The organism is Microbacterium sp. Root322 (assembly GCF_001425645.1).
Taxonomy (GTDB): Bacteria; Actinomycetota; Actinomycetes; order Actinomycetales; family Microbacteriaceae; genus Microbacterium; species Microbacterium maritypicum.
Genome location: NZ_LMCS01000002.1, coordinates 453205 through 510875 on the forward strand (window position 1 = coordinate 453205; position 57671 = coordinate 510875).

General features: G+C 69.1%; 54 protein-coding genes, 3 tRNA genes and 1 other RNA gene (2 of these 58 only partly in view). 11 read left to right on the plus strand and 47 right to left on the minus strand.

Features of this window, described 5'->3' with window-relative positions:
* From ASC55_RS06965 to ASC55_RS07025, 13 genes are all read right to left on the minus strand, one after another.
* A protein-coding gene (locus tag ASC55_RS06965) for a CGNR zinc finger domain-containing protein (protein WP_055865274.1) crosses the window boundary here: on the minus strand, positions 1-381 show its 5' portion. 135 nt of this gene lie to the left of the window's left edge; 381 of the gene's 516 nt are visible here — the first part of the coding sequence; it begins with the start codon at positions 379-381; its stop codon lies beyond the left edge, outside the window.
* Between the two features lie 230 nt (positions 382-611).
* Positions 612-1145 (minus strand): DUF1697 domain-containing protein, encoded by a 534-nt coding sequence (locus tag ASC55_RS06970; RefSeq protein WP_055873931.1) that lies wholly within the window; start codon positions 1143-1145, stop codon positions 612-614.
* Positions 1142-1723 (minus strand): isochorismatase family protein, encoded by a 582-nt coding sequence (locus tag ASC55_RS06975; protein ID WP_055875996.1) that lies wholly within the window; start codon positions 1721-1723, stop codon positions 1142-1144. Before ASC55_RS06975 ends, ASC55_RS06970 begins: the two co-directional genes overlap by 4 nt.
* A gap of 67 nt (positions 1724-1790) precedes the next feature.
* Positions 1791-1863, minus strand: a tRNA-Thr gene (locus ASC55_RS06980).
* A gap of 69 nt (positions 1864-1932) precedes the next feature.
* Entirely contained in the window at positions 1933-3486 is a 1554-nt protein-coding gene (locus ASC55_RS06985) for an alpha/beta hydrolase (protein ID WP_055873934.1), read from the minus strand.
* The gene (locus ASC55_RS06990; protein ID WP_055873937.1) at positions 3483-4640 is read right to left on the minus strand and encodes a DNA polymerase III subunit delta'; all 1158 of its coding nucleotides are present in this window, start codon (positions 4638-4640) and stop codon (positions 3483-3485) included. Before ASC55_RS06990 ends, ASC55_RS06985 begins: the two co-directional genes overlap by 4 nt.
* Before the next feature lie 70 nt (positions 4641-4710).
* Positions 4711-5340 (minus strand): dTMP kinase, encoded by a 630-nt coding sequence (tmk, locus tag ASC55_RS06995; RefSeq protein WP_055873940.1) that lies wholly within the window; start codon positions 5338-5340, stop codon positions 4711-4713.
* Positions 5337-8198 (minus strand): type I DNA topoisomerase, encoded by a 2862-nt coding sequence (gene topA, locus ASC55_RS07000; protein WP_055873944.1) that lies wholly within the window; start codon positions 8196-8198, stop codon positions 5337-5339. The genes tmk and topA overlap by 4 nt, the downstream gene beginning before the upstream one ends.
* 80 nt (positions 8199-8278) lie before the next feature.
* Complete coding sequence (locus ASC55_RS07005; RefSeq protein WP_017829063.1) at positions 8279-8605, minus strand: hypothetical protein; 327 nt, start codon at positions 8603-8605, stop codon at positions 8279-8281.
* Positions 8605-8982, minus strand: coding sequence for a TadE family type IV pilus minor pilin (locus ASC55_RS07010; protein WP_055873947.1), 378 nt, complete (start codon positions 8980-8982; stop codon positions 8605-8607). Before ASC55_RS07010 ends, ASC55_RS07005 begins: the two co-directional genes overlap by 1 nt.
* A 17-nt stretch (positions 8983-8999) precedes the next feature.
* Positions 9000-9197, minus strand: coding sequence for a DUF4244 domain-containing protein (locus tag ASC55_RS07015; protein ID WP_017829065.1), 198 nt, complete (start codon positions 9195-9197; stop codon positions 9000-9002).
* A gap of 60 nt (positions 9198-9257) precedes the next feature.
* Positions 9258-10154, minus strand: a complete 897-nt coding sequence (locus tag ASC55_RS07020) for a type II secretion system F family protein (protein WP_055875999.1) — start codon at positions 10152-10154, stop codon at positions 9258-9260.
* Complete coding sequence (locus ASC55_RS07025) at positions 10154-11161, minus strand: TadA family conjugal transfer-associated ATPase (protein WP_229778813.1); 1008 nt, start codon at positions 11159-11161, stop codon at positions 10154-10156. The genes ASC55_RS07020 and ASC55_RS07025 overlap by 1 nt, the downstream gene beginning before the upstream one ends.
* A 402-nt stretch (positions 11162-11563) precedes the next feature.
* Here ASC55_RS07025 and acs point away from each other — a divergent pair, with 402 nt between their 5' ends.
* A complete protein-coding gene (gene acs / locus ASC55_RS07030; RefSeq protein ID WP_055873950.1) occupies positions 11564-13531 on the plus strand; it encodes an acetate--CoA ligase in 1968 nt (655 codons plus the stop codon).
* A 106-nt stretch (positions 13532-13637) separates the two neighbouring features.
* Here acs and ASC55_RS07035 read toward each other — a convergent pair whose 3' ends face one another.
* Together ASC55_RS07035 and ASC55_RS07040 are read right to left on the minus strand one after the other, a co-directional pair.
* Positions 13638-14096 (minus strand): RidA family protein, encoded by a 459-nt coding sequence (locus ASC55_RS07035; RefSeq protein ID WP_055873953.1) that lies wholly within the window; start codon positions 14094-14096, stop codon positions 13638-13640.
* Entirely contained in the window at positions 14093-14317 is a 225-nt protein-coding gene (locus ASC55_RS07040) for a hypothetical protein (protein ID WP_017829070.1), read from the minus strand. The genes ASC55_RS07035 and ASC55_RS07040 overlap by 4 nt, the downstream gene beginning before the upstream one ends.
* 89 nt (positions 14318-14406) lie before the next feature.
* Between ASC55_RS07040 and ASC55_RS07045 the strand changes: the two genes are divergently transcribed.
* From ASC55_RS07045 to ASC55_RS07070, 6 genes are all read left to right on the plus strand, one after another.
* A complete protein-coding gene (locus tag ASC55_RS07045; protein WP_055873956.1) occupies positions 14407-16971 on the plus strand; it encodes a transglycosylase domain-containing protein in 2565 nt (854 codons plus the stop codon).
* The gene (locus ASC55_RS07050; RefSeq protein WP_055873959.1) at positions 16962-17903 is read left to right on the plus strand and encodes a metallophosphoesterase; all 942 of its coding nucleotides are present in this window, start codon (positions 16962-16964) and stop codon (positions 17901-17903) included. The genes ASC55_RS07045 and ASC55_RS07050 overlap by 10 nt, the downstream gene beginning before the upstream one ends.
* Positions 17904-17958: 55 nt before the next feature.
* Positions 17959-18035: transfer RNA gene (locus ASC55_RS07055), tRNA-Pro, on the plus strand.
* A gap of 66 nt (positions 18036-18101) precedes the next feature.
* Positions 18102-18578, plus strand: coding sequence for a VanZ family protein (locus ASC55_RS07060; RefSeq protein WP_055865306.1), 477 nt, complete (start codon positions 18102-18104; stop codon positions 18576-18578).
* Entirely contained in the window at positions 18575-19330 is a 756-nt protein-coding gene (locus ASC55_RS07065) for an HAD-IIB family hydrolase (protein ID WP_055873963.1), read from the plus strand. Before ASC55_RS07060 ends, ASC55_RS07065 begins: the two co-directional genes overlap by 4 nt.
* A gap of 52 nt (positions 19331-19382) precedes the next feature.
* Positions 19383-20225, plus strand: a complete 843-nt coding sequence (locus ASC55_RS07070; RefSeq protein WP_055873966.1) for a DUF1295 domain-containing protein — start codon at positions 19383-19385, stop codon at positions 20223-20225.
* 43 nt (positions 20226-20268) lie between these two features.
* Here ASC55_RS07070 and ASC55_RS07075 read toward each other — a convergent pair whose 3' ends face one another.
* The 16 genes from ASC55_RS07075 to ffs form a co-directional block, all read right to left on the minus strand.
* The gene (locus ASC55_RS07075; protein ID WP_055873970.1) at positions 20269-21528 is read right to left on the minus strand and encodes an alpha-hydroxy acid oxidase; all 1260 of its coding nucleotides are present in this window, start codon (positions 21526-21528) and stop codon (positions 20269-20271) included.
* Positions 21529-21538: 10 nt separating this feature from the next.
* Entirely contained in the window at positions 21539-22261 is a 723-nt protein-coding gene (locus ASC55_RS07080; RefSeq protein ID WP_055873973.1) for a FadR/GntR family transcriptional regulator, read from the minus strand.
* A 161-nt stretch (positions 22262-22422) separates the two neighbouring features.
* On the minus strand, positions 22423-23076 hold the full coding sequence (locus ASC55_RS07085; RefSeq protein WP_055865320.1) for a thymidine kinase: 654 nt from the start codon (positions 23074-23076) through the stop codon (positions 22423-22425).
* A gap of 9 nt (positions 23077-23085) precedes the next feature.
* Positions 23086-24558: a malate:quinone oxidoreductase gene (locus ASC55_RS07090; RefSeq protein WP_055865323.1), complete on the minus strand. Its 1473-nt coding sequence runs from the start codon at positions 24556-24558 to the stop codon at positions 23086-23088.
* Positions 24559-24641: 83 nt separating this feature from the next.
* Positions 24642-25712, minus strand: a complete 1071-nt coding sequence (locus ASC55_RS07095) for an aspartate-semialdehyde dehydrogenase (protein ID WP_055865326.1) — start codon at positions 25710-25712, stop codon at positions 24642-24644.
* 181 nt (positions 25713-25893) lie between these two features.
* On the minus strand, positions 25894-27174 hold the full coding sequence (locus tag ASC55_RS07100; RefSeq protein ID WP_031205603.1) for an aspartate kinase: 1281 nt from the start codon (positions 27172-27174) through the stop codon (positions 25894-25896).
* A gap of 128 nt (positions 27175-27302) precedes the next feature.
* On the minus strand, positions 27303-28220 hold the full coding sequence (locus ASC55_RS07105) for a DMT family transporter (protein WP_055873981.1): 918 nt from the start codon (positions 28218-28220) through the stop codon (positions 27303-27305).
* Entirely contained in the window at positions 28217-28810 is a 594-nt protein-coding gene (gene recR / locus ASC55_RS07110) for a recombination mediator RecR (protein ID WP_017829084.1), read from the minus strand. Before recR ends, ASC55_RS07105 begins: the two co-directional genes overlap by 4 nt.
* Positions 28810-31071 carry a DNA polymerase III subunit gamma and tau gene (locus tag ASC55_RS07115; RefSeq protein ID WP_055873984.1) on the minus strand — a complete coding sequence of 754 codons (2262 nt, stop codon included), beginning with the start codon at positions 31069-31071 and terminating at the stop codon, positions 28810-28812. The genes recR and ASC55_RS07115 overlap by 1 nt, the downstream gene beginning before the upstream one ends.
* A 45-nt stretch (positions 31072-31116) precedes the next feature.
* Positions 31117-33621: a glycoside hydrolase family 65 protein gene (locus ASC55_RS07120; protein WP_055865336.1), complete on the minus strand. Its 2505-nt coding sequence runs from the start codon at positions 33619-33621 to the stop codon at positions 31117-31119.
* Entirely contained in the window at positions 33618-34376 is a 759-nt protein-coding gene (locus tag ASC55_RS07125) for an HAD-IA family hydrolase (protein ID WP_055873987.1), read from the minus strand. The genes ASC55_RS07120 and ASC55_RS07125 overlap by 4 nt, the downstream gene beginning before the upstream one ends.
* 100 nt (positions 34377-34476) lie before the next feature.
* Positions 34477-35697 carry an acetate/propionate family kinase gene (locus ASC55_RS07130; protein WP_055873990.1) on the minus strand — a complete coding sequence of 407 codons (1221 nt, stop codon included), beginning with the start codon at positions 35695-35697 and terminating at the stop codon, positions 34477-34479.
* Positions 35694-37826 carry a phosphate acetyltransferase gene (gene pta / locus ASC55_RS07135; protein WP_055873993.1) on the minus strand — a complete coding sequence of 711 codons (2133 nt, stop codon included), beginning with the start codon at positions 37824-37826 and terminating at the stop codon, positions 35694-35696. Before pta ends, ASC55_RS07130 begins: the two co-directional genes overlap by 4 nt.
* A gap of 65 nt (positions 37827-37891) precedes the next feature.
* Positions 37892-38587, minus strand: coding sequence for a hypothetical protein (locus tag ASC55_RS07140; protein ID WP_055873996.1), 696 nt, complete (start codon positions 38585-38587; stop codon positions 37892-37894).
* Positions 38584-39195, minus strand: coding sequence for a rhomboid family intramembrane serine protease (locus ASC55_RS07145; protein ID WP_055873999.1), 612 nt, complete (start codon positions 39193-39195; stop codon positions 38584-38586). Before ASC55_RS07145 ends, ASC55_RS07140 begins: the two co-directional genes overlap by 4 nt.
* Before the next feature lie 66 nt (positions 39196-39261).
* Positions 39262-39358, minus strand: an RNA gene (gene ffs / locus ASC55_RS17285) — signal recognition particle sRNA small type.
* A 144-nt stretch (positions 39359-39502) separates the two neighbouring features.
* On the opposite strand from ffs, the gene ASC55_RS07150 reads away from it, so the two are divergent.
* From ASC55_RS07150 to ASC55_RS07160, 3 genes are read left to right on the plus strand one after another with little or no spacing between them, the layout of a single operon-like run.
* Positions 39503-40492 carry an AAA family ATPase gene (locus ASC55_RS07150; RefSeq protein WP_055874002.1) on the plus strand — a complete coding sequence of 330 codons (990 nt, stop codon included), beginning with the start codon at positions 39503-39505 and terminating at the stop codon, positions 40490-40492.
* 11 nt (positions 40493-40503) lie between these two features.
* The gene (locus ASC55_RS07155; RefSeq protein ID WP_055874005.1) at positions 40504-41694 is read left to right on the plus strand and encodes a DUF58 domain-containing protein; all 1191 of its coding nucleotides are present in this window, start codon (positions 40504-40506) and stop codon (positions 41692-41694) included.
* Positions 41681-43948, plus strand: coding sequence for a transglutaminase family protein (locus ASC55_RS07160; protein WP_055874008.1), 2268 nt, complete (start codon positions 41681-41683; stop codon positions 43946-43948). The genes ASC55_RS07155 and ASC55_RS07160 overlap by 14 nt, the downstream gene beginning before the upstream one ends.
* Positions 43949-43990: 42 nt before the next feature.
* On the opposite strand, the gene trhO is transcribed toward ASC55_RS07160, so the two are convergent.
* From trhO to mpaB (ASC55_RS07210), 13 genes are all read right to left on the minus strand, one after another.
* The gene (trhO, locus tag ASC55_RS07165) at positions 43991-44881 is read right to left on the minus strand and encodes an oxygen-dependent tRNA uridine(34) hydroxylase TrhO (protein ID WP_055874011.1); all 891 of its coding nucleotides are present in this window, start codon (positions 44879-44881) and stop codon (positions 43991-43993) included.
* A 63-nt stretch (positions 44882-44944) separates the two neighbouring features.
* Positions 44945-45679 (minus strand): hypothetical protein, encoded by a 735-nt coding sequence (locus ASC55_RS07170; RefSeq protein ID WP_055874014.1) that lies wholly within the window; start codon positions 45677-45679, stop codon positions 44945-44947.
* Complete coding sequence (locus ASC55_RS07175; RefSeq protein ID WP_055865367.1) at positions 45676-46404, minus strand: ABC transporter permease; 729 nt, start codon at positions 46402-46404, stop codon at positions 45676-45678. Before ASC55_RS07175 ends, ASC55_RS07170 begins: the two co-directional genes overlap by 4 nt.
* Positions 46401-47117: an ATP-binding cassette domain-containing protein gene (locus ASC55_RS07180; RefSeq protein ID WP_055874017.1), complete on the minus strand. Its 717-nt coding sequence runs from the start codon at positions 47115-47117 to the stop codon at positions 46401-46403. The genes ASC55_RS07175 and ASC55_RS07180 overlap by 4 nt, the downstream gene beginning before the upstream one ends.
* The gene (gene mpaP, locus ASC55_RS07185; RefSeq protein ID WP_055874022.1) at positions 47098-48774 is read right to left on the minus strand and encodes a daptide biosynthesis intramembrane metalloprotease; all 1677 of its coding nucleotides are present in this window, start codon (positions 48772-48774) and stop codon (positions 47098-47100) included. Before mpaP ends, ASC55_RS07180 begins: the two co-directional genes overlap by 20 nt.
* 16 nt (positions 48775-48790) lie before the next feature.
* On the minus strand, positions 48791-49618 hold the full coding sequence (gene mpaM / locus ASC55_RS07190) for a daptide-type RiPP biosynthesis methyltransferase (RefSeq protein ID WP_055874024.1): 828 nt from the start codon (positions 49616-49618) through the stop codon (positions 48791-48793).
* Between the two features lie 64 nt (positions 49619-49682).
* Positions 49683-49802, minus strand: coding sequence for an MpaA3 family daptide-type RiPP (mpaA3, locus tag ASC55_RS17815; RefSeq protein WP_017829101.1), 120 nt, complete (start codon positions 49800-49802; stop codon positions 49683-49685).
* Between the two features lie 35 nt (positions 49803-49837).
* A complete protein-coding gene (gene mpaA2 / locus ASC55_RS17760) occupies positions 49838-49963 on the minus strand; it encodes an MpaA2 family daptide-type RiPP (RefSeq protein WP_255162400.1) in 126 nt (41 codons plus the stop codon).
* Between the two features lie 40 nt (positions 49964-50003).
* Positions 50004-50138 (minus strand): MpaA1 family daptide-type RiPP, encoded by a 135-nt coding sequence (gene mpaA1 / locus ASC55_RS17765; RefSeq protein WP_017829103.1) that lies wholly within the window; start codon positions 50136-50138, stop codon positions 50004-50006.
* A complete protein-coding gene (gene mpaC, locus ASC55_RS07195; RefSeq protein WP_055874028.1) occupies positions 50139-51329 on the minus strand; it encodes a daptide-type RiPP biosynthesis dehydogenase in 1191 nt (396 codons plus the stop codon).
* Positions 51326-52585: a daptide-type RiPP biosynthesis aminotransferase gene (gene mpaD, locus ASC55_RS07200; RefSeq protein ID WP_082524262.1), complete on the minus strand. Its 1260-nt coding sequence runs from the start codon at positions 52583-52585 to the stop codon at positions 51326-51328. The genes mpaC and mpaD overlap by 4 nt, the downstream gene beginning before the upstream one ends.
* Positions 52582-53631 (minus strand): daptide biosynthesis RiPP recognition protein, encoded by a 1050-nt coding sequence (mpaB, locus tag ASC55_RS07205; RefSeq protein ID WP_055874031.1) that lies wholly within the window; start codon positions 53629-53631, stop codon positions 52582-52584. The genes mpaD and mpaB (ASC55_RS07205) overlap by 4 nt, the downstream gene beginning before the upstream one ends.
* The gene (gene mpaB, locus ASC55_RS07210; protein WP_235563133.1) at positions 53631-54638 is read right to left on the minus strand and encodes a daptide biosynthesis RiPP recognition protein; all 1008 of its coding nucleotides are present in this window, start codon (positions 54636-54638) and stop codon (positions 53631-53633) included. The genes mpaB (ASC55_RS07205) and mpaB (ASC55_RS07210) overlap by 1 nt, the downstream gene beginning before the upstream one ends.
* A gap of 236 nt (positions 54639-54874) precedes the next feature.
* Between mpaB (ASC55_RS07210) and ASC55_RS07215 the strand changes: the two genes are divergently transcribed.
* Positions 54875-54962 (plus strand) — tRNA-Ser (locus tag ASC55_RS07215).
* Between the two features lie 110 nt (positions 54963-55072).
* Here the strand turns inward: ASC55_RS07215 and ASC55_RS07220 are convergent.
* The 3 genes in view from ASC55_RS07220 to ASC55_RS07230 are tightly spaced (at most 31 nt apart) and all read right to left on the minus strand, a layout consistent with a single transcriptional unit that may run on beyond the window.
* Positions 55073-55675, minus strand: coding sequence for a GNAT family N-acetyltransferase (locus ASC55_RS07220; RefSeq protein ID WP_055874037.1), 603 nt, complete (start codon positions 55673-55675; stop codon positions 55073-55075).
* 29 nt (positions 55676-55704) lie between these two features.
* Complete coding sequence (locus ASC55_RS07225; RefSeq protein WP_055874040.1) at positions 55705-56334, minus strand: phosphatase PAP2 family protein; 630 nt, start codon at positions 56332-56334, stop codon at positions 55705-55707.
* A 31-nt stretch (positions 56335-56365) separates the two neighbouring features.
* On the minus strand, positions 56366-57671 hold the 3' portion of the coding sequence (locus ASC55_RS07230) for a multidrug effflux MFS transporter (protein ID WP_371861282.1). 125 nt of this gene lie beyond the right edge of the window; only the last 1306 of its 1431 coding nucleotides appear in the window; its start codon lies beyond the right edge, outside the window; the stop codon is at positions 56366-56368.

Sequence of the window (57671 nt, forward strand, 5' to 3'; positions counted from 1 at the left end):
CATCCCCCGGGTGACCAGATGCAGCGAGGTACCCAGGCTGATGACCGCCCGGAGCACGTAGGGCATCGACGGCACGTCGTCGCGGTAGTGCAGGTGCCATCCTTCGTCGTCGTGGTTCGTCAGGCGCGGGTAGGCGGCTGCGGCGGCGAGTTGTGCGTTGAGGAGGGCCGCTCGCGCGTCGGGGTCGGGTTCATCGACGATCGAGAGCCATTCGTCGATGACCACCCTGACCCGCTCATGGTCATCCGCGGCGGGCGGGAAGGTCTGCGTCATGCCCAGTTCGAGTGTGCGCGCCTCGATCCCTGCTCGATCCACCGGCCAGTCGTTGGCCAGTGACGCGGCCAACAGCACGGCATACTCGCCGTAAGGGTTGAGATGCATAAGACCATTACATCACGCTGGATGCATGACCTCGCTGAACACGCTTCCGATCCCCCGCGTCCACCCCGCTGCGCCGGCGCACGAGCATGCCTGGCTCGTGGAGTCACGTCATCCGACGAGCGAGGGCATCGTGCTCTATGTGCGGTGCTCGGCCTGCGACACCCGCCGGGTCGACCTGCAAGCCCACCCGCACACGCCACCGGCAGCGATGAGTACAGATCTGGGCGGAATCACGCCGTCAGCTCGATGAGCGTCCGCGTCGTCCGCAGGTTGCGTGCCGTCCCCGCGACGCCGAGCGCCCGATCCAGCACCGCCTTCGTGAGTCGGGTGGAGTGCATGCCGCCCTCGCCGTAGTCGATCCACACGTCGTCACCGACCAGCGCGATCCGCTCCGCCGGAAGGAGGCGCTGCTCCAACGCTTCGATCGCACCCTCCGACGGCGAGCCCTGGAGGAACATCGCATGCACGAACTTCACGTCGCCCTCGGGGAACGGCTGCGCGGATTCCGAGGACACCAACTGCGCGTGCGTGCGGTGGATGACGGGGGTGTCCACCCCGAACTCGACCCGGATGGCCGCGCGCACAGCGTCGCACGCGGCATCGGGATCCAGTGGCGTGCGGCAGAGGATGTTGCCGCTGGCGATGTAGGTGGAGACGTCGGCCAGGTCGGTCTCGGCGGCGAGCACTTCGCGGAGACGCGCCATCGGAACGCTGTTGCGGCCACTGACGTTCACGGCCCGCAGGAGCAGGACGCTCCGACTCACGCCTTGGGGCTCTCGGCCAGTTCCGCTCCCGCGTGCACGAGCTCGGCGAGTGCGGCCTCGCTGGGCGCGGGTGCGACTCCGGCGACGAGGTCGGTGAAGATGCGGACGCGAACGCCGTGCGCGATGGCGTCGAGGGCTGTCGCCCGCACGCAGTGGTCGGTCGCGATGCCCACCACATCGGCCGTGAGCGCGCCCGCCGCGGTCAGGATCGCGCCCACCGTCTCCCCCGCCTCCGTCCGACCCTCGAACATCGAGTACGCCGGCTTCCCCTGCCCCTTGCGGACATGGTGGGTGACGGCATCGGTCGCCAGAAGCGGGTCGTACTCGGCCCCCTCGGTTCCCGCGACGCAGTGCACGGGCCACGAGTCGACGTAGTCGGGAGTCGGCGCGAAGTGCCCTCCGTTGTCACCGTCGGCGTCGTGCCAGTCGCGCGAGGCGATGATCACGTCGTAGTCGCCGGCGTGGGCGGTGAGAAAGACGGTGACGGCCGCGGCGACCGCATCGCCTCCCTCGACGGCGAGTGCCCCGTCTTCGGTGAAGTCGTTCTGGACGTCGACGATGAGAAGCGCTCTGCTCATGCTTCGAGAGTACGCCGTGAGGAACGGGAAAGGCCCCGTGATGTTCTTCGCATCACGGGGCCTTCGGAGCCGCTTGTCAGAATCGAACTGACGACCTTTTCATTACGAGTGAAATGCTCTGCCGACTGAGCTAAAGCGGCGTGCGACGCGTGAGCGGCGCGATCACCGATATTACCCTGTCTCGCGCTCTCTCGCGAATCGAGGCCGCATCACTCGCAGCGGAGGCCGTCTTCGGGCACGACATCATCGAGCAGGAAAGCCTCGACCGCGTCGTCGACGCAGGCGTTGCCCTTGTTGTACCCGGTGTGCCCTTCGCCGACGCGCGTGATCAGAACACCCTCTTCGAGCTGGTTCGCGAGTGACTCGGACCACTCGTACGGGGTAGCCGGGTCGTTCGTGGTGCCGATCACGAGGATGGGGCCCGCACCTTCGGCCTTGATCTCGCCACGCGTGCCCGTAGGGGGGTACGGCCAGACCGAGCAGGAGTCGGGGCCGGTCCAGTACGGCGCGATCGTCGGTGCGCCCTGAGCGATCTTCGCGTCGATCGCTGCCTCTGCTGCGGGATCGTCTTCCACCGGGTAGTCCATGCAGTTGTAGGCACGGAACGCTTCGGCGGAGTTGTCGGTGTAAGTTCCGTTCTCGCGTCCGTTGTAGAAGTCGGCGAGGAACAGCGCCGATGTCGGCTCGCCCTGCAGCGCCTCATCGAGCGCCTGCGTGAGGTAGCCCCAGCTGTCCTGCGAGTAGAGCGCCGCGATGATGGCGGTCATCAGGGAGTCCGCGCCCAGCATGCGGCCGTCTCCACTCTTGAGCGGTGTGCTGTCGACGCTCGCGAGCAGCGCTCCCAGATCGGTCATCGCCTCATCGACGGTGCCGTTGAACGGGCACTCCCCCGAGTCGAGGCAGTCCTGCATGTAGGCGCGCAACGCGGATTCGAACCCGAGCGCCTGTGTCGCTCCGACCTCGAGCCCCGGAACGGCGGGATCGATGGCGCCGTCGAGCACCAGACGACCGGCCTTCTCGGGGTACAGCTTCGCGTAGGTCGCCCCCAGGAACGTGCCGTACGAGTAGCCGAGGTAGTTCAGCTGCTTGTCGCCCAGCACCGCGCGGATCAGATCCATGTCGCGGGCGGCGTTGACCGTGGTGATGTAGGGCAGGATGCCGCCGCTGTTCGCGTCGCACGCCTCGGCGAAGGCCTTGTGCGAATCGAGCAGCTCAGCCTCCCACTCCGCCGTGCCACGGGCCGCAGCGGGGATGCCGTACAGGTACTCGTCCATCTGCGGGGCGTCGTAGCAGGTCACCGCGGTCGACGCCCCGACCCCGCGCGGGTCGAACCCGATGACGTCGAAGTTCTCGATGAGGTCGGCACCGACGGCGTAGTCGAGGCTGTTGAGGATCAGGTCGACACCGCTCGCCCCGGGGCCACCCGGGTTCGTCAGCAGCGAGCCGACGGGGGTGCCCTCGGCGCGGTGCCGAACCACCGAAAGGGTGATCTCGCCCTTGCCCGGGTCTTCCCAGTCGAGAGGCGCCGTGACATCGGTGCAGTCGAAGCCGACACCGCACTCCGTCCACGTCAGCTCCTGCGAGTAGAAAGGCAGCAGGTCTTCGGCGACGCCCTCGGTATCGGGGGCGCTGGTCGTCGACGGCCGCGAGGACTGCTCGGGGATCATCGCGTACAGACAGCCCGAGAGCGCGACGGACGCAGCGGCCAGCCCTGCGATGATCGCGGCGGCTCGACGCAAGCGGGAAGTCGATCGATTGTTCACGGTTTCCTCCCGCTCGTGATGGTCACGAGCAAGCTCTCCAGGGCGAGCAGAGGGGCGACGTTGCGCTCCAACGACTGCCGCGTGTCGGCAAGGTGGTCAAGTACGACAAGCGTACGGGTCTCGGACCAGGCGGATGCGAGGTCGGTCAGCTCGGTGCGAAGCTCACTGTTGATGAGATCGTCACCACGGCCGAACTGCAGCATCACGACGTCGCGGAACAGCGACTGCAGATCGGTGAGCACGCGGTCGATCCCGTCGCGCAGGCTGCGCGTCGCCCGCTTCTTCTGATCGTCTTCGAGCGCGGAGAGCTGCGTGCGCAGGGCCGGCGGGACCGCCTGCCCCTCGGCGATGCCGATCGTGCGCAGCAGCGACGCCCGCTCCTGGGCGTCGCGCTCGGCGGTGAGCGCCTTCGCGTCCTCCGTGGCGGCCTGGATGATGCGACCGGCGACCTCGACCGCATCGCCCACTCCCCTGACACCGAGGACGGAACGAAGAGTCTCGTCTCGGCGACGCCGAGCCGCATCGTCGGTGGCGAGTCGCTGGGCCATGCCGATGTGACGCTGCGCGTGCCGCGCCGCCTGTTCTGCGACGACCTCGTCGACGCCGGTGCGCAGACTGATGAGCCGGGCGACATCGGCGACGTCGGGTTCCCGCAACCGCAGCGAGCGCACGCGGGATCGGATCGTGGGCAGCAGGTCGGCCTCGCTGGGCGCGCACAGGATCCACACCGTCTGCTCCGGCGGCTCTTCGAGCGCTTTCAGGAGCACGTTGGAGGTGCGCTCGACCATGCGATCGGCGTCTTCGACGACGATGACCCGATAGCGCCCCGCAGACGGTGCGAAGTAGGAGCGTTCGACGAGACCGCGCGCCTCGGCGATGGTGATGATGACCTTGTCGGTGCGCAACGCCGTGACATCGGGGTGCGTGCCGGCGAGCACCTGGCGCATGACATTCTCGTCATCGGGCCGGTCGGCGATCAACGCGGCGGCGAAGGCGTACGCGAGGGTGGAGCGTCCCGAGCCCGGCGGGCCCGTGATCAACCAGGCGTGCGAGAGGGCAGACGGATCGGATGCCGCGGCGCGGAGCGTGTCGACGGCGGCGTCCTGCCCCCACACATCCGCCCAGGGAAACGGGGCGGGAACGGTCTGGGGCATGCTCTCAGCCTAATCGCGACCACCGACGCTCACGGCACGGAGGATCGCTTCCTCGCTCGGTCGAGCCGGATCAGTCGAGCAGCGCTGCGACTCTGGTCCTGATCCGCTCGGCGATGACCTCCGGCGCCGCTGCCGCGTCGAGGACGAGGAACCTGTCCGGCTCGGCCGCCGCGAGATCGAGGAAGGCATCGCGGACACGGCCATGGAACTCCGCCTGCTCGGCCTCGAGCCGGTCGAAGGGCTTGTCGGCGGAGTCCAGACGGGTGCGGGCCTCGGCGGGGTCGAGATCGAGCAGGATCGTCAGGTCCGGGAGCGCGTCCTCCGCCGCCCAGAGCGACAGATCTCGGATCTCGGTCGCGTCGAGAACCCGTCCGGCGCCCTGGTAGGCCACGGACGAATCGAGGTAGCGATCCTGCAGCACGATCTCGCCACGACGGAGCGCCGGTCGCACGACGGTCGCGACATGGTGCGCCCGATCCGCGGCGTACAGCAGCGCCTCCGCGCGCGGCGCGATGTCGCCGCGATGGTGCAGGACGATGTCGCGGATGAGCTGCCCGACCTCGGAACCGCCGGGTTCGCGGGTGCGGACGACGGTACGCCCGGTGTCTTCGAGCCACTGCGCGAGCAGGTTCGACTGCGTGGTCTTGCCCGAGCCGTCACCGCCCTCGAGCGTGATCCACACCCCGCGACCTGAGGTCACGAGTCCGCCTTCTCCGCCGCCTTCGCCGCAGCGTTGGCGGCGCGCGTGGCTGCCGCCTTCTTCGCAGCAGCCGACCGGGCAGCGGACGTGGCAGCTGTGGTCTTCTTCGCGGGCGCCTTCTTGGCGGCAGGCTTCTTCGCGGCCGGCTTCTTGGCGGCAGGAGCCTTCTTCGCGGCCGGCTTCTTCGCAGGAGCCTTCTTCGCTCCGCGCTTGGTGGCCGGACCCTTGGCACGCTTGTCGGCGAGCATCTGCACCGCGACCTCGAAGGTGATGTCCTCGACGGTCTGACCCCGCGGGATCGTCACGTTCGTCTCACCGTCGGTCACATACGCGCCGAAACGTCCGTCGCGGACGCGGATCGGCTTCCCGCTGACGGGATCGGCTTCGAACTCAGCGAGCGCGCTCGATGCCCGGCGACCCGCGCCGTACTTCGGCTGCGCGTAGATCTCGAGCGCCTGGTCGAGCGTCACATCGAAGATCTGCGACTCCGATTCGAGCGACCGTGAATCCGCACCCTTCTTCAGGTAGGGCCCGAACCGGCCGTTCTGCGCCGTGATCTCATCGCCCGACTCCGGGTCGACGCCCACGACGCGCGGGAGGCTCAGCAGACGCAGCGCGGTGTCGAGATCGATCTCGTCGACCGACATCGAGCGGAAGAGCGAGGCCGTGCGCGGCTTGGGCGCTGCTTCCTTCTTCGCGCCGCGCTTGGGCTTGGGGGCCTCGACGACCTCGCCGGTGGTCTCGTCGACCGCGGCGTCTTCCGACACAGGGTCGTTCTCCTGCACGTACGGCCCGAACCGGCCGTCCTTCACCACGATGATCTTGCCGTTGTCGGGGTTCTCCCCGAGCACGCGGTCGCCGGCGACGGGAGCGTCGATGAGCTCCTGAGCCTTCTGGGCGGTCAGCTCGTCGGGTGCGAGGTCTTCCGGCACGTTGACGATGCGCGGCTTGGCCTCGGGGTTCGCGGGGTCGGCCACCTCGAGATACGGGCCGTACTTGCCGAAGCGAAGCGTGGCCGTGTCGGTGATGCGCGTGGAGTTCAGCGCACGAGCGTCGATCTCGCCGAGGTTGTCGACGACCTGGCGCAGACCCACGTGGTTGTCGGAGCCGAAGTAGAAGGATTTGAGCCACTCGACCCGGTTCTGCTCGCCGCGGGCGATCGTGTCGAGGTCGTCTTCGAGCGCAGCCGTGAAGTCGTAGTCGACGAGGTCGGCGAAGTGCTCTTCGAGCAGACGCACGACGCTGAACGCGAGCCACGTCGGCACGAGGGCCTGGCCGCGCTTGACCGCGTATCCACGGTCGAGGATCGTCTCGGGGATCGAGGCGAACGTCGAAGGACGACCGATGCCCTTCTCCTCGAGAACCTTCACGAGCGAGGCCTCGGTGTAACGGGGCTTCGGCGTGGTGCGGTGCCCCTTGGCCTCGGCGTCGGACACGGCGAGCTGATCGCCGACCGCGACAGCCGGCAGCGACTGGTTCTCCGCAGCGTCCGCGTCACCGCGCTTCTCGTCGCGGCCCTCCTCGTACGCCTCCAGGAAGCCCTTGAAGGTGTAGACGGTTCCGGAGGCCGTGAACTCGGCCTTCTTCCCGGCGGCGTCGACGGCGATCGTGACGGTCGTGGTCTCGTACTTGGCGTCCGACATCTGGCTGGCGACGGTGCGCTTCCAGATGAGGTCGTAGAGGCGCTGCTCGTCGCGATCGAGCTCGGAGGACAGCGAGGCCGGCGTGCGGAAGTTGTCACCGGAGGGGCGGATGGCCTCGTGGGCCTCCTGCGCGTTCTTGCTCTTGGACTTGTACACCCGCGGCTTCAGCGGCACCGCGGCGTCGCCGTAGAGTGCCACCGCCTGGCTCCGCGCCGCCTGCACCGCCTGGGTGCTCAGCGACGTGGAGTCGGTACGCATATAGGTGATGTAGCCCTTCTCGTACAGACGCTGGGCGACACCCATCGCCTGCTTGGCTCCCATCGAGAGCTTGCGCCCGGCCTCCTGCTGCATCGTGGAGGTCGTGAACGGCGCGTAGGGGCTGCGCGTTCCCGGCTTGGCCTCGACCTTCGTCACGCTTCCGGTGCCCACGGCATCGACCGCCTGGGCGAGAGCGGTTGCGGCCGCCTCGTCGAGGATGACGACGGCCTTCTTGAGCTTGCCGTCGTCATCGAAGTCGGTGCCCCGCGCGAGCTGGCCACCGTCGACGCGGACGAGACGGATCTTGAACGAGGTGCCCGTCGCCGAAGCCGCGGCATCGACGTCCCAGTACTCGGCGGAGGTGAACGCCATGCGCTCGCGCTCTCGATCGACGATCAGACGGGTGGCCGCGGACTGCACGCGTCCGGCCGAAATTCCGGTCTTGACCTTGTACCAGAGCACGGGCGAGACGTCCCAGCCGTACAGGCGGTCGAGGATGCGGCGGGTCTCCTGCGCGTCGACGAGGTCGTGGTCGAGTTCGCGGGTGTTGCCGACCGCAGCCTGGATCGCGTCCTTGGTGATCTCGTGGAAGACCATGCGCTTGACGGGAACCTTGGGCTTGAGGGTCTCGAGCAGGTGCCAGGCGATCGCCTCACCCTCGCGGTCCTCATCAGTGGCGAGCAGGAGCTCGTCGGCATTCTTCAGCGCACGCTTGAGTTCGGCGACCGTCTTGGTCTTCCGATCGGAGACGACGTAGTACGGGTCGAATCCGTTGTCGATGTCGATGGAGTACTTCCCATAGGCCTGCTTGTCAGCGGCCGGGATGTCCTTCTTGTCAGCGAGGTCGCGGATGTGGCCGACGGAGCTGAGCACCTCGTAGCCGTCGCCGAGGTATCCCTGAATAGACCGCATCTTCGTCGGGGACTCGACGATGACGAGCTTCTTGCCTTCAGCCAAGGGTGCGTCCTTTCTTCGAAGCACACCATACACACCACTGTGTGGGGTCGTTCACAGTGAGCGAGGTCGCGCTGCCGTCGCTATCCCTCGGGTGGCCCGGCACGGGCTCGGGAGACGGCTGCGAGTCCAGCGTACGCCGCTTGCACCTCCACGGTCGCCACGAAGCCCTCGAGAACGCACCCCGTGAGGGTGGCCCCCGCCGCCTGCGCGACCCTCGCGGCGAGTTCACACGGCTGCTCCCCGGTGGGCACGGCGCCGCTCGCGGCGTCTGCTGCGGCGAGCGCGGCGGCGTCGGCCGCCCCCGCCGTGCGCTGCGCCGTCACCGCCGCGCCGCCGACGGCAGCGAGCCCGAGGGACAGGGCAGCGGCGACGGCGAGAACTCCGGACGCGAGAGCGGAGCCCGCCATCAGAGGCCCCCGTCGAGCGCGCAGCTCGTGGCCTGAAGCGGCATGCGGATCAGTGACCCGATGGAGGCGTCGACCGAAGCGGTGACGCACACGAGGTCGCCGGAGAGCGAGGAGGACATGCCTGCTCCGGAGACCGCCGCGTGCACCACGCGCTCCGCCGCATCCTGCCCTTCGCCGCGTCCGAGAAGACGCGCCGCATCGGCCGAGGCATCTTGAAGCGCCACCTGGCGGGATGCCGCACCGAGTGCACCCGCGCCGAGCAGAAACGCGAGCACGACCGCGGGCAGGGCCAGCGCCAACTCCGCCGAGACGGACCCGCGGTCACCCGCGTGTCGCGGCCGTCGTGGCGCATCCTCGGGGGTGCGAGGAGGGGGCATCCGTCGAGCTCCGCGCATCATGACACCGTCAGCGCCCGCCGCACGAGATCGGTGAGGATGCCGCGGACCTCGTCGGATCGCATGATGACGACCAGGAGTCCGGCGAACGCGACCGCCGCCATCGTCGTGATCGCATACTCAGCTGTGGCGGCGCCGGTGTCGTCGCCGAACAGTGTCGCAGCACGCCGACGGTCCAGCGGGGGGATGCTCTTCATGGTGTTCCTTCTTTCTATGGGATGCGTGGGCATCGGATGGTGGGGGTGGGCTGGATACGGTCACAGCGACATCGGCGTGGAGGCGAGGACGCTGAGCAGGAGCGGCGCGACCCCGAGGAGGAGGAATGCGGGCAGCGTGCAGACGCCGAGGGGGAACAGCAGGCGCGTCGAGAGCTTCGCGGCGCGGAGGCGCCCCTGCACCCTGGCGGCGTGCCGGTCCTGGGCTGCGGATGCCCGAAGAAGTTCCGCAGCCGGCACACCCGCAGCACGGGACAGGTCGAGCACGGCGCGGACGCGTTCCTCACCGTCGCCCGAGGTGCCGCTCTGCGACACCAGCTGCAACGCGCGATCGATGGAGGCACCGCCCGAGAGCGCGATGGCGACAAGTTCCGCTCGCATGCCCGGGGTGCCGGGAGCAGGCCGCGCCTGTCGAAGCAGACGTGCTGTCCAGACGCGTGCCGCCACCACGAGGAGCAGGCCGAGGACCACACACGCGGCGCCGAGCACGTTCCCGAAGATCACGCCGATGGTGTCGAAGCCGAGCGCGAACCCGAGCAGCAATCCGGCGAACGGCATCCAGAGCAGCAGCCGCGCCGTACCCGCCGGTTCTGCGAGTGCGATGCGCACGTCATCGGCTGCGGCAGCCGCATCCCTCAGGGTCTCCGCGATCGTCCGGAGAACCTCGGCGAGCGGTGCGCCCACGGTCGTCGCGATCTCCCAGGCGGCGGCGAGATCGACCCACGCCCCACCCTCGGCCTCGATGGCGTCGAGCAGCGGGACTCCGCGATCGACCCGGTCGACCACTGCCCGGGCCTGCGGATCATCGGTGTCAGCCAGGTGCCGCCAGGCGACGACCGGCACCGCCCCGGCCTGCAGCAGCACGGCCAGCGTCTGCACCGCGGTCGCGGCATCCGTCGCACCCGTCTGCGCCTTTCGCGGCATACGACGCGGCCGCATCACCACGGCTGCACCTCTTCGATGTCGAGTCGATCCCCGGCGATCACGAGCCGCCCTGCCTGGCGGATGCGACGGGTACCTCCGGGTGCCCGATCGAGATGGAGGACGATGGTGAACGCGCTGACCGCCTGACGTGCGAGAGCGACCGCATCCATCCCGGCGAGGGCACCAAGAGCTTCGAGCCGAGCAGGAACGTCACGCAGCCCGCTCGCGTGGAGAGTGCCCGCACCGCCGTCGTGCCCGGTGTTGAGAGCGGTCAGCAGCTCGCGCACCTCTTCTCCGCGACACTCACCGACCACCAGCCGATCGGGACGCATGCGCAGCGACTCTCGAACCAGCCGCGCCAGGGTGATGGCGCCTGCTCCCTCCAGGTTCGATTGCCGGGCCTCGAGGGAGACGTGATGCGGGTGGCGCGGGCGCAACTCGGCGACGTCTTCGATCGTGACGATGCGCTCCGTCGGAGGCACTTCCGACAGCAGCGCCGACAGCAGCGTGGTCTTGCCCGTACCCGTTCCCCCGGTGATGAGGATGTTCGCCCGCTCGGCCACCAGTCCCAGAAGCCAGACCTGTTGGGACGCGTCGAAGGCTCCGAGAGCGGCGAGCGCGTCGAGGTCGGCGGCGCGCACACGGGGAATGCGTATCGACAGCGCGGTTCCGGTGGTCGAGACCGGCGAGAGCACCGCATGCACGCGGATACCGGAGTCGAGGCGGACGTCGACGCAGGGCGCCTGGTCATCGAGATGCCGGCCTCCGAGGCCGACGAGCGCGACCGCGAGATCTCGGACCTCTCGCTCCGATGCCCTCCACCCCTCTGCGGGCTCGGCTCCGTTCCCGCGGTCGACGAACAGCCCGCCCGCCCCGTTCACGAACACATCGGTGACGGCATCGTCGAGATGGGCGAGGAGCGGTCCGAAGGCAGGATCCATGTGAAGGCGCTCGGGCGAGGCTTCCGCCACCGATGCGGCAGACCGCTCTCCCCTGGGCTGGATGACGAAGGAATCGGGCATGACGGTGACGCTATGCGGCGCCGCGCCGAGGACAGGGCGCCGATCGCCGGACGACTCGGCCCCTGTGAAGAAGCCGACTCCTGTGCGCGCGGTGCAGGACCGGGCGACGATCACACGCGAGCGAGAAGGGAGCGCTCCCAAAGGAATGGGCGGCATCTCACGGGGGGAATGAGATGCCGCCCACGGCGGTCCACGATTGGGGGAATCGGGCACGCCAAGGCCGGAATGAGAATTCGGCTGTCGTCGAGTGTACGCAAGGCGACCGTCCGGACAAAACCGGCAGCACTACCGACTTTCGGCAGTATGCGATGGGTGGTCGCACGGATAGATTCGCCGTGACCTGGTCGCCCACCCCCACGACCATGCTCGCAAGACCCGTAAGCCGCAAAGGAGCGCCTGCCGATGAGCAGCCAGATCGACCACCTTCTCGACGAGACCCGTAAGTTCCCGCCGTCGGAGGAGTTCGTCGCCCAAACCATCACCTCGCCCGAACTGTATGAGCGTGCTGCCGCCGACCGCGAGGCCTTCTGGGGCGAGCAGTCCCGCGAACTCGTGCACTGGCACAACCCCTTCACCCAGGTGCTCGACTGGAGCAACCCGCCGTTCGCGAAGTGGTTCGACGATGGCGAGCTGAACGTCGCCTACAACTGCCTCGACCGTCACGTCGAGGCGGGCAACGGCGACCGCGTCGCCCTGCACTGGGAGGGCGAACCGGGTGACACCCGCCGCATCACCTACGCCGAGCTCACCGACGAGGTCAAGCGCGTCGCCAACGTGCTCGAGGGACTGGGCATCGGCCAGGGCGACCGCGTCGCGATCTACCTGCCCATGATCCCCGAGGCGATCGCCTCGATGCTCGCGGTCGCGCGCGTCGGCGCCATCCACTCCGTCGTGTTCGGTGGTTTCAGCGCGGACAGCCTGCGCTCACGCATCGACGACGCCGGCGCCAAGCTGGTCATCACGGCCGACGGCGGCTACCGCAAGGGCCGCGTCTCGGCACTCAAGCCCGCCGTCGATCAGGCTCTCGCCGACCGCGGCGACGGCGAGCAGCAGACCGTCGAGCACGTCCTGGTCGTCAAGCGCGGCGAGAACGAGGTCGACTGGACCGACGGCCGCGACATCTGGTGGCACGACGCCGTTCCCGCCGCATCCGCCGAGCACACCGCACAGGCCTTCCCTGCGGAGAACCCGCTCTTCATCCTCTACACCTCGGGAACGACGGGGAAGCCCAAGGGCATCCTGCACACCTCCGGCGGGTATCTGACCCAGGTGGCGTACTCGCACAAGTACGTCTTCGACCTGCACCCGGAGACCGACGTGTTCTGGTGCACGGCCGACATCGGCTGGATCACCGGACACAGCTACGTCACCTACGGCCCCCTCGCCAACGGCGCCACCCAGGTGCTCTACGAGGGAACCCCCGATGCCCCGCACCCCGGCCGGTGGTGGGAGATCATCGAGAAGTACAAGGTGTCGATCTTCTACACCGCCCCGACCGCGATCCGCTCGTTCATGAAGATCGGTCGCAGCGTCCCGGCGAAGTTCGACCTGTCGTCGCTACGACTGCTCGGTTCGGTGGGAGAGCCCATCAACCCCGAGGCGTGGATGTGGTACCGCGAGGTCATCGGGGCGAACAAGACGCCGATCGTCGACACCTGGTGGCAGACCGAGACCGGCGCGATCATGGTGTCCGCTCTTCCGGGAGTCACCGAGACCAAGCCCGGGTCCGCCCAGGTCCCGCTCCCCGGGATCTCGATCGACGTCGTCGATGAGAGCGGCATCGAGGTCGGCAACGGCAGCGGCGGCCTGCTCGTGATCACCGAGCCGTGGCCGAGCATGCTGCGCGGCATCTGGGGCGACCCCGAGCGCTATCGCGAGACCTATTGGGAGAAGTTCGAGGACCAGGGCTACTACTTCGCCGGCGACGGAGCGCGCCTCGACGAAGACGGCGACCTCTGGCTGCTCGGCCGCGTCGACGACGTCATGAACGTCTCTGGGCACCGCCTGTCGACGGCGGAGATCGAGTCGTCCCTGGTCGCGCACGAGGCGACCGCCGAGGCTGCGGTGGTCGGCGCCTCCGACGAGACGACCGGACAGGCCGTGGTCGCCTTCGTCATCATCAAGGAGAGCTACCTCGCCGCACACGAGCCTGCGGGCCTCGCCCAGCAGCTGCGACTGTGGGTGGGAGAGCAGATCGGCGCCATCGCCCGCCCGCGCGACGTCTACATCGTCGGCGAGCTGCCGAAGACCCGATCCGGCAAGATCATGCGTCGCCTGCTCCGCGACGTCGCCGAGGGCCGCGAGGTCGGCGACACCACCACGCTCGCCGACACCGCGGTGATGAGCATCATCTCGGCTCAGGTGAAGTAGGTCGACTCACGCGTCCGAGGCGTGACAGACGGAGAACGCGCCTCCCCTTTCCGGGGAGGCGCGTTCTCTCGTTCTGATGCGACGGTCCACGCCGCGTACGTCGTGCTCAGGCGAGAAGGAAGGCGACCTCGACCTCGACCGGGCTGCCGAGCGGGAGCTCCGCGACGCCGACGGCCGCGCGGGCATGACGACCCGCATCGCCGAAGATCTCTCCGAGAACGTCGCTCGAGCCGTTGATCACGCCGGGCTGACCGGTGAATCCCTCAGCGGAGGCGACGAAGCCCCCGACCCGCAGCACGCCCGCGATGCGGTCGATGCCGCCCGCGGCATCCGCTGCCGCGGCGAGGGCGTTCAGCGCGCACGTGCGGGCGTAGGTCTTCGCGTCTTCCGCGGAGACCTCGGCGCCCACCTTGCCCACGGCGGGAAGCGCGCCGTCGACGAAGGGCAGCTGTCCTGAGGTGTAGACGAGACCGCCGTGCACGACGGCCGGCACGTAGGCGGCGACCGGAGCGGCGACAGCGGGCAGTTCGATGCCGAGCTCGGCGAGACGGTCCGAGACGCTCATGCCTGATCTCCCTCGAACTGGCGTGCGGCCTGCTCGGCGGCGGCGAGGCCGGCGTTGGCCGACGCGTCGGAGGTCACGGGGCGCTTCAGATAGGCGACGAGTCCGCCCTCCGGTCCCTGCACGACCTGCACGAGCTCCCAGCCCTGCTTGCCCCAGTTGTTGAGGATGGCTGCCGTGTTGTGGATCAGCAGCGGCGTGGTGAGGTACTCCCACGTGGTCATGGCACTCCTGTCGATCGGGGCGCGACACCGGAATTCCGGGGCGAGCTCGTCAAAGGCGGTATTCAGGGAACTCCCCTACGATCAAGCGTATGCCCCAAAAGAATCGCACGGTGAGAGGCGTGCTCGGCGGTCTCGTCGGGCTCGTCGGTCTGAGCGCCGTCGCCGGTCTCCTCGTCACGGCCAGCGTCACCCCGGTGCTCGCGATGACCGGCCTCGCAGGCACCCAGGCTCTCACCCTCTTCGATCAGCTCCCCGAGAGCCTCGACCCGAGCACGCCGATGGAGCAGTCGACGATCTACGCGACCGCCCCGGACGGTTCGACGGTCGAGCTCGCCTCGTTCTACGAGCAGAACCGCGTCCCGGTCACCTACGAGCAGGTCTCCCCGAACCTGTACGACGCGATCCTCTCGAGTGAGGACAAGAACTTCTACAGCCATGGCGGCGTGAACATCGGCGCCACGGTGAAGGCTCTCGTCGACAACGTGCGCGGAACGTCCAGCCGCGGCGCTTCGACGATCAGCCAGCAGTACGTGAAGAACGTGCTCATCCAGAAGTGCGAGCAGGAGGTCGACACGACCTCCGACACCTACTCCGAAGATCTCCAGCAGTGCTGGCTCGACGCGACCAACGCGACAGGGAGCAAGGGCATCGAGCGCAAGCTGCAGGAGATGCGGTACGCGATCCAGATCGAGAAGGACTTCTCGAAGAACGACATCCTGCTCGGGTACCTGAACATCGCCAACTTCGGTGGCACCGTGTACGGCATCGAGGCCGCAGCGAACTACTACTTCTCGACGACGGCGGCGAACCTCACGGTCGCGCAGTCGGCGACGCTCGCCGGCATCGTGCAGAACCCCAACACCTACCGCATCGACAAGGCGGAACAGGGCACGATCACGAACGCCGAGGGCGTCGCGCTGAACAACGCCGCTGACGGCTACGCGCTCACGAAGGACCGCCGCCACTACGTGCTCGGTCGCATGCTCGCCGACGGCAAGATCACGCAGGCGCAGTACGACGAGGCCGACGCCTCGGACATCGCGCCGGCCCTGAATCCTCCGACCCAGGGCTGCGCGTCCGCTGGGGCCAGCGCATACTTCTGCCAGTACGTGAAGTCGATCGTGCTGAATGACGAGGCCTTCGGCAAGACCCAGCAGGAGCGGACGGATCTGCTCCGCCGCGGCGGTCTGAAGATCTACACCACGCTCGACTACCGTATCCAGACCCCCGCCGCCGAGAAGATGGCAGAGGTCGTTCCCGCGAACGCCGACAACGCTTACTTCGGCGCTGCCGGCGTCTCGGTCGAGGTCGGCACCGGTCGCATCCTCTCCATGACGCAGAACACGCTGTTCACCGAGACTCCCACCGACGACCAGGCCTATTCGTCGCTGGTGTTCGCCGGCGACAGGGAGCACGGCAACTCCGGCGGCTTCCAGGTCGGCTCGACCTACAAGCTCTTCACCCTGATCGACTGGCTCGAGAAGGGGCACTCCGTCAACGAGGTTCTCAACGGAAGCGTGCAGACGAACCTGAAGATCCCCGTCTGCGGCGCAAAGCAGAACGCCAACACGAAGGAGATCGGCAACTTCGGCGGCGGTGGCGGTGGAACCGGGTCCGTGCTGAGCTTCACGAAGAACTCGCTCAACAGTGGTTACTTCGCGATGGCGTCGAAGCTCGACATCTGCGACATCAACAAGGTCGCCGACCGTATGGGTGTCACGCTGGCGAACGGCGGCAAGGTCACCGACGAGAACGTGCCCTTCGACGTGCTCGGCCCGAAGAACATCTCGCCCCTCGCGATGGCGAACGCCTACGCGACCGTCGCCAGCGGCGGCACGTACTGCACGCCGCGCGCGATCGATCGCGTCGTCGGCCCCGACGGTCAGGAGCGCGAACTGCCCGCCTCCTCGTGCACCGAGGGCGTGATCTCTCCCGAGGTCGCAGCGACCGCTGCCTTCGCACTGCAGAGCGTGATGGGTGGCGGCGGCACCGGTGCCCGGGCCAACACCAACGACGGCACGCCGCTGATCGGCAAGACCGGAACGCACGACACCTGGTCGACCATGATGATCGAGTCCAGCACCAAGGTCGCCACGGCGGTCTGGGCCGGTCGCTGGCAGGGTCAGGAGAACATCTACCGCAAGAGGGCCAACGGCTGGAACCTCAACGACATGCGTTACCCGGTGGCACAGGCCGCACAGGCCGCAGCCAATGCCGCCTACCCGGGAGGTGCCTTCCCGAAGCCCGATGGCAAGCTGACCCGCCAGCAGCTGGCGACCGTTCCGAGCGTCGTGGGCAAGTCGGTGGAGGAGGCGACCGCGATCCTGACGGACGCGGGCTTCCAGGTCTCCGTCGGAGGGGCCGTCGACAGCGATCTCGCCGCCGGTCTCGTCGCAGCTCAAGATCCCAACGGGGAAGCTGCGACCGGCGCGACCGTCACCCTCACGACGAGCAACGGGCAGGGCACGACCGTTCCCGCGAATCTCGTCGGGATGTCGAGAGCCCAGGCCTCTGCCGCGCTCGGTGCCGCAGGATTCACGAACATCGAGTTCGACAACTCCTGCAATCCACCGACCTCCGTCGTGGGCAGTTCCGACCCGGCTCCCGGCACCGCGGCCAGCAAGTCCACGTCCGTCCGTGTGACGTGCCAGTAGTCGCACGCCGCGCCGCACACCCGGCCCTCGTCGCGCTCGGCGCGGTGGGGGCCGTGGGTGCGGCGGCCGCGATCTGGGGCATCGGCATCGAGAGGTACCTCTTCACGGTGCGGGAGGCCACGGCGAAGGCGCTCCCGTCCGGCTCCGCGCCGCTGCGCATCCTGCACATCTCCGATGCGCACATGGCGCCGTGGCAGCACCGCAAACAGGACTGGCTCGCCTCCCTCGCTGAGTTGAAGCCCGACCTCATCGTGAACACCGGAGACAACCTCGGCCACGAGAACGGCCTGGAAGGCATCCGACGCGCTTTCGACCCGCTCGCGGGCATCCCCGGCGTCTTCGTGCACGGATCGAACGACGTCGCCGCGCCGTCGCCGCGCAACCCGTTTCGCTATTTCCTCGGACCGTCCAAGAAGCACCACAAGCCGGAGCTTCTGGACACCGACGCGATGGACCGCTACTTCACGGACGAGCTCGGCTGGACCGACCTGAACAACGCGGCGGCGCGGCTGCGCATCGCCGGCGCCGAGGTCGACCTCTTCGGCGTCAATGACGCCCACCGCGACTGGGACCGGCTGGATGAGCTTCCCGACGCCATCGCCGCTCTCGGGGCCCGCGAGTCCACGACTCCGGTGCTCGGGGTCACACACGCGCCCTATCAGCGCGTGCTCAACGGCTTCACCGATCTCGGAGCCGACGCGATCCTCGGTGGCCACACGCACGGCGGTCAGGTCTGCCTCCCGGGATTCGGCGCGCTCGTGGCGAACTGCGACATCCCCCTCAAGCAAGCCAAGGGCCTGAGCACGTGGTCGCACGGCGACCGCACCGTGCCACTCAACGTCAGCGCAGGCTGCGGACACTCCATCTACGCCCCCGTGCGCTTCGCGTGTCGGCCCGAGGCGACGCTGCTCACGCTGACCGCGCGGGACTGATCCTGCCTCGATTCGGCGCAGAGAGCATTTCCCTGTAGACTCGGAGGGTTGCAAACGGGGTGTGGCGCAGCTTGGTAGCGCGCTTCGTTCGGGACGAAGAGGTCGCAGGTTCAAATCCTGTCACCCCGACCAGTGACACCGGAAGGCCGCCCTCAGGGGCGGCCTTCTCTGTATCGGGATCGCGCACGAAGGGAACGCATGAGCTCTCTGCTCCCGCCGCCGCGCCGCTTCACACGTGCCTGGGCCCTCGTCCTCGGCATCCCTTTCCTGATCGGCCTGGCCGCTCTCACCCTCACGCCCTCCCGGGTCGAGGAGACCATGCCGAACCTGCTCGATGTCGTGCTCACCACAGCCCATCGTCTCGGCTGGGAATCGCTCGACTTCACCCGCCTCGAGATCATCGCGAACGTGCTCGTGTTCGTGCCGGTCGGCATCCTCGCCTTCCTGCTCCTCCCCCGTCGGGTGTGGTTCCTCGCGCTCCTGGTCGGCCCCGTGCTTTCGGCGGCGATCGAGACGGCGCAGCGCGTGGCGCTCCCCCACCGTGCGGCGACGGTGAACGACGTCGTGGCCAACTCCACGGGCGCGATCCTCGGGGTCGCCCTCGCTGTCGTGGTCACTCTGCTCGTCGCCCCGCGTTCCTCCCAGCGTCCACCTTCTAGGCTGGAGACATCATGACCGCGCCCACACTCGTCGCCTTCGACCTCGATGACACGCTCGCTCCCTCGAAGGGTCTGATCGACCCGCGAATCGCCACTCTTCTGCGCGCCCTCCTGCGCACGGTCGACGTCGCCATCATCTCGGGTGGCAACGAGGCCCAGTTCCGCTCGCAGGTGGTGTCACGCCTCGGCGACGCCGACCCCGCGGATCTCGCGCGTCTGCACCTGCTGCCCACGTGCGGCACCCGCTACCTCCGCCACGACGGCACCGACTTCATGCCGGTCTACGCCCACGACCTCAGCGACGCCGAGAAGCAGGCCGCGCTGACGGCCCTGCGCGAAGAGGCCGTACGGCTCGGACTCTGGGAGGCCGAGCCGTGGGGTGAGATCCTCGAAGACCGCGGTTCGCAGATCACTTTCTCGGCGCTGGGACAGAGCGCCCCGCGCGAAGCGAAGCATGACTGGGACCCGACGGGGGCCAAGCGCGGTGCGCTGCGCGATGCGGTCGCTGCACGTCTTCCCGGTCTCGAGGTGCGCTCGGGCGGCTCGACCTCGATCGACATCACCCAGGCCGGCATCGACAAGGCCTTCGGGATGCGGCAGCTCGCCGCCCGCACGGGCATAGCGCTGACGGACATGCTCTTCTACGGCGACCGGCTCGACGAGGGCGGCAACGACTACCCCGTGCTCGCGATCGGTGTGCCCTCGGTGGCTGTGGAGGGCTGGGAAGACACCGCCGACAAGCTCGACGCCCTTCTGCTCACGCTCTGACCTGAGCAGTGTCGTGCAGCGCGACACGGCAGCAGGGTCCTAGCATGGCGTCATGGATGCCCTGCTGATCGTCATCATCGTCGCCGCGGTCACCAGTGCTGCCTGCTGGGCGCTCTCCCTGATCACCCGAGACACATCCTGGGTCGACCGCGCATGGTCGATCGTGCCGGTTGTCTACGTCTGGATCTTCGTCGCCGGGGCCTTCGTGAACGGCGAAGGCTCCGCCCGTGTGGTCGTGATGGGAGTGCTCGCCACCGCGTGGGGCGCACGCCTGACCTTCAACTTCGCCCGCAAGGGCGGCTACACGGGGATGGAGGACTACCGGTGGGCCATCCTGCGGGGACGGATGCGCCCCTGGCAGTTCCAGATCTTCAACGTGCTGTTCATCATCTGCTACCAGATGGCGCTGCTCGTGCTCATCACGCTCCCCGCCGCCGTCGCCGCGCAGAATCCCTCCGCCCTCACCGGGTGGGATGCGCTGTTCATCGCCGCGTTCGTCGCCTTCCTGGTCGGGGAGACCGTCGCCGACCAGCAGCAGTGGCGATTCCATCAGCGCAAGAAGGAGGCGGGCGGCACTCTCGCACCCGGCTTCGCCACGACGGGCCTGTTCCGCTACAGCCGGCACCCGAACTTCTTCTTCGAACAGGCGCAGTGGTGGGCCTTCTATGCGATCGGCGCGACCGCGGCGGTCACCGGCGGCGCCGGTGTCATCGGAGGGGTGCTGAACCCCACCATCGTCGGCCCCGCCCTGCTCACGGTGCTGTTCATCGGGTCGACGATCTTCACCGAGTCGATCACCGCGTCGAAGTACCCGGCCTACGCCGACTACCGCCGCACGACGTCGATGCTGGTGCCGTGGCCCCCGCGCGCACGAGCGGTGGCCACGCAGTCCTGAGACCGCAGAGCCACCGCGCGCGCGGGATCGAACGAGCGGGGTCTCAGCGCACGCGAGCCTCGGCGGCAGCCCGGGCGACCGGGACCAGACGGGTCAGCTGCGTCACGTGCGCGGGCTCGAGCTCGGCGAGGGAGGCGACCCCCAGCAGGCGCATCGTGCGCTCGATCTCGGTGCGCAGGATCGCGATCGTCCGGTCGACGCCCTGACGCCCACCCGCCATCAGCCCGTAGAGGTACGCCCGTCCGATCAGGGTGAAGTCCGCTCCGAGGGCCACGGCCGCGACGATGTCCGCGCCGTTCATGATGCCGGTGTCGATCATGACGGTGAAGTCGTCGCCGACGGCCTTGCGCACCTCGGGGAGCAGGTGGAAAGGGATCGGCGCACGGTCGAGCTGGCGTCCTCCGTGGTTGGAGAGCACGATGCCGTCGACACCCGCATCACGCAGACGCACAGAGTCCTCGACGTTCTGCACGCCCTTGATCACGATCTTGCCGGGCCAGATGTCGCGGATGACCGCGAGGTCGTCGTAGCTGATCGTCGGGTCCATCGCCGCGTCCAGCAGCTCGCCGACCGTGCCGCCCGTGGTGCTGAGAGACGCGAACTCGAGCTTCGGGGTGGTGAGGAAGTCGTACCACCACCAGGGCCGCGGGATCGCATTGATGATCGTGCCGAGGGTGAGCTGCGGCGGGATGCTGAACCCGTTGCGCTTGTCGCGCAGGCGGGCACCGGCGACGGGGGTGTCCACCGTGAACTGCAGGGTGTCGAACCCCGAGGCGGCCGCACGACGGGTGAGCTCATACGAGATCTCGCGATCGCGCATGACGTAGAGCTGGAACCAGTTGCGCCCGTGCGGGTTGGCGGCCTTCACACCCTCGATCGACGTGGTGCCGAGCGTCGAGAGCGTGAACGGGATGCCGGCTGCCGCCGCGGCGCCCGCACCCGCGGTCTCCCCCTCGGTCTGCATCAGACGTGTGAATCCGGTGGGCGCGATTCCGAACGGCAGGGCAGAAGGCCCGCCGAGAATCTCGACGCTCGTGTCGACCGTGGGCGCCGGGCGCAGGATGCCGGGGTGGAACTCCACATCCTGGAACGCCTGGCGCGCGCGAGTGAGGGAAAGCTCGCCTTCGGCCGCCCCGTCGGTGTAGTCGAAGGCGGCCTTGGGCGTGCGCCGCTTGGCGATGAGACGCAGATCGTCGATCGTGAGGGCACCCTCCAGACGCCGCTTGCGCCCGTCGAGTTCGGGCTTCTTGAACTTCATCAGCTCGAGGAGCTCGACGGGGTTCGGGAACTGGCGCTGCACCATGATGTGCCTCTCAGGTCTGGGGGTGGGTGTCACGGGTGAGCCCCGCGGACGTGTAGTAGCCGGTGATGTGGGTGTGGACCAGCGCGCGCGCGGCATCGACGTCGGCGGCATCGATGGCGGCGACGAGGGCGCGGTGCTCGGAGCGGAGACGAGTCGCCATCGCTTCCCAGTCCGGGATCGCGGAGACTCCCGCCTGCACATAGGACTCGATCGAGGAACGAAGACCCGCCATCATCGCGGCGATGACCGTGTTGCCGCTGGCTTCGGCGAGGGAGAGATGCAGCTGAGCGTCGAGGGCGAGGAACTCCGCCGGGGCGAGGCCTCGAGCATCCATCGCCTCGAGCAGTTCGTGGGCGCGGCTCGTGTCGCGGTCGGACGCCGCAGCCAGCACCTGGACGACCGCGTCTTCGAGCACCAGACGTGTGCGTACGACATCGTCCAGAGGGAAGCCCTGAGCCGCGACCTGCAGCCGCAACAGCGCCGACATGCCCCCGGTGGGCGTGGCGATGACGATGGCGCCCGACTGCGGGCCTGAGCCGGTCGCGGTGCGGATGAGTCCCATCACCTCGAGGACGCGGAACGCCTCCCGAACACTGGATCGGCCGACGCCGAGCTCGGTGGCCAGATCACGCTCGGAGGGCAGCCGGTCGCCCGGGCCGAGGCGGGCATCGAGGAGGTCGCGTTCGATGTGCTCGAGCACGAGTCGCCATGCGCGCGCCGGCTGTTCCGCCATCGATCCTCCTGTGGTCTGACCACAGAGTATCGCCTGTGGTCAGACCACGCAAACAGGCGCGGAAAGACGCCGCCCCTCGCGGGAAGCACGCGGGAGTCTCCTTCACCGCGCGCGACGAAAGGCGCTCTTCCTGGAGCGTGGAGAGGGAGCCGTGCGGCGTCTCAGCCCAGGCGCCCGCCGGACTCTTCGAGGTAGCAGGTGCCGCACAGCGACTCATAGGTGGTCAGCTCGGGCGAGGCCGAGCCGGTGGCGCCCTCGTCGATCGCGACCTGGTCGCCGTCGAACACGAAACGCCCGCCGACCACGCGACCGTTGAACACGGCCTTGCGTCCGCAGCGGCAGATGGTCTTGAGCTCCTCGAGAGAGTGCGCGATCGCGAGCAGGCGCGCGGACCCGGGGAACGCGTGCGTGAGGAAGTCGTTGCGGATGCCGTACGCGATGACCGGGATCCCATCGACCACCGCGATGCGGAAGAGGTCGTCGACCTGCGACGGCGTGAGGAACTGCGCCTCATCGATCAGCAGGCAGGCCACGTCGATCGGGCCTTCGGGGAGCAGCTCGTCATCCGACGTGTGCTGCATGCGTCCTCGATGAGTGGCGAAGATCACGCGGGCATCGTCGTCGGGAGCGATGAGGAAATCGACCTGGCGCGTCACGCCCAGTCGACTCTCGATCTCTGACGCTCCTTTGGTGTCGATCGCCGGCTTCGCCAGCAGCACCCGCTGTCCGCGCTCTTCGTAGTTGTAGGCGGCCTGCAGCAATGCCGTCGACTTGCCCGAGTTCATCGCGCCGTAGCGGAAGTAGAGCTTCGCCACGGTGCCGGCTCAGACGTTGATGCCGAGTGCGGCTGCGGTCGCTTCGGTCGACTTCTCCGCGAGTGCCGCGTCCTCGTTCAGCTTCTCGCCGAAGGTGGGGATCAGCGCGCGCAGCTCAGGCTCCCAGCCCGGGTACTCCGCGGGGAAGCACTTCTTGAGCAGGTCGAGCATGATCGGGACGGCGGTCGAGGCACCGGGAGAGGCGCCCAGCAGACCGGCGATCGACCCATCAGACGCGGCGACGACCTCGGTGCCGAACTGCAGGATGCCACCCTTCTTCGGGTCCTTCTTCATGACCTGAGCACGCTGCCCGGCGTCGATGAGGGTCCAGTCCTCATCCTTCGCGGTCGGCATGAAGGTGCGCAAGCTGTCGACCTTCTTGGCGTGGTTCTTCAGCAGCTCGCTGACGAGGTAGGTGATGAGGTCGGGGTTCTTCACCGCCACCTGCAGCATCGGCAGCAGGTTGTGCGGGCGCACCTGGGTGACGATGTCGAGCATCGACCCGTTCTTCAGGAACTTGGGGCTGAAGGTCGCGAACGGCCCGAACATGAGCGAGGCCTCGCCGTCGACGACGCGGGTGTCGAGGTGCGGGACCGACATGGGCGGAGCACCGACGGACGCCTGCGAGTACACCTTCGCCTTGTGCTGAGCGACGACGGTCGGGTTCGTGGTCTTGAGGAACTGTCCGCCGATGGGGAAGACTCCGTAGCCCTTGATCTCGGGGATACCGGAGTTCTGCAGCAGCTTGAGCGCCCAGCCGCCGGCCCCGACGAACACGAAGCGCGCCTTGACCTCGTTCGGGGTGTGCCCGATGCGGTTGCGGTACTTGACCAGCCAGGTGCCGTCCTTCTGCTTCTTCAGGCTGCGCACCTCGTGGTTCGTGCGCAGCGTGACGCCGGAGTCGGTCAGGTGGTCGAAGAGCTGGTTGGTGAGGGCACCGAAGTCGACGTCGGTGCCGGCGGGGACGCGGGTCGCGGCGAACGGCTCACCCTTGACGCGCTGCTGCATGAGCAGCGGCGCCCACTTGTTGATGACGCGGGAGTCCTCGCTGTACTCGATACCGGCGAACAGCGGCTGCTTCTTGAGCACCTCGTAGCGGTTCCTGAGGTACGCGACATCCTTCTCACCGCGCACGAACGTCATGTGCGGCGTCGCGTTGATGAAGGTCGACGGCGCGTCGAGCACACCCTTCTCCACGAGCGACGACCAGAACTGACGGCTCTGCTGGAACTGCTCGTTGATCGAGACCGCCTTGGCCGGGTCGAGCGGAGCGTCTCCCTGCTGCGGCATGTAGTTCAACTCGCACAGCGCAGCGTGCCCCGTGCCGGCGTTGTTCCACGGATTCGAGCTCTCCTGAGCCACCTCGGAGAGTCGCTCGAAGGCGACGATCTTCCACTCCGGCTGCAGCTCGTGCAGGAGAGTACCCAGGGTGGCGCTCATGATGCCACCGCCGATCAGGACGACATCGACGTTTTCAGTCACCGAACCAGTCTAGTTCGCGGGCGCGTCGTCGCAGACCATGCGGACCTGCTGCGCCAGACCGCTTCCGCATCGCGGGCATACCGTCAGGCTATGACCGCCAGGCGCTCCGCCAGGATCTCGGCGATCTGCACGGCGTTCAGCGCGGCGCCCTTGCGCAGGTTGTCGTTGCTCAGGAAGAGCACGAGTCCCTTACCCTCGGGTGCGGACTGGTCGGCGCGGATGCGACCGACGAAGCTCGGGTCCTTGCCGGCAGCCTGCAGCGGCGTGGGAACCTCGTCGAGGACGACACCGGGGGCCGCGCTCAGCACCTCCCTGGCACGCTCGGGAGTGATGTCACGCGCGAACTCGACGTTGATCGAGAGCGAGTGGCCGGTGAAGACCGGGACCCGCACGCAGGTGCCGGCCACGCGGAGGCCGGGGAGTTCGAGGATCTTGCGGCTCTCGTTGCGGAGCTTCTTCTCCTCGTCGGTCTCGTTGTCGCCGTCGTCGACCAGGTTGCCGGCGAAGGGGATCACGTCGAAGGCGATCGGGGCGATGTACTTCTCGGGTTCGGGGAAATCGACCGCGGATCCGTCGTGCACGAGACGGAGGGTGTCCCCCTGGGCGAGCACACCCTCGACCTGGCCGAGCAGCTCCTGAGCGCCGGCGAGTCCCGAGCCGGAGACGGCCTGGTAGGTGGACACGATCAGACGCTCGAGGCCGGCCTCGGCGTGCAGCGCCTTCAGCACCGGCATCGCCGCCATCGTGGTGCAGTTCGGGTTCGCGATGATGCCCTTGGGGCGCTCGTCGATCGCGTGCGGGTTGACCTCGCTGACCACGAGCGGAACCTCGGGGTCCATGCGCCAGGCGCTGGAGTTGTCGACGACCACGGCACCGGCAGCGGCGAAGCGCGGCGCATAGGCGCGGCTCGCCGTGGCTCCCGCCGAGAACAGGGCGATGTCGATGCCCGTGGCATCCGCCGTCTCGACGTCTTCGACGATCACGGTCGCACCACCGAACTCGATGGCCGTGCCGGCGGAGCGAGCGGAGGAGAACAGCCGCAGGTCGCGGATCGGGAACGACCGCTCGGCGAGAATCTCGCGCATGACGGTGCCCACCTGGCCGGTGGCGCCGACGATGGCGACGGAGAGTCCTGATTCGGAGATGCGGGTCATGATGTTCCTTGGCGTCGTGCGGTACTGCGTACGAGGCTTCGGGCGCGGCGTCGGGGTGCTGAGGCTGCGCCTGGCGCCGGTGTCAGGGTTTCGGTGAGTCTACCGTGCCCCCGACAGGCCGCCGGCCCTGCGCTGCCGGCTCTCGCACGGTCGGCAGGAAAACGGCGGCGAGCGGCAGAGATCAGCGGCCGGTGCCGGCGTGGACCGTGGCCTCGGCGTCGCCGTCGAGCCCGTAGGCGGTGTGCACGGTGCGTGCGGCCTCGGTCAGGTCAGTGTCGCGCAGCACCACGGAGATGCGGATCTCGGAGGTCGAGATCATCTCGATGTTGATGCCGCCGGCCGACAGCGCCTCGAAGAGGGTGGCGGAGACGCCCGAATGCGTGCGCATCCCCGCACCGACGACGGAGAGCTTGCCGATCTGATCGTCGTGGATCAGGTTCTGGAATCCGACCTCGGTCTGCTCACCGGCGAGGGCCTTGAGAGCTCCCGCCGCATCGGCCTTGGGCACCGTGAAGGAGATGTCGGTGCGTCCGGTGGCAGAGACGTTCTGCACGATCATGTCGACGTTCGCGCCCGACTTGGCGACGATCTTGAAGATCTCGGCAGCCTTGCCCGGCACGTCGGGCACACCCGCGACCGTGATCTTGGCCTGGCTGAAGTCGGTGGCGACACCGGCGACGATCGGTTCTTCCATGACTGCTCCCTCGGCTTCGCGGGGGTTCTTCATACCCTCGCCCAGAACGTATGTGCCCTCGGCCGACGAGAAGGTCGACCGAGCGTGAATGAGGACGCCGTGACGGCGCGCGTACTCGACGGCGCGGATGTACAGCACCTTGGCGCCGTTGGCGGCGAGCTCGAGCATCTCCTCGCTGGAGACATGATCGAGCTTCTGAGCCTTGGGGATCACGCGCGGATCGGCGGTGAAGATGCCGTCGACATCGCTGTAGATCTCGCACACGTCGGCGTCGAGCGCAGCGGCGAGGGCGACGGCCGTGGTGTCGGAGCCACCACGGCCGAGCGTGGTGATGTCGCGGGTGTCGCGGTTGAAGCCCTGGAACCCGGCGACGATCACGATCGCCCCCTCGTCGAGGGCTTCACGCAACCGCACGGGAGTGACGTCGACGATGCGAGCGGCCCCGTGCTGGGAGTCGGTGATCATGCCCGCCTGGCTGCCCGTGAAGGAGCGCGCTTCGAACCCCATCGAGTGGATCGCCATGGCCAGCAGCGCCATCGAGATGCGCTCTCCGCTGGAGAGGAGCATGTCGAGCTCGCGCGGGGCGGGGATCGGTGCGACCTCGTTCGCGAGGTCGAGCAGCTCGTCGGTGGTGTCGCCCATCGCGCTCACGGCGACGACCACGTCGTGGCCTGCACGACGCGTGTCGACGATGCGCTTGGCGACGCGTTTGATGCTCTCTGCGTCGGCGACGGACGAGCCGCCGTACTTCTGCACGATGAGGGCCACGATCACTCCCTGGGATGACGGGCGGATCCGCCCACGCTCATTCTATGATCGGCGCGTATGCTCCGTTGCGCATGTGTCACCCGTCCGGTTGTCAGGCCTCGTCCGCGTGACCGGATGCGCGAGCGCGGCTAGAGGGCGGGTGGGAGCGCCTGGGCCGAGACCGGACGCAGTCGTCCGCCCGTGGCGGCGAACCAGCAGCCGATGATGATCAACGGGAAGCCGATCAGGAGGCCGGGGGTCAGGGGTTCGGCGAGGACGATCGCGCCGAGGATGATCGCGACCACCGGGTTCACGTAGGTGAACAGCGGTGCGCGCACCGGCCCCACCTCCCGGATGAGCGCGAAGAACGCCAGGAACGCCACCGCCGTGCAGATCACGGCGAGCGCGAGGAGCGCGGCGATCGAGGGCACGCTGGGCACCTGATGCTGGGTGAGCAGGCCGATCGGGAGGTAGAAGACGCCGATCATCAGAAGCGACAGGGTGATGGTGCCGAGCGAGGGCACATCGTTGAGCTTGCGCGCGACGATGAAAGGAGCGATCGCATACAGCACGGCGACCAGGAGCACCTCCCCCGCAGCGAGAAGACTGACCTCGCCGCCGAAGAGCCCGGGACCTGCGACCACGATCGCGACGCCGATGAAACCGATGAGCAGTCCGATCCCGCGGGCAGGCCGGAGCACTCCACGATCGCCGCCGCCGAGAGCGATCAGTGCGGCGAACAGCGGAACGGTCGCCACGAGCAGACCGGTCATTCCCGAAGGCAGCGTCATCTCGGCGTGGCCGAGCAGCAGGAAGGGCCCGGCCATCTCGACCGCACCGAAGGCGAGCACCCACGGCCAATGCTTCAGCGCGGAGCGCAACGCGCCGCTGCGGATCGCGAACGGCAACAGCAGCAGAGCGGCGATGAGCGTGCGCCCCGCCACGATCGCCGGGGGCGAGAACGACTCGACCGCGACGCTGATGAACAGATACGGCACTCCCCACAGCAGCGCCATGGCTCCGAAGAGAAGCCAGCCGCGACGCGAGAAACCCGCGTTCGGGCTCACAGGATCCGTCGGCCCTCGAAGGCACGCCCGAGGGTGACCTCATCGGCGTACTCGAGGTCGCCGCCCACGGGCAGCCCGGAGGCGAGACGGGAGACCGTGATCTGCATGGTCGTCAGCAGACGGCTGAGGTAGCTCGCCGTCGCCTCCCCCTCGAGGTTCGGGTTGGTGGCGAGGATGACCTCCTGCACCGTGCCGTCGGCGAGACGGGTCATGAGCTGGGCGATACGCAGATCGTCCGGTCCGATGCCGGCGATGGGGCTGATGGCTCCGCCGAGCACGTGATAGAGGCCGCGGAACTCCCTGGTGCGCTCGATGGCCGCGACGTCTTTCGCGTCTTCGACCACACAGATCAGTGCCTGGCTGCGACGCGGGTCACGGCAGATGGCGCAGCGCTCCTGCTCGGCGACGTTGCCGCAGATCTCGCAGAACCGCACGCGGATGCGGATCTCGCTGAGCAGCTCGGCAAGACGTGCGACGTCGAACGTCGGCGTCTGCAGGATATGGAAGGCGATCCGCTGGGCGGACTTCGGGCCGATGCCGGGGAGCCGACCGAACTCGTCGATCAGCTCCTGAACGATGCCGTCGTACATCAGGAGAACCTCGTCGGGGGCTCGTAGGGCTCTTCGCGCAGGAACGTCGCGCCGAGCACCTGGCGGATCACGGCCTCACCGTAGCGCTGCACTCCCCCGACGGAGGGCGAGCGCTCGATGACGACCGGCGGAGCGGCCACGGCCGTGCGCTGCGTCTGCGGCGCGGACCGTTCGGGAGGAGAGTGGCGCGACACGGACGGCTCGGCCGGCGGCTCGTACGACGGGTCGTACGGAGGCTCGTCGTCATAGGCCGGAGCGTCGTCGTCGCCGGGCAGCGGGGGCTCATCGCGATCCACGACACCGTCCGCAGGGGGAACCGGAGCCGAGGCCGCAGCCTCCACCTCTTCGGGCTCCTCGTCGACGGGAAGAGGCGCCGACGGAGCCGGCGCGTCGCGCACCTGCTCCTCGTGCGCGGTCGGGATCGGTGCGACGGCCCACTCCGTCACCGACGATGCGGATGCGCCACGGACCTGCGAACGAGGAGACCCCGCTGACGCAGGCTCCGATGCGGGGGCGGAATCGGCCGGTGTCGATGCGCCGGACGATGCAGGCTGGCGCGGAGCGCCCCCGGCGGGCATCGGCGCGGGAAGGTACTTCACCCGCACGCCGAGCTCGTTCTCGATCGCCGAGCGCAAGTGATCGGACGGGCCTGAGCCCGGAGTCGTCCCCTTGAACTTCGCGACGTCGTGCTGGCTGGTGAACCCGAGCGTCAGCACCTCGGTCTCGGTGACGTAGGCCAGCGGCTGCACGGCCGTGGCCAGCAGCCAGGATGTGCGGCTGATGCTCTCGAGCCGCGTGAGCACCGCCGGCCAGGCAGCCCGGACACGCTCGAACGTGACCGGTCCCTGCGGGGCGGCCGGCTCGGCGGGAGCGGCCTCCGGCGCGGTGGTCTCGCTCGCCGGCTCGGCGACGGGACTCTGATCGGCGACAGGGCTCTGCTCGGGAGCAGGGCTCGGTTCCGCGGCGGGGCTCGGTTCCGCGGCGGGGCTCTTCGCGCCCGCGGCACTCGGTACGGCCGGTGCGGATGCCGCGGCAGCAGGAGCGGAGACCGTCAGGGCGGGAGCGGAGACCGTCGGGGCGGCCTGACGAACGGGGGGCACCGCACGCTCGCCCGCGGGGGCAGGCGCCACGCCTGCAACTTCAGTCGCGCCGGCGAGGACGCGCGCGACCATGAGCTCGAGGTGCAGGCGCGGCGATGTGGCACCCGACATGTCGTCGAGGGCCGCACTCACCACGTCGGCCGTGCGCGAGAGCCGCGCGGAGCCGAACACGTCGGCCTGGGTGCGCATGCGCTCCAGGTCTTCTTCCGCGATACCGCGCAGAACGGCCGAGGCACCGGCACCGACCGCGGCGATCACGATGAGGTCGCGCAGGCGCTCGAGCAGGTCGTCGACGAAACGGCGAGGGTCTTGCCCGGTCTGCACCACGCGGTCGATCGCGGGGAACGCGGCTGCCGCATCTCCTGCGGCGAGCGCGTCGACGATCTCGTCGAGGAGGGCGCCGTGCGTGTAGCCGAGCAGGGAGACGGCGCGGGCGTAGCCGACGGTGACGGTCTCGGATCCGGCAGGTGCGTCGGAGCCGGCGATCAGCTGGTCGAGCAGCGAGAGCGTGTCACGGGGCGAGCCGCCACCGGCGCGGACCACGAGCGGGAGGACACCCTGTTCGACGATCACGCCCTCTTCGGCGCACAGCTTGGCGACGTACTCGAGCATCGCGGCCGGCGGCACAAGCCGGAACGGATAGTGGTGCGTGCGGGAGCGGATGGTGCCGAGCACCTTCTCTGGCTCGGTGGTCGCGAAGATGAACTTGACGTGCTCCGGCGGCTCTTCGACGAGCTTCAGCAGTGCGTTGAAGCCCTGCGGCGTCACCATGTGCGCCTCGTCGAGGATGAAGATCTTGTACCGGTCGCGGCTCGGGGCGAACGTCGCCCGCTCGCGCAGGTCGCGTGCGTCGTCGACGCCGTTGTGGCTCGCCGCGTCGATCTCGACGACATCGAGCGATCCACCGCCGGCGCGCGAGAGCTCGACGCAGCTGGGGCAGACGCCGCAGGGCACGTCTGTCGGCCCCTCGGCGCAGTTCAGGCAGCGCGCCAGGATGCGCGCTGACGTGGTCTTTCCGCACCCGCGAGGCCCGGAGAACAGGTAGGCATGTCCGACCCGGTCACCGCGCAGCGCCGTCATGAGCGGATCGGTCACCTGGGACTGCCCGATCATCTCGCCGAACGTCTCGGGTCGGTAGCGGCGGTAGAGGGCTGTGGTCACCTCAACAGCCTACGGCGTGCCACCGACCTTCGGCGGGCCCGAGCGTCAGTCGATCGCTTCGATCACCGGGATCGTCGTCGTGATCACGGGAACGGACGCCGACATGCGCGTGCCATCCTCGCGTCGGGCGTCGGCGAACTGCCGGAGCGTCGGGCGACCGGGGATCAGCGGACCCTGATCGGCGAGCGGCACGACGACCTCGTCCTCGACCGTCGCGATGTACGAGGCCTCCCGCACGCTGAACGGCACCGGGGGGCCGCTGCGCACCTGCACGCGCAGCTCGTCCTTCGTCACCGTCACGTGCAGAGTCGATCCCTGCCACTGGAGCGGGAACGACAGCGACGGCCAGCTCGCCGGAAGCCGCGGGTCGAAGCTCAGGTCGCCTGCGTAGTCGCGCATGCCGCCGAAGCCGCACACCAGGGCCGTCCACACCCCGCCGGCGGAGGCGACGTGCACGCCGTCGGCCGCGTTGTGGTGCAGATCATGCAGGTCGACGAACAGCGACTGCTCGAAGTACTTCTGCGCGAGGTCCTGGTAGCCGACCTCGGCCGCGAGGATCGACTGCACGACCGCCGACAGGGTCGAGTCGCCCGTGGTCAGCGGGTCGTAGTAGTCGAAGTCGGCCTTCTTCTCCTCGGGCGTGAAGTGGTTGCCCTGAAGGAACAGCGCGAGCACGACATCGGCCTGCTTGAGCACCTGGAACCGGTAGATCACCAGCGGGTGGAAGTGCAGCAGGAGCGGACGCTGCTCGGCGGGTGTGTTGGCCAGATCCCACACCTCGCGCTCGAGGAACAGGGAATCCTGCGGATGGATCCCGAGCCCCTCGCTGTACGGGATGTACATGGCCTCTGCGGCGCGGTCCCACGCTTCGGCCTCGCCCGGACCGAGGCCGGTGCGGTCGACCAGCTTCACGTAGTCGTCAGGGTGGCTCTCCTTGATCTCGCGCACGATCTTGGCCGCGTAGCGCAGGTTGTAGCGCGCCATCACGTTCGTGTAGAGATTGTCGTTCACGACCGTCGTGTACTCATCCGGCCCGGTGACGCCGTGGATGTGGAAGGTCTCGATCCCGTCTCCCGGCGCTCCCTCGACGAGACGCGAGGCACGCCAGAAGCCGAGGGTCGCCCACAGCCGCGCCGTCTCGATCGCGATGTCGGCGCCCTCGCGCCGCAGGAACTCCTCGTCGCCCGTCGCGCGCACGTACTTGCCCAGCGCGAAGCTGATGTCGGCGTTGATGTGGTACTGCGCGGTACCGGCGGCGTAGTAGGCCGAGGCCTCCTCGCCGTTGATGGAGCGCCAGGGGAACAGCGCCCCCGCCTCGTTGAGCTGCGATGCCCGTCGACGCGCCGCCGGGAGCATGCGCACCCGTGCACGCAGCGCGTTGTACGCCCATCGCGGTGACGTGTATGTCAGGAACGGGAGCACGTAGATCTCGGTGTCCCAGAAGTAGTGCCCGCTGTACCCCGAACCGGAGACGCCCTTGGCGGGGACTCCGGCCCCGTCGGCGCGCGCCGACGCCTGGGCGAGCTGGAACAGGCACCAACGCGTGGCCTGCTGCAGATCGTCGCGTCCACCGATCTGTACGTCGCTGCGCTCCCAGAACGCGTCGAGCCACTCCCGCTGACGGCGGAACACGGTCTCGACGCCCTCGTCCGCCGCGCGGTCGAGGGAGCGGCGGCAGCGATCGACCAGCTCACGCGGAGGCACGCCTCGTGACGTGTGGTAGCTCACGAGCTTGGTGACCGTGATCGGCACCCCGGCCTTCGCCTGCACGCGGAACACGTTCTTGGCGATGTCGGCCTCGATGAGCGTGCGGGCGTTGTACTCGTTCTCGGTCTCGACGACGTGATCCGCGACCACGGCGACGGTCATCCCCGAGTCGGCGACACGGTACGACAGGGCCGAGCGCAGCCCGTCCTGCCAGTGCTCAGCGGGCTCCAGCACGCGGTCGGCGATCTTCTCGGCCTTGCGCGGGTCGAATGCCGCGGCCTTCGTGCCGATCGGCGTGCCCGCATAGACACCGGCACCGTCCTGCCGGTTGAGCAGCTGGCAGCTGATCGTGACCGGGGCGTCGGAGTTCTCCACCACGACCTCGAGCCGCAGCACCGCGAGGTGGCGCTCCTCGAAGCTCACGATGCGCTCGTCGCGCATGCGCACGCGCTTTCCCGACGGAGTCTCCCAGACCACGAGGCGCTCCAGCACACCGGTGCGCAGATCGAGCGTGCGCCGGTACTCGCGCACGTCGGCGTCGTCGAGCGAGACGGGCTCGTCGTCGACGTACACGCGCATGACCTTCGCGTCGGGGGCGTTGACGATCGTCTGCCCGACCTCCGCGAAGCCGTAGGCCTGCTCGGCGTGACGGATCGGCCAGGTCTCGTGCAGGCCGTTGATGAACGTGCCGTGCTCCTGGGCGCCGCGGCCCTCGATGTGGTTGCCGCGCAGGCCGAGGTAGCCGTTGCCGACGGAGAACAGCGTCTCGCCGACGCCCTCCTCCGAGTAGTGCGTGTCGATCAGACGCCACGGGTCGACGGGGAAGCGGTCGCGGTCGATCATGCGGTCTCCGGGATGTCGTTGCGGGAAGCGGGAAGGAACACGTCGAGGTCGTCGACCACGACGGTGGCGCCGGCGGCGCGCAGGGCGTCGGCGCCCGCGCCGCGGTCGACGCCGACCACGGTCGCGAAGCCGGCTGCGGCTGCGGATGCGGCGCCGGAGGTGGCGTCCTCGACGGCGACGGCGCGTGCCGGGTCGACCCCGAGGGCTGCGGCACCGGCGGCGAACATGTCGGCCGCGGGCTTGGAGGCGAGTCCGTCGCGTTCGGCGACGACGCCGTCGACCACGATCCGGAAGAAGGAGCGCAGGCCCGCGGCCCCCAGCACCTCTTCGGCGTTCTTGGAGCTGGACACCACGCCGAGCGGGATGCCCACGACGTGCAGGCTCTCGACGAGCGCGAGCGAGCCGGGGTACGGCGCGATCCCCTGAGCGCGCAGAGACGCGGCGAACGCGGCGTTCTTGCGGTTGCCGATGCCGCAGACGGTCTCGGCGGTCGGCTCGTCGTCGACATCGCCCCAGGGCAGCTCGACGTTGCGGCTGCGCATCAGGCTCGCGACACCGTCGTAGCGCTTCTTGCCGTCGACGTAGTCGTAATAGTCGGCGTCGGTGTAGGGCGCCGTGATACCCCATCGCGCGAACACATCGTCGAAGACGGCCTTCCAGGCACGCATGTGCACCTCGGCCGTCGGGGTGAGCACGCCGTCGAGGTCGAAGAGCACGCCGTCGGCGTGGAACAGGTCGGGCAGTGCTTCAGGCACAGAGCCTCCAGGAGAAGGGCGATCGTCGGGCCGGCACCTCTCCGTGCCACTGTGCAAGCGTAATGCGGCGGCGCGCCGCGGGGTAACCCCCGCGGACGGATCAGATCAGCTCGGCCGTCTGCCGGGCGATCTGCAGCTCTTCGTCGGTCGGCACGACGAGCACGGTCACCGGGGACGCATCCGCGGAGATCCGACGGATGCCGCGCTCGCGTGCCGCGTTCCTGACGGGGTCGATCTCCACGCCGGCGAAGCCGAGCGTGGCCATCGCGGCAGCGCGCACCGGCGCGGCGTTCTCGCCCACACCGGCGGTGAAGGAGATGACGTCCACTCCCCCGAGCTGTGCGATGTAGGCCCCCGCGTAGGCGCGCAGCCGGTGCACGTACACGTCGAAGGCCAGAACCGCCGCGTCCTCCCCCGCCTCGACCCCGGCGAGGATGTCGCGCATGTCGCTGCGGCCGGCGAGACCTGCGAGCCCGCTGCGCGTGTTGAGCAGGGAGTCGAGGTCGTCGATCGAGAGACCGGCACGGCGGGACAGGTGCACGAGTGCCGCGGGATCGATGTCACCCGAGCGCGTCCCCATCACGAGTCCCTCGAGCGGGGTGAGGCCCATCGAGGTCTCCACCGATCGTCCGCCGTCGATCGCGGTGACCGACGCCCCGTTGCCGAGATGGAACACCAGCTGGCGGAGATCGGCGAGGTCACGGCCGAGGAAGTCCGCCGCCGCCGCGCTCACGTACTGGTGGCTCGTGCCGTGGAAGCCGTAGCGGCGCACCCGGTGCTCCGCGGCGAGCGCGGCATCGATCGCATAGGTGTAGGCGGCGGGCGGGAGCGTCTGGTGGAACGCGGTATCGAACACCGCCACGTGCGGCACTTCGTCGAACACCGCGCGCGCGGCGACGATGCCGGCGAGGTTCGCGGGGTTGTGCAGCGGCGCGAGCACCGCGAGCTCGTCGATCTGCCGCTCCACGTCGGCGTCGATGAGCGTCGGGGCGTAGAAGCGGGCGCCGCCGTGGACCACACGGTGCCCGACCGCGACGGGGCGATGCTCCTCGAGCGAGGGGCCGTGCGCGGCGAACTGCTCACGCATCACCTCGAAGGCCGCGGCGTGATCGGTGATCGGCCTCTCGCTGCGATAGGTCGCATCGAGCATGGTCGGCACGGCGTCGCCGTCGACCGCGGGGCGCACCGTGTGCGCGACCGGGCTGACGTCCTGCCCGATGCGCTCGATCAGTCCGCTGGCGAGCAGGTTCTCCTGCTCGATGTCGATCAGGCTGTACTTCAGCGAGGAGGACCCGCTGTTGATCACCAGGATCGCGCTCATGCAGCGCCTCCCGTCTGTGCAGACCCCTGGGCCTGGATGGCCGTGATGGCGACCGTGTTGACGATGTCGTCGACGAGCGCGCCACGGGAGAGGTCGTTGATGGGTTTGTTGAGCCCCTGCAGCACCGGGCCGATCGCGACCGCGCCGGCCGAACGCTGCACCGCCTTGTAGGTGTTGTTGCCGGTGTTCAGATCGGGGAACACGAACACCGTCGCGCGCCCCGCCACAGCGGAGCCGGGGAGCTTCGCCTTGGCGACCGCGGCATCCGCGGCAGCGTCGTACTGGATCGGCCCCTCCACCGGCAGCTCGGGTGCACGCTCGCGCACGAGGGCGGTCGCCGCGCGGACCTTGTCGACGTCCGCTCCCGATCCGGACTCCCCCGTCGAGTACGACAGCATGGCCACGCGCGGTTCGATGCCGAACTGGCGGGCGGTCGTCGCCGACGAGATCGCGATGTCGGCGAGTTGCTCGCTCGTCGGGTCGGGGATCACGGCGCAGTCACCGTAGACGAGCACCCGGTCGGCGAGAGCCATCAGGAACACGCTGGAGACCACGTTGACGCCCGGTTTGGTCTTGATGATCTCGAACGACGGACGGATCGTGTGCGCCGTCGTGTGCGAGGCGCCGGACACCATGCCGTCGGCGAGACCGAGGTGCACCATCATCGTGCCGAAGTACGACACGTCCGTCACGGTGTCTGCCGCCTGGGCGAGGGTGATGCCCTTGTGCGCCCGCAGCCGCGCGTACTCCGTGGCGAACCGCTCGACGAGTTCGGGGTCGGTCGGGCTCAGCACCTGGGCGGCGGCGATGTCGATGCCGAGCTCGACGGCCCGCGCACGGATGGACGACTCGTCGCCGAGGATCGTCAGATCGGCGACCTCCCTCGCGAGGAGCGTGGCGGCGGCGCGCAGGATGCGATCGTCGTCGCCCTCCGGCAGCACGATGCGACGACGGTCGGCGCGGGCGCGTTCGATGAGTCCGTACTGGAACATCAGGGGCGTCACGACGTGCGCCTCGGCGAGCCCGAGCTGCTCGGTGAGCTCGGCGATGTCGACGTGGGATTGGAAGAGACCGAGCGCACGGTCATACCTTGCGCGCGAATCCGCCGAGATGCGGCCGCGGGTGCTCATCACACGCACCGCCGTGTCGTAGGTGCCGAGGTCCGTCGTGATGATCGGCACCGACGAGGCGAAGCCGTCGAGCAGCCGCACGATCGGCTCCGGCAGCGGGAACGGGCCGTTCAGGATGATGCCGGCGATGCGGGGGAACGTGCCGGAGGAGTCGGCCAGCAGCGCGGCTAGCAGTACCTCGGTGCGGTCGGCGGGGATCACCACGACCGCTTCCTCGGTGAGTCGCGGCAGCACGTTCACCATCGACATGCCCGCGACGACGATCGTCAGCGCCTCCCTCGTCAGACGATCGTCATCGCCTTGGAGCAGGGTGCCGTCGACAGCGGCGAGGATGCCGCGGATCGACGGTGCCACCAGCGCGCGGTCCTCGGGGATCGCCCACACCGGGGTGTTCTCGGCGGGGAGTGCGGCGTGCACGGCCTCGATGATGGCGTCGAGGGCTTCGGGATCGGCGCGATTGACGGCGACGGCGAACAGCTCGGCCCGCTCCTCGGCCAGCTCGGACAGCGCGAGGGCGGCGATCTGCGCGATCGCCCCGGCGGGACGCGCCGTGGTGGTCCCCAGCTGCTCGGCCTGGCGCTGCTGATCGCGGCCGCTGAGCACGAGGAGAACGGGTGCTCCGAGGTTGGCGGCGATCCTGGCGTTGAACCCGAGCTCGGCGGGGCTCGCGACGTCGGTGTAGTCGCTGCCGATGACGACGACCGCGTCGCACTGCGCCTCGACCGCCTTGAACCGCGCCACGATGGTCGACAGGGCGGCCTCGGGGTCGGCCCGCACGTCGTCGTAGGTGACGCCGATGCAGTCCTCGTAGTCGAGGTTGACCCCGTCGTGCGCGAGCATCAGCTCGAGGATCTCGTCCCGCGCGGTGACCGAGCGGGCGAGGGGGCGGAACACGCCCACCCGCGGCGACACGCGCATGAGGGCGTCGAGCGCCCCGAGGGCGATCGTCGACTTTCCGGTATGGCCTTCGGCCGAGGTGATGTAGATGCTCTGCGCCACGGCTTCAGCTTAGGCGCGGCGCCCGTGAACCCACCGAGCATCTCACCGGAGCAAATGGCGCGGCATCACTCGCACGGGCCGGACATCGCGTCGACGACCGCCGTGGCGTCCGTCTGGAACCGCGAGTAGTAGTCGCGGTCGGTGTTGATCTGCACCCGGTGGATGGCATGCGAGGGCTCCATCGTCTGCCACTCGGGCAGCCGCCCGAGGCGATCGAAGAACAGCGTCGTCGCGGTGGCCGGGTCCATCCGCTGCTCGACGCTCCCCCACCACTCCTGCTGCTGGAAGAGGCCGATGCTGGTCGTGCGCGTCCCGTCGGGATTGGTGAATCCGCGCGTCTCCCAGTCGCCGTAGTCGATGTTGCGCAGGCTGCTCTCGCCCATCGCCGTCATCACCCCGAGGATCTGCCCCTCCCTCGGGAAGCCGAGGGCGCCGGCCGTGCGGATGATCGTCGCGGCGTTCCCGAGCTGCTCTCCGCTCCAGCCCTCGATCCCCGCTTCGGGGAACGTCTGCGGATCGTCGATGCAGATCGGGGCGGGATCGCGCGCGAGGCCCAACGGGATGAGCACGAGCAGTCCGACGGCGACGGCCAGCGCACCGGCCGACAGCAGCGTCCGTCGCAGGATCCGGCGACGTCGCCGACGGTTCGCCGCCTTCCCTCTGGTCCCGGTCTTGCGATGTCTCGGTGTCGTGGTGCGTCTCGCCCCAGGCCTCTTCCTCGCCGGCCGGCGCTTCGCCCTCGATGCCGGTGCGGCGCTCATGACGTGAGGGCTCCGCCGGACGTGCGAGCACGACGCCCGACGAGAGCGGCGAGGCCGCCGCCGATCGCGCCGAACAGGTGCCCCTGCCAGGAGATGCCCTCGGCGACGCCGAAGACCCCGGCGAGCATGGATCCGCCGTAGAGCGCGATCACGATGACGGCGATCACGGCGTAGAGGATGCGGTGCGCGACGCGACCGGGGGCGAACACCCGCATCACGACGTAGCCGAAGTAGCCGAAGACCAGACCCGAGGCACCGACCGTCAGGGTTCCTGGGGCGTTGAACACCCAGGTGCCGATACCGCCCACGACCGCGACGATGGCGGTGACGGCCCAGAACCGACGCGTGCCCTCGACCGCCACGAGACAGCCCAGCACGAGCAGAGGCACGGAGTTGGCGATGAGGTGCTGCCAGTTCGCGTGCAGGAGCGGACCGAGCACGATGCCGCCGAGCCCCGAGGCGTCCCAGGACCGCAGCCCGAATCCGGTGAACGAGCCGGGAAGGATCGCATCGGCGAACTGCACGACCCACATCACGACGAGCAGGAGCACCGGCGAAGCGAATCGGCCGAGCGGATGCTGCGCCTTCTGCGGCGGGGTGACGGTCACCGGACGATTGTCGCAGGTGCAGCCACGAGGGGGCTGAGCGTGCGGTCGGGAGAGCCCACGGGAAAAGAAAATGACTCTCCGCGCACCCAGCAGAGCCCGGTTACCCTTGCTGCGTTTCCGCCCTGGGGGAATTGGCCTGGATGCCGCCACGCGGAGAGCCGTCAACCATCCTAACCCGACCGGCGCGATGGTCCGAATCGTGCCTCTCCTCCCCGCGCATCCTCAGGGGAACCTGCCAGAGCGGCGCACCCTGTGCAGGGTTACGATCGAATAACGCGCACCGCTGCGCCGACGTGAGAGGGAACGCATGCCAGAGAACGCCCCCATGATCCCGGTATCGATCGATGCCGAGACGTTCGCCGCGCAGACCTCTGCGATCCTCGGTTCGATCGGCCAGGTCATCGACGGCAAGCCGGATGCGGTGCGCAGCGCTCTCGTCTGCCTGCTGGCCGAGGGGCACCTGCTGATCGAAGACGTGCCGGGCGTCGGCAAGACCATGCTCGCCAGGGCTCTCGCCGCGAGCGTGGACGCGACCGTGCGCCGCATCCAGTTCACGCCCGACCTGCTCCCCGGTGACGTCACGGGTGTGTCGGTCTACAACCCGGTCGATCGCGAGTTCGAGTTCAAGCGCGGCGCCGTGTTCGCCCACATCGTGATCGCCGACGAGATCAACCGCTCCTCCCCCAAGACGCAGTCCGCCCTGCTGGAGGCGATGGAGGAGGGTCAGGTCACGGTCGACGGCGCCACGCACCTGCTGCCCCAGCCGTTCCTGGTCGTCGCGACGCAGAATCCCCTGGAGATGGAGGGCACCTACGCCCTCCCGGAAGCGCAGCGCGACCGATTCATGATGCGCATCTCGATGGGGTATCCGGATGCCGCCGCCGAGGCGCTCATGCTGCGTCAGCGCGACGTCGTCAGCCCGCTCGCCGCCGTCACGCCCGTCGCGGACGCGGCATCCATCGCCCAGCTCGTCGCGTGGGCGCGGGCGGTGCACGTGGCCCCGGCTCTCGAGGAGTACACGGTCGCCCTCGCCCAGGCCACCCGCTCCGACCCGAACCTCCACCTCGGCGCAAGCCCCAGGGCCACTCTGCAGCTGGTCAGGGCCGCGAAGGTGTGGGCGGCCCTCGACGGACGCGAGTACGTGATCCCCGACGACATCACCGCCCTGCTCATCCCGGTCCTCGCGCACCGTCTGCTCCCGGCGCGCGGCGCACACCGCGCAGGCGCACAGCCGATCGAGGCCGCCCTGACCCAGATCGTCGAGCGGGTGCGCGTGCCCGTCGCGACGCGTTCCTGACAGCTCTCATCATGCGACGACGTCGATCCCTCACCGGCCGCGGTGCCGGAGCGCTCGTCGCCGCGCTCTGCTGCCTGATCGCTGCGAACCTCCTGGGCGCGCGCGTGCTGCTCTACCTCGGTGTGCTGCTCGCTGCCGTCACCCTCTTCTCGCTCCTCGCGGTCCGCCTGCCGCGACGATCCGGCACCGTCACCCGCCAGATCTCGACCGACCTGCTGACCGTGTCCGAGACCTCACGAGTGACCGTGCGGTTCTCCCTGCGCGCCATCCGCGTGCCGCGCGGACTCTGGCACGACGTGCTCCCCGACGCCGTCTCCGCGGACTCCGGCGGCGAGTATCCTCCGGAGAACGGCCGGCTCAGCTACCTGATCACGGGTGTGCGGCGCGGCGTCTGGCCCGTCGGCCCGCTGATGCTGCGCACGGTGGACCCGTTCGGTCTGGCACAGCGCGAGCAGGCGTTCGGGGAGACCAGGAGCGTGACCGTCGTCCCCGAGGTGTTCACCCTCGCACCTCTCGCCGTGCGGGTCGGTGCCGCCGGTGGAACCGCGCACACCTCGTCGACCCGGCTCGGACAGGGCAGCGACAACCTCTCGCCGCGGGGATACATCCCGGGCGACTCGATGCGTCGCATCCATTGGAGGGCGACGGCGCACCGGGGTCAGCTGATGGTGCGGCAGGAAGAGGAGGAGTCCAGCCCCGACGCGGTGGTCGTGCTCGACCGGAGCGGCCGCCGCTGGGATGCCCCCGGGGCCGAGGCCGATCCGGCCTTCGAAGCCGCCGTCTCGCTGTGCGCCTCCGCTGCGGTGCACCTGGCCTCCGAGGGCTACAGCGTCGACGTTCTCGACAGCGCGGGCACCCTCCTCGGCGCTCTCCGCGGCCACGAAGACGACCGCGACGGGCTGCTCACGGCTCTCGCGATGGTCACGCCCCGCGGCGAGAGCCGAGACCTGGTGGCACTCATCGGCGGAACACCGCCCGGCCCACTCGTCTACATCACCGGCCGCCTCGACGAAGAGGACGCCGCGGTGCTGCGTGCCGCCGGCGCTGCTGCGCCGATGCTGTTCAGCACCGAACTGCTCCCGGGCGCCACCGAGGCCTCCACCCGTCACGGCTGGACCGTGGCACGGCTCGGCGACGACATCTCCGCCGCCTGGGAGGATGCCGTCTCGGCACGGATCGGAGTCGGCGATGTTCCGCGCTGAACAGGCCCCGCCGGCCGCACCCGCCGCGGTGCGCCGACCAGCGTTCTGGCACCGCGATCACGAGGAGCCGGCCGGGGTGGTCGGCACCGGGGCACTGGCGGCGACGGCGGCGCTCGTGGCCATGTGGCCGTTCACCTCGGTCATCGCTCCCGGAGCATGGTCGTTCACCGTCATCGCCGTGATCGTCGCCGTGGCCGGCACCGGAATGCTGATGCGGCACCTGCTGCGCCGACGAGCCGAGTGGGTGCAGGACCTCGCCACGCTCGCCACGCAGGTCGTGGTCGCCGTCGCCGTCGTGACGCTGCTCATCGCCGGTGACACCGCCCTCTTCGGGATCATCCCGACCTCCGCGACGCTGACGCTGTTCGGGGTGCTCGGCGCCTCCGCTGTCGAGGCGGTCGTGTTCGGCTCCGCGCCGCTGGATCCCTCCCCCGGGCTCGCGGCCGCCATGGGCGTCGGCTTCGCGGTGGTCGCGATACTCCTGGACCACCTCGTCACCCACCGTTCCGCCGTATTGGCGGTGCTGCTGACCGGGGCCGTCGGCGCTGTGCCGATGATCGTCACCCTCGGCGAGACGAACGTCGTCTGGTTCGTGCTCTTCGGTGCGGTCGCCCTCCTCGTCTTCCGCCACACGGCGCGCAGACATCCGGAATCCCCACGCCGCTCCTCCGCATCGGTCGCCGTCGCGATCGGGGCCGCCGCGATGGCGACGACCATCGCCGTCGCCCCGATGCTTCCTGTCAGCACCAGCCTCGCCGGCACCGGCGTCGGGGTCTCGGTCGATGCATCGCTGCGTCTGGGTGACGATCTGCGCCAGCCCAATCCGGTCGAGGTCCTGACCGTAGCGGCGAAAGGCGAGACCGCGCCGTATCTGCGCCTGACGACGCTCTCGCGGTTCGACGGACGCGTCTGGCAACCCGACGACGGGGATCTGCAGTCGCAGGACGACGGATTCGGTCCCCCGGAATGGGGAGAGGACATCACGACGGAGGAGCAGAGCACCTCCATCCGCGTGCTGCGGATGTCGAGTTCCTGGCTCCCCGTGCCCTACCCCGCCACCACCGTGCAGGGTCTCAGCAACGCATGGCGGATCGCCCCGGAGAACCGCACGCTGTACTCCCGCGGCGCCGATGCCGTCGGGAACGACTACACGGTCACCTCGTCGCGACTCCTCCCCACGCTCGAGCAGATCCGGGCCATCGATGCCGCCGCTCCCGTCGTCGATCCCGACGCCGAACCGGTCGAGCTGCCCGGCATCATCGGCGAGCTGGCCACCGAGGTGACCGCAGCCGCGAGCACCGACTACGACCGGCTCATCGCGCTGCAGAACTGGTTCCGTTCGCAGTTCACCTACTCCCTGGAGACCCCGGTGGAGGAAGGCTTCGACGGCACGGGAGCAGAAGCCGTCGCGGAGTTCCTCGACGCGCGATCCGGGTATTGCGTGCATTTCGCGGGGGCGTTCGCACTGATGGCGGAGAGCCTCGGCATGCAGGTGCGCATCGTCGTGGGATATCTCCCCGGCTCGCTCACCGACGAGAAGCGCGGCAGCGAGTCGGTGTTCTCGGTGACCAGCGATCGGCTGCACTCCTGGCCCGAGGTGCTGTTCCCCGGTATCGGATGGGTCCCGTTCGAACCCACCGCGTCGCTGGGTGTGCCCACGGCCTTCCGCCCGGGGGCGACGCAGGGCAGCGGATCCGGGACCCCGTCCGCACCGGCACCCACCACGGCACCGCAGGCCGAGCAGACCTCGGGTCCCGAGGTCGACCGCAACGACGCCGGCGGAGACTCGGCCAGCGGCGGCGAGCTGCGCCGCCTCGACCCGACACCGGTCGCCCTCACCACCCTCGGCGTCGTCGTGCTGCTCCTGCTTCCCGCGCTCATCCGGCTCGCGGAACGTCGGGCGCGCCTGAGCAGGGCGCGCCGTGGCGATCCGGCCGCCGCCTGGGCGGAGTTGCGCGACACCCTGATCGACCTGCAGATTCCCGTCACCGACGCCGACACTCCCCGCGTGCGCGCGGCCGGTCTGGTGCGGCAGAACGGGGTGGATGCACACGCGATGCGTCGGCTGACGGATGCGGTCGAGCGGTCGAACTATGCCCGCTCCGGCGAGGCATCGGACGATCTCGCCGAACCACTGGGTGAGGTGCTCGCGAGCCTGCGACAGAGCGCCGATCGAGCGACGAGGGTGCGGGCGGTGCTGGTGCCCCGCTCCCTGTATGCGCCCCGAGCCGCCGAACCCGGTATGACGGCCTGAACCGTAGGCATCAAGTGGCGTGCAGGTCAGGCGGCGTGCGGGTCAGGCGGCGTGGGCGGTGCAGGGGACCGCGACGCAGTCCTCGCACACGACGAATTGCGAGCGGCACGACGGATCGGGACAGTTGGCGGTGCGCTTGGTCGCGGCCCCGCATCCGACGCATTCTCCGATGACCGCGGCGTGGTCGGAGAAGTCGACGGAGCCGCGGCCGTCGAAGACGTACAGGGAACCGTCCCAGAGGCCGTCGTCGCCGTACTTCTCGCCGTATCGGACGATGCCGCCCTCGAGCTGGTAGACCTCTCCGAAGCCACGGGCCGTCATCAGGCTCGACAGCACCTCGCAGCGGATGCCGCCGGTGCAGTAGGTCACGACCGGCTTGCCCTTGAGGTCGTCGTAGACGCCCGAGTCGAGGAGCTCGACGAAGTCTCTGGTGGTCTCGGTGTCGGGCACGACCGCGCCGCGGAAGCGCCCGATCTGCGCTTCGAGCGCGTTCCTCCCGTCGAAGAACACCACTTCCTCGCCGCGCTCGTCGATCAGACCGTGCAGCTCTTCGGGCGTCAGACGAGTGCCGCCGCCGACGACGCCGTTCTCATCGACGCGCAGCTCCCCCGGTGCGCCGAACGACACGATCTCGTCGCGCACCTTGACGCTGAGCTTCGGGAAGTCGACGCTGCGCCCTTGGGCGTCCACCCCGGTGCCTTCGCTCCATTTGATGTCGGCGTCGGCGAAGGGCTGGTACGAGCGGAACGACCGCAGCCATTTCTTGAGCGCACCGATGTCGCCCCCGAGGGTGCCGTTGATCCCGTCCTTCGAGATGATCAGACGCCCGCGCAGGCCCAGCGCCTCGCCGATGTCTCGTTGCCAGACGCGGATGGCGTCGGGGTCGGCGAGCGGGGTGAACGCGTAGAAGAGGACGATCTTGGGTGTTGCCACCTAGGGATCCTACGTCGTGGGCCACGGCCGATCCGAACCTGCGCTGACGCGCTGTCGAGGCGGCTACGTCACATCGCGCCTCAGGAACGCGAGCGCCCCCGCCAGAAGAGCCGCCACCATCCATCCGGCCGTCACCCCCGCGGCCAGGGAGCCGTCGAGCCGATCGGTCGCTGCGACTCCGAGCGCGCCGATGTCGAGGCGGAAGGCTTCGAGCATCACGAGGGGTGGAAGGTAGACGGCACCCGCTCCCCAGAGCATCGCGAGAAGCACCGGCCCGCTCATCGACAGGGACACGAGGAAGAGAGCCACGAGATGGACCTGCACGACCACTCCCAGTCCCATCCCCCACAGTCCTGCCGCGGCGCCGAGGGCGAGTGTGGATCCGACGGTGGACCACTCCACGGGAATGCCGCCCACGGTGACGGTCAGTGCGAGGTGACCGCCGACCAGTCCTGCGAGGGACACGACCGCCCCGCCGACGACGGCACCGGGTACGCGGACGAGCAGGGTCACCCACCGGGACTGCAGCATCAGGCGCTGAGCGATCACGCCGTCACGCCGGTCGACCGTGTAGCGGAACGAACCGTACACCGCTGCGAGAACCGCGCCGTACATCGCGATCACGGCGGTGAGCGACCCGGCGAGCGCTTCTCTGGCCTCGAGCGGAGCACCCGCGAGGTCAGGTGGGATGCTCATCGCCAGGGAGAGGGACATCAGCAGCGCCGCCACGGTCACCCCGAGGAGAACGATGTCGCCCGCGAAGCTGCGCGCCTGTGCTCGCAGGGCGCGGCCGATCACCCCACCCTCCGGCGTCCTGTGAACCAGGCGACCGCCACGAGCCCTGCGGTCCATGCGAGTCCGACTCCGAGGGCGGGGGCGAACGCGAGCAGCCGGTCCTGGAATCCGGGAACCCCCACGGCGGCGATGGCCAATCCTGGCGAGAACTTCGCCACCTCGGGTGCCGTGCGCAGCAACGCGAACTCGACGACCATCGGCAGAACGAGGACGATGATCGCCGTCGCATAGTAGTTGCGGGTGATCCAGCCGACGGCTCCTCCGATGAGCGCGCCGAGCACCGCACCGGCCAGCGCGCCGGCGTACAGCTGCCAGGACTGCAACGACAGAGCGAGTGTCAGCCCGTTCTCGGCCAGGACGAGGAAGATCCCCAGCGTCCAGGTGACGAAGATGCATACGGACAGCGCGATCGCGATGAGCGCCCCGGCGATGAGCTTTCCCGAGAAGGCACGTCGGAAGCCGACCCCGGTGAGGGTTCGCTCCATCGAGGAGTAGTAGTACTCGCGCGTGACCGCGTACGCCCCGACGAACGCTGCGGAGATGACCGACCACGCGAGCGGCTCCAGAAGGCGGGAGGTCGCCGTGTGGGAGTCGACCCCGGCGAGGTCGAAGCGTGAGCCGTCGGAGAACAGCACGAACAGCGGCATGAGCAGGGCCACGAGATAGACCGGCAGGACGGAGGGTCCGCTCACCGCGCGCAGCAGCTCACTGCGAATCGCGTTCCTCATGCGGACGCACCGCCGACCAGGTCGAAGTACTTGCTCTCGAGCGAATCGTCGTCGCTGGTGACCAGGTCGCCGAGCCGCCCGGCGAACAGGGCCCGTCCCTTGATGACGACGACCTCATCCACGACCTGTTCCAGTTCGGCGAGCTGATGACTGGAGAGCAGGACGGTGCCCCCGCGTTCGGCGAAGGCGCGCAGGAACCGGCGGAGCCAGCGGATGCCGTCGGGATCCAGACCGTTGGCCGGCTCGTCCAGGACGAGTGTGCGCGGAGAACCCACCAGAGCCGTCGCCAGCCCGAGACGCTGGGCCATGCCCGTCGAGAACGTCTTCACCCGGCGACGGGCATCCGCGGCCAGCCCCACCTCGTCCAGCACCTCGTCGACCCTGCTGCGCGGTGCCCCAGCCGCGAGTCGGCAGATCTCCAGGTGTCTTCTGGCGGAGATGCCCGCTTCGAATCCGAACCCGTCCATGTGGACGCCGACGTGCGATGCGGGGTTGTCGAGGGCCGAGAACGGCACACCGTCGATCAGGCTGTCTCCGCCCGAGGGCCGGAGCAGGCCGACGATCGCTCGCAGAGTCGTCGATTTCCCCGCCCCGTTCGGGCCCAGCAGCCCGACGATCGATCCGCGCGGGACGACGAAGGACAGCTCCTCGACGGCGGTCCGCTGGCCGTACCTCTTCGTGAGTCCGCGCACCTCAATGGCGTAGTCGTTCATTCTCATCCTCTTCCGCTCTCTCGCTCTGCAGGGTCGCCAGTGGCAGCGTCACGCCCGTCGCCCAGAGCGACTGCCACACGTTTCGGACGCCGAGTTCGACGCGTGCCTGCCCCGTCGCAGGCAGTCTCGGGTTCCCGTCGCTGAGATCCACGCCCGCGACGATCACCGCCGGCAGGGTCACACCCTCCGCCGTCACGGGGAAGAGCGCGTCGAGCGGCACCTCCGTCGGTATCGCTCGCGGTCGGGTGACCGTCCCCTCGCCGACCCGCTCATCGGCGAGGATGCCGCTGCTCATCAGCACGACGCGCGCGCCTTCCGGCACTTCCGTCTCGGCGGCGCCGCCGGCGTGCAGGAGGACCACGTGGCCGCCCTGCGCCGAAAAGCCGAGCGTGGCCGTCACCGGTACCGGGATCAGGACTCCTGCGACCGCGATGGTCGAGACCAGTGCGGCGAGGACGGTGAAGAACCGCAGTCGCGAGACACCTGACCGGAAGGCGCGGTGCAGTGCCCTCGAGACGAGGACGACGCCGACGACGACCACGACGGCTTCCAGGGCGACCACGAGCAGACCGAGGACCGGTCCGCCGCCGGCGACCGCTCGAGCCGCGCGGCCGACGGCGAACAGCACCAGGACCACCGGAGCGAGCAGGCTGGCCAGGCCGAACGGCACGCTCCACCACGTGTTCAGGCTCTTGGCAGCCGTCTGCCCGCCGAACAGGAAGCGGGTCAGGAAGTTCGCGCCGTCACGAATCGTCCGTGCTCTCAGGTTGGGCTCATCCATCGCGCTCATGAGCGCGATGTACCCGTCGAACCGCACGAATGGGATCAGGTTGACGAGGACGATGGCAGCGCAGGCGAGCGCGAGAAGCACCAGCGTCTGGCGCACCTCGGTGTCGGGCAGCGCGAGCGCGACGAGAAGGGCCACGGCGGCGACGGCGGCATGCACGGCGGGCCCGGCCAGGGCGATCGCGACGCGTTGCCGGCGATCGGGGAGGCGCCAGCCATCGGTCACGTCGACGAAGAAGGCGGGGGTGAGATAGAAGATCATGAAGCCGGCCCTGCGGGGTCTTCCCCCGAACCTCGTGAGCGTGAGGCCGTGCGCGCCCTCGTGGAGCAGGGTCAGGAGCGAGAGCACGGCGACGAGGATCACGAGGCCGGACAACGGTATCGGCGAGGTGAGCGCGCTGCGCAGCTCTCCCGCCTGCAGGATCGCCGCCACGAGTCCGAGGCCGAGCAGCACGGCGACGGTGGCACGGACCGCCCTGCCCGAGAGCGGAACGACCAGATGGTCCACGCGGCCGAACAGGGCAGGCGCTCGAAGCGTCGCGATCTGCAGGGTGAACGGGGGCCGATAGTCCCAGCGGCCAGGTGGCAGCTTCGTGTCTCCGTCGAGGAGTCCGCTCGCGCGGAAGCGAAGCACCAGACCGAGAAAGCTCTCCCACGACTCGGCGGCGGCGAAGCGCATGTGCAGAACGTGAAGCGGGGTCTCGCCGTCCAGCGCCGTCAGCATGTCGACGACCGCGCCCGAGACCCGCGACGAAGGCACGCCGTGCAGCATCACGATCCATGCCGCTTCGTCGATCCCCTTCTCGAAGGCGACCCCGGCGGCCAGGAGCGGACGCGCGTCGGGGGTGAGCGCCGTTGCGGTCCGCGGCACTCTTCGACGCACGAAACTAGTCGGAGGCATCGCCAGGTGCCTCTCTCATGGGTCCCGCGAGCGAAGTCGTGAGGAGGAGGATCTCCACTCCGTGACTCGTGCGCACGGGCGATACGGCGGGCGGGGCGAAACCGGCCTCCACAGCCTCTCGAGAGAGCATCTCCTGGCTGAGCACCTGCAGGCGGCTCGTGAGGACGGTCACCTCCGCACCGGCCACGAGGTCGGAGGCGCGAACCCAATTGACCACACGCGCTGCGCCGTCATGGTCCAGCTGCTGCGAGAAGAGGTAGGTCTCCTCTCCCTCGGGTCCGGGCACACCGATCTCGTGATCTCGGGGAACCGCGAGGCTCTCGGCAGCGTCGCCGCCGGCGACGGTGAAGGCGAAGACACCTCCATCGGCGAGATGCTGTCGCACGCTCGCGTAGAGGCCGGACCTGCCCGCACGATCGAGCAGCGTGATGGAGGTCGCCCCGATGACGATCAGGTCGTAGTGACGCCCCAGGGAGAAGTCGCGCATGTCCGCGACGACGCAGTCGAGTGAGGCGTGGTCCGGCAGCGCCCGTCGTAGGTGGGAGAGCATGTCGTCGGAGAGATCCATCGCGGTCACCGTCTTGCCCGATCTCACCAGCGGGATCGTCAGCCTCCCGCTCCCCGCCGCGACGTCGAGGATCGGCCCCGAGGAGTCTCTTGCGAGCGCGAGCACTTCGCGGATCTCGGCACGGTCCGCGCCGACGAGCCGCTCGTAGAAGTCGGTGCCGACTCCGGCGTACAGGTCTTGTGCCGTGGGCACCGCGCCGACCGCCTCGAGTCGCGCCGACAGCGCTTCGGTGATCAGGTCTGACATTCGCACATCGCCTCTCCGGGGGAACAGGGGGTGCGGGCGTGCGAGAAACGCCCGCACCCCGCGGTCAGGTTGCGATCGCTGCCGCTCCGCCGATGATTGCGATGATGTAGCTGGCGTGCTCCCACCATTCGAGCGGTGCGTCGATGTGTTCGAGTTCTGTGAATTCCAGCGATTCCGTCTGCAAGGGAACCTCCTTTGTCGAGCTTTCGAATGCTGGGCTTAGGTCAAGGCGAGAATTCCGATGATCACGCCCACGGCGAATCCGCGGATGTAGTCATCGGTGTCGTTCAGGGCCTCCATGGCCTCGAGTTCCGTGAACTCGAGCGTCGGCATTGCGGTGTGCATCCTTACCTCCCTTCCGCTTCTCGTGTTCCGCCACCAGAGGTCACGTCGCGGCGGCTGCGCCGATCCCGATGAGAACCAGCGCACCTATCGCGCCCTGATAGAAGCTCTCCCAGCTGGGGGCCTCCATCGTTTCCAGTTCCTGGAACCGGATACTCGTCTCCTCATTTCTGCCCATCTAATTCACCTCCTTCGAAAGCACGGTCGATGGTCGGCGATCTGCGCCGACCGGCTCAGGGCTCCAGCACGATTCGCGGAGCAGATCACGGAAGTCGCCCGCGGTGAGACCGGGGAGCATCGGCTGGCGATTTCCCCATGCCGCTTCGGTGGTGGCGGAGATGCGGTCCACGTCATGAGCGCTCGGCTCGGGCGGACGCGGAATCCCCCAGCGGTCGAGGAGCGCAGCGATCCCGGCGGGCGGTTCGACGGGCAATGTCGTTCCGATCGACGCCCGCGCCCAGAACCCCTCCAGGCTCTTCCGATCGCCCCAGCGCGTGTCTCCCGAGCAGATTCGTCGCCAGACCGCGGCGATGACCGCCGCCGTGGCGACGATCTTGCGGACCTGCAGCAGAAAGGCCACTTCGTTCGCCACATACCAATGACGGGCACTGTAGGGATCCCACCCTCTGAGCGCCGCGCTGCGCTGGGTCGCGGCACTCAATCGCGCGATGCGGAGCCTTCCCGCCGCCGAGTCGGGGTCGCGGGTCGCCGCGTCGATGAGCGCTCGGCCGAGGGCGACGGCGTCGCGGTTCCCCCTGGCGCTTCTCCGCGCGCTCGTCGAGGCGCCCGCCAGACGGAGGAACGCCTCCAGCGCTCCCTCCCTCACGGCTTCGGGCGTGAGGGAGGTGAGGTTGCAGGGATCGATGATCGCGTGCCGTGGTCTCAGGGCGTGCCCCACGATGAGTCGGTGACCGCGGTCGGTCGTGAGGATGCCGACGCTGTTCGTCTCGGACGACGTGCCCAGCGTCGTCGGCACGGCGATGATGTCCACAGCCGGCAGAGCGTGGGGCAGGAACGTGAGCGCCGACCTCGATGCATGCCCGATCGCGTAGTCGAACACGCGCCCGCGGGCGAGCGCCAGTGCGGCGATCTTGCTGGCGTCGAGCACGGTTCCTCCGCCGACGGCCACGATGACGCTCGGCGACCGGTGGACGATCTCCTGCGCCATCGTGACGACGGCTGCCACGTTCACCGCGGGTGCGTCGATCGTCATCGTTCTCGCCGAGTGGCCGTCCAGGAAGGGGGCCGCGACAGCCGCGTCTGCCACCACGAGAGTCTCGCGGCCCGCCGTGAGGCGCTCCATCATCTGCCGGGCGATCCCTTCTCCGTGCCACAGGGTGGGAACTCGACCAGCGAAGTCCGAGGTCATGCGGAAGCCTCCTGCGCCTGAGCCAGCCCTGCGCGGATGGCTGCGCCCACCTCATGCAGCTCGTCCGCGGTGAACCCGTAGGCGGGAATCAGCTCGATCGAGCTGGGACCGGGCTGCACCAGGACGCCGTTGCGCGCGATGGCCGCGACGACGCGGAGCACCTCCGCCCCGGAGAGCGGGGCCTGATCCTCGGCGCGAAGCCCGAGCCCGATGAAGCACCCCCTTCCGGTGATCTTCGTGACCACGCCGTCCGACAGCAACGACGTCGCCAACTCCCCCAGCCCGGCTCCCAGCGCTCGGGTGGTCGATTCCACATCGATGCGGCGCAGTTCCTCGATCACCGCGATGATGGCCGCCGCGCAGGCCGGGGTCCCCGCCTGCGTCTCGCCGTGGACGAACGTCCAGCCCCCGCGGACGAAGTCGGAAGCGACCCGGTCACCCACCAGGAGCGTCGCGGCGCCCATCGCGCCGTTCGTCAGCGCCTTGGAGAGGATCAGGACATCCGGTGCCGCCGCCCAGGTGTCGGTGGCGAGCATCGTCCCGGTGCGGCCGAACCCCGTGGCGACCTCATCGGCGACGATCAGGAAGCCGTACTCCTCCCTGAGGGCGAGGAGGCGATCGATGAACGCGCCGGACAGCGCGTAGGCGCCGCTGCCGAGGACAGGTTCCACGACGACCGACGCCACCCTGGATCCTTCCCGCTTGAGCAGCGTCTCCAGCTCTTCGCCGTCGTCACTGTGAGAGACGTGTCTCACCGCTCTGCGGTCGACGAAGTAGGCGGATTGGAGGAGGTCGTCTCCGCTCAGGGCATGACTTCCGTACATCGTGCCGTGATAGCCGCCTCTGAGGCCGGCCACGATCGAACGGGACCCGCCCGACTTCTGCGACCAGTACTGGCGTGCGAGCTTCATCGCGGCGTCATTCGCCGCCCCGCCCGACGTGGAGAAGATGACGCGGCGGTAGCGGCTCGGGTCCGCCAATTCGATGAGGGCTTCCGCCGCGTCTTGCGCGTACCGATGGGGCGCTCTGAACAACGACAGGTACGAGGCGTCACGCGTGGCCCTGTCCACCGCGTCGGCGACCGCCGGGTTCCCGAAGCCGAGTGGAACGTTCCACAGACCGCTCGTCGCACACAGACGCGTGGATCCGTCAGCGAACTCGATGCGGTTCCCTGCCGCGCCGACGGCCACGCGGTCGTGCGTGAAGATCTCGTCCGCAGGGAGCATCGACGTCCACAGCGCGTGCGGAAGGCTCACCCTTCGACCTCCTCGGCTCGGCAGCGCACATCGGCGGGCGTGCCGACGTGGACGCTGAGCGCCGTGCGGGCTTCGCGGCACAGGGCGCGGGCGTCGGATGTCGCGATGCCGAGCCGTCGAGCCACGCGGTCGGCCGCGACCTCGGTCGAACGGGAGGTCTGCGTGGCGGCGACGACAACGGCCGTCGACCCCGAGAGCAGTTGGCGGCGCAGGGATCCGATGTCCGCGAGCAGGAAACCGTCGTCGGTGTCGAGCAGGAACGGATCCGCGGCCAGCGGTTCGGCGTCGGCACGCCCGTCATCGATCAGCGACCAGCCGAAGCCGGAGATCTTGGCGGTCGTAGTCTCCAGCCGGAGCATCTTGATGAGGTCCGTTGCTCTGAGGTAGCGCCCCATCCACTCACGACTCGCCAGGTCGGCTGCGAGCACATCACGGGGCACGACGCCTCCCAGGGCCGCAGCACCGGGCAGCGGAACCGTGAGCAGCGCCTCGAGATCGGCGGTGCTGCCGAGGATCTCGCCCTGCAGGCCGAGGCTGACCGCGCCGTCCGGGCTCAGTCTGAGAGCGCTCGGGGCCTCCAGCCGACCCGGCCTCACCAGCGCAGCGCGATCGGCGAGAAGCACCCGCGGATCGGTCAACGCCGAGGGGAAGACTCCGGTGCGTCGCGCGAGCTCCGCATCGTCGAGGAAGGCACGCCAGCTGGTCTCATCGAAGAAGCGGACGGCGGTGGGACCGATGATCTGCACGAACGCCGCCGCGACGTAGTCCTGGAGCTCGACGCCGCGTTCGCCGAAGAAGAGCTCGTCGCCGACCTCGCGCAGCGCGCCGCTGTACCGGGCGGTGCCGGCCGGCCCGTCATACGGCGCGCTCTCCGCCGGCAACAGGACCACGTCGTCGTGACCGGCCACGTCGTCGAGGTCGCTGACGTCTGCTCCGCTCTCGAGGAGGAAGATCCGGGAGTGCTCCGTATGCTCGCCGGTGATCCATTCGCGCAGCGCCCTGGCGCCGAAGAGCTCCGGCTGAGCAGCGTGGTCGTCGTCTCGCATCAGAGGCCTTCGTCCCGGCTCGCGGCCACGTCGAGACCCGCCGCTGCCAGGTCGCCGCGGACCTCCCGCACCACGGGAGCGACGCTGCTCGCGCGTCTGTCGAGCTCGGCAGCGAGCAGGGACACCGCCGCCGACTCGTCTCCCGTCGCGATCAGACATTCGGCCGCACGCGCGGCGTCGACCCCGAGGCGGAACCGACGACGAGTCACGGGATCCACCAGCAGATACTCGTCATCGCCGCCGGTCAGCAGGAACGGCGCGTCCGCGGATACGACGCCCAGGAGCGCGGGGAGTTCGTCGAGCGCGCGCACGATGTGCCCACCGAACCCCGAGATCGCCGGACGCGCCGGGATCCCGTCCCACTGACGCAGTATCTCGAGCGCCGCCACGTACCGCGCGAGCCACCGTCTGTCGTCGAGGTCGGCCTCGAACATGCCGCGGTCGACGATGCGCGCGAAGGCCCGCCCTCGGCCCGCGCCGTCGACGGCGCGGGCCTCGACGTCCGCACGCTCATCTCCGACCTCCCCGATAACGAGTCCGTCGGGGCCGTCCCGGTACTCGCCGTCTGCGCTCACGTGGACCCGCACGAGAGCGTCCGGCTCGTGGTCGGTCCCGACGAAGGAGACGAGGGAGTCGATGAGAACGGCGCTGCTCAGCAGCTGCTCGACGAAGACGCCGGATTCCCTCGCCGTGTCGGCGTCGCTGAAGAAGGCGGCCACGCCTTCCGCGCTGCACTGCCGGATGACGGTGGGCCCGACGATCGACACGAAGGGCACGGCGACGTACTCCTGCAGTTCGAGCGTCTGGCGGCCGTCGAGGGTCAGCTGGTCACCGGGCCTGCAGAAGCGCCCGTCGTATTCGACGACTCGCGGATCGCTCCGCACGGCCGTGCCCGCCGGCGTGAAGACGACGTCCCCCGCCCTACTCCCGCTCAGCACCGCCTCGAGGTGCGTGCCGGATTCCAGGAAGAACACCGCTCCCTCGACGAACCCGCGCCGTGCGCTCACATACTGCTCGAAAGCCGTCGCGGTGCGGTGGCCGCTTCGTGTCGCCGTCGAACTCGCCTGCATGCTTCCCCCAGAGAAACGTCGTATCACGATAGAAGGCTATACGTCCTCACATGAGGCTATCCAGACGGCAGGTGACGTGCAATATTTCACATCCGGGGGTGCCGGAGGCCCGGGTGTCGGCGATCTGTCCTGTCGCGCGCCCGGCATCGGATAGGATGGACAGGTTGTTCCTTGGTGACGTGTCCGAGCGGCCGAAGGAGCACGCTTGGAAAGCGTGTGTTGTGCAAGCAACCGCGGGTTCGAATCCCGCCGTCACCGCCAAACAAGAAGAGAGCCCCCGCTGGTGCGGGGGCTCTCTTCTTGTTGATGGGGCGTGGGGGACCCCGAAGGGGGGCACCGGCGCCCGCCCTCGCCGCCGGAATCGCGAGGGCTCAGCCGTCGAAGCGCACGCCGTAGATCTGACCACCCGGTTCCGCCGGCAGGCGCGTCATCCCGAGCCGCTCGTAGAAGGCGGCGGCACCGGCATTGTTCGGGTCGATCCCCAGGTGCAGCCCGCGCACCCCGCGCCGGGTCAGCTCGGCGAACAGCGTCTCGATGAGCTGGCGACCGAGACCCTGCCCCTGTGTCTCGGGAAGCAGGTCGATGTGCAGGTGGGCCGGGTGATCCGCGACGTTCGGCTCGATGCCGGCGGCGCGGCTGTATCCGTAGTCGATCATCCGATCCTCCCGCGTGGCCACCTCCACCGGCCGGGGGTGGCGTCCCTCGAGCGTCGGCCACCACTCCTCACGGAACCAGGCGTAGAAGGCGTCGGTGTCGTCCGTCGCCACGATGTAGCCGATCGTGCGCTCGTCGTCGCTCTCGACCACCCACGCGAGATCGGGATGACGCTCGGCGTAGGGCACCGCGAACAGGTCGCCCCACAGCGAATCGTCCGACAGCACACCGGTCGCATCCGCCCCGGCATCCGCCGTCTTCACGCAGATCTCGTACAGCGCGGCACGATCGGTGGGGCGGTACGGACGAATGCGGGACACGGCGACTCCTCGGGAGGGAACGGGTCCTGTCAGCCTATCGGCGCCTCGACCGCGACTCTGTTGCGCTGCACCCACGGGAGCAGCCAGGCGGCGAGCACCAGCACGACACCGGCGCCGACCAGCGCACCGCCGAGGGTGTCGGTCGCCCAGTGCACCGAGAGGAAGGTGCGCGAGAGGGCCATCGCGAGCACCCATGCCGCCCCGACGATCGCGACCCAGACCCGCGGGAAGAGCACCCAGAGCACGAGCGCGATCGTCGCGGCGTTCGCGGTGTGACCAGAGGGGAACGAGCCGTAGTCGCTCACCACCAGCATGTCGTCGGGCCGCGCACGCCCGAAGAGCTGCTTGAGCAGCTGCACACCGGCGGCACTCGCGGCGAAGCAGAGAGCGGCGAACAGCGCACCACGCCACCGCCGTGCGATCACGAGCACCAGGATGGTCAGCAGCGGCACTCCGAGGATGGCGACCCAGCCGCCACCGACCCAGTTCAGCGCGAGGGCGAAGTCGACCATCCAGTCCGCACGGGCCCCGGCGATCGTGTCGTTCCACCACCGATCGAACCCGGGGATCGCCGGGTAGGCGAACACGACCACGGCACCCAGCACCGTCGCGAGCGCGAGGAGGCCCACTCCCCACCACAGCAGCATCCGCCTGTTCATCGTCCCATTCTGTCGGACGATGCCTGAACACTCAGGGAGCGAGCATCCCGACCGTGCGCGGACGCACGACGAACCAGAGCGACAGGATGCCGATCGCGGCGCATCCGACCATGACGGAGGCCATGGTCGTCGCGGTGATCCCGGCGTCGTGCGAGAGCCATCCGACGACGGGCGAGATGAGGCCGGCGACGCCGAAGTTCGTCGCACCGATGATGGACGCCGCGGTTCCTGCGGCTTTTCCGTGACGGTCGAGCGCCAGCACCTGCACGTTCGGGAACGTGAATCCGCACGCGGTCATGAACACGAACAGCGGGATCACCGTGCCCCACAACCCGAGGCCGAGCTGATCGGTGACGATGATCGCGACTCCGGCGAGCAGCAGCACCGCGGTCGAGTAGGCCATGACCCACTGCGGCCCGAAGCGCGCGGCGAGTCGGGACGCGGTCTGCACGCCGAAGACGACACCGAGCGAGTTCACGGCGAACAGCAGACCGTACTGCTGCGCATCGAGTCCGTGCGTCACCTGGAACAGGAACGGCGATGCCGACAGGTAGGAGAACAGGCCGGAGAAGGTCATCCCGCCGATCACGAGCACGCCGAGGAACACCCGGTCCGAGAGCACGGAGCGGTACCGCTGCAGCATGGTCGCCCCTCCCCGGCCCTGGCGACGTGCGACGGGCAGGGTCTCCGGGATGAACAGGATCGTCGACAGCAGCATCACCACGCCGTAGGCGGCGAGCACGCCGAAGATCCCACGCCAGGGCATGAGCGTGAGCAGCCACGAGCCGATCAGGGGCGCGATGACCGGAGCCACACCCGAGACCAGGGCGAGGCGGGAGAGCATGACGACCAGTCGCCGCCCGCCGAACAGGTCGCGCACGATCGCCATGGCCACGACGCCACCGGCCGCCGCTCCCACGCCCATGAGCACGCGGGCGACGCTGAGCAGTCCGAGGTCCGGCGCGAAGGCCGCCCCGACGCTGGCGAGCACGTGCAGCGCGGTGACCGCGATGAGCGGCACCCGACGCCCGACCTTGTCACTGAGCGGTCCGACCACGAGCTGACCGAGCGCGAACCCGATCATCGTCCCGGTCAGGGTCAGCTGGATCGCGGCGGCCGTGGTCTGGAAGTCCTCCTCCAGCACCGGGAACGCCGGGAGGTACAGGTCGATCGTGAACGGGCCGAGAGCCGTGAGCGCGCCGAGCAGGATGATGTACAGCGTCCGGCGTCCGAGGGAGATGGCATCTCCGGGGTGCAGCATGACCGGAGCGGTCGCGGGGTTCGCGCCGAGTGTGCGGATCGCGCCGGTCGCGCTCGGGATGCGGATGCTTCCCGTC

Coding starts and splice junctions, on each gene's coding strand:
- ASC55_RS06975 (WP_055875996.1), bottom strand. CDS start 1,723: ATGAGCAGAGCGCTTCTCATCGTCGACGTCCAGAACGACTTCACCGAA.
- ASC55_RS06990 (WP_055873937.1), bottom strand. CDS start 4,640: ATGCCCCAGACCGTTCCCGCCCCGTTTCCCTGGGCGGATGTGTGGGGG.
- ASC55_RS07005 (WP_017829063.1), bottom strand. CDS start 8,605: ATGGCGGGCTCCGCTCTCGCGTCCGGAGTTCTCGCCGTCGCCGCTGCC.
- ASC55_RS07010 (WP_055873947.1), bottom strand. CDS start 8,982: ATGCCCCCTCCTCGCACCCCCGAGGATGCGCCACGACGGCCGCGACAC.
- ASC55_RS07015 (WP_017829065.1), bottom strand. CDS start 9,197: ATGAAGAGCATCCCCCCGCTGGACCGTCGGCGTGCTGCGACACTGTTC.
- ASC55_RS07020 (WP_055875999.1), bottom strand. CDS start 10,154: ATGCGGCCGCGTCGTATGCCGCGAAAGGCGCAGACGGGTGCGACGGAT.
- ASC55_RS07025 (WP_229778813.1), bottom strand. CDS start 11,161: ATGCCCGATTCCTTCGTCATCCAGCCCAGGGGAGAGCGGTCTGCCGCA.
- acs (WP_055873950.1), top strand. CDS start 11,564: ATGAGCAGCCAGATCGACCACCTTCTCGACGAGACCCGTAAGTTCCCG.
- ASC55_RS07035 (WP_055873953.1), bottom strand. CDS start 14,096: ATGAGCGTCTCGGACCGTCTCGCCGAGCTCGGCATCGAACTGCCCGCT.
- ASC55_RS07040 (WP_017829070.1), bottom strand. CDS start 14,317: ATGACCACGTGGGAGTACCTCACCACGCCGCTGCTGATCCACAACACG.
- ASC55_RS07045 (WP_055873956.1), top strand. CDS start 14,407: ATGCCCCAAAAGAATCGCACGGTGAGAGGCGTGCTCGGCGGTCTCGTC.
- ASC55_RS07060 (WP_055865306.1), top strand. CDS start 18,102: ATGAGCTCTCTGCTCCCGCCGCCGCGCCGCTTCACACGTGCCTGGGCC.
- ASC55_RS07065 (WP_055873963.1), top strand. CDS start 18,575: ATGACCGCGCCCACACTCGTCGCCTTCGACCTCGATGACACGCTCGCT.
- ASC55_RS07070 (WP_055873966.1), top strand. CDS start 19,383: ATGGATGCCCTGCTGATCGTCATCATCGTCGCCGCGGTCACCAGTGCT.
- ASC55_RS07075 (WP_055873970.1), bottom strand. CDS start 21,528: ATGGTGCAGCGCCAGTTCCCGAACCCCGTCGAGCTCCTCGAGCTGATG.
- ASC55_RS07080 (WP_055873973.1), bottom strand. CDS start 22,261: ATGGCGGAACAGCCGGCGCGCGCATGGCGACTCGTGCTCGAGCACATC.
- ASC55_RS07095 (WP_055865326.1), bottom strand. CDS start 25,712: ATGACCCGCATCTCCGAATCAGGACTCTCCGTCGCCATCGTCGGCGCC.
- recR (WP_017829084.1), bottom strand. CDS start 28,810: ATGTACGACGGCATCGTTCAGGAGCTGATCGACGAGTTCGGTCGGCTC.
- ASC55_RS07120 (WP_055865336.1), bottom strand. CDS start 33,621: ATGATCGACCGCGACCGCTTCCCCGTCGACCCGTGGCGTCTGATCGAC.
- ASC55_RS07130 (WP_055873990.1), bottom strand. CDS start 35,697: ATGAGCGCGATCCTGGTGATCAACAGCGGGTCCTCCTCGCTGAAGTAC.
- ASC55_RS07140 (WP_055873996.1), bottom strand. CDS start 38,587: ATGAGCGCCGCACCGGCATCGAGGGCGAAGCGCCGGCCGGCGAGGAAG.
- ASC55_RS07150 (WP_055874002.1), top strand. CDS start 39,503: ATGCCAGAGAACGCCCCCATGATCCCGGTATCGATCGATGCCGAGACG.
- ASC55_RS07155 (WP_055874005.1), top strand. CDS start 40,504: ATGCGACGACGTCGATCCCTCACCGGCCGCGGTGCCGGAGCGCTCGTC.
- ASC55_RS07160 (WP_055874008.1), top strand. CDS start 41,681: ATGTTCCGCGCTGAACAGGCCCCGCCGGCCGCACCCGCCGCGGTGCGC.
- ASC55_RS07175 (WP_055865367.1), bottom strand. CDS start 46,404: ATGAGGAACGCGATTCGCAGTGAGCTGCTGCGCGCGGTGAGCGGACCC.
- ASC55_RS07180 (WP_055874017.1), bottom strand. CDS start 47,117: ATGAACGACTACGCCATTGAGGTGCGCGGACTCACGAAGAGGTACGGC.
- mpaM (WP_055874024.1), bottom strand. CDS start 49,618: ATGTCAGACCTGATCACCGAAGCGCTGTCGGCGCGACTCGAGGCGGTC.
- mpaA2 (WP_255162400.1), bottom strand. CDS start 49,963: ATGCACACCGCAATGCCGACGCTCGAGTTCACGGAACTCGAGGCCATG.
- mpaA1 (WP_017829103.1), bottom strand. CDS start 50,138: ATGGGCAGAAATGAGGAGACGAGTATCCGGTTCCAGGAACTGGAAACG.
- mpaC (WP_055874028.1), bottom strand. CDS start 51,329: ATGACCTCGGACTTCGCTGGTCGAGTTCCCACCCTGTGGCACGGAGAA.
- mpaB (WP_055874031.1), bottom strand. CDS start 53,631: ATGCGAGACGACGACCACGCTGCTCAGCCGGAGCTCTTCGGCGCCAGG.
- ASC55_RS07225 (WP_055874040.1), bottom strand. CDS start 56,334: ATGAACAGGCGGATGCTGCTGTGGTGGGGAGTGGGCCTCCTCGCGCTC.